54 protein-coding genes (1 of these 54 running past the window's edge) are annotated in these 56,093 nt (G+C 59.3%); 29 read left to right on the top strand and 25 right to left on the bottom strand.

Annotated elements, in window-relative coordinates:
- A protein-coding gene (locus J4D52_RS13900) for a recombinase family protein (RefSeq protein ID WP_102676775.1) crosses the window boundary here: on the top strand, positions 1-1,003 show its 3' portion. It extends 614 nt beyond the left edge of the window; the window shows 1,003 of its 1,617 coding nt (coding positions 615-1,617); its start codon lies beyond the left edge, outside the window; it ends in the stop codon at positions 1,001-1,003.
- Positions 1,004-1,448: 445 nt separating this feature from the next.
- Positions 1,449-2,000 (top strand): hypothetical protein, encoded by a 552-nt coding sequence (locus J4D52_RS13895; RefSeq protein WP_146017997.1) that lies wholly within the window; start codon positions 1,449-1,451, stop codon positions 1,998-2,000.
- Positions 2,001-2,514: 514 nt separating this feature from the next.
- On the opposite strand, the gene J4D52_RS13890 is transcribed toward J4D52_RS13895, so the two are convergent.
- Entirely contained in the window at positions 2,515-2,979 is a 465-nt protein-coding gene (locus J4D52_RS13890; protein ID WP_102676774.1) for a hypothetical protein, read from the bottom strand.
- Between the two features lie 453 nt (positions 2,980-3,432).
- Between J4D52_RS13890 and J4D52_RS13885 the strand changes: the two genes are divergently transcribed.
- Both J4D52_RS13885 and J4D52_RS13880 read left to right on the top strand, forming a co-directional pair.
- Positions 3,433-3,708, top strand: coding sequence for a helix-turn-helix domain-containing protein (locus J4D52_RS13885; RefSeq protein ID WP_102676772.1), 276 nt, complete (start codon positions 3,433-3,435; stop codon positions 3,706-3,708).
- 261 nt (positions 3,709-3,969) lie between these two features.
- Positions 3,970-4,305 (top strand): hypothetical protein, encoded by a 336-nt coding sequence (locus J4D52_RS13880; RefSeq protein ID WP_146017996.1) that lies wholly within the window; start codon positions 3,970-3,972, stop codon positions 4,303-4,305.
- A gap of 37 nt (positions 4,306-4,342) precedes the next feature.
- Here the strand turns inward: J4D52_RS13880 and J4D52_RS13875 are convergent, their stop codons facing one another.
- Complete coding sequence (locus J4D52_RS13875; RefSeq protein WP_102676770.1) at positions 4,343-4,672, bottom strand: hypothetical protein; 330 nt, start codon at positions 4,670-4,672, stop codon at positions 4,343-4,345.
- A gap of 163 nt (positions 4,673-4,835) precedes the next feature.
- Between J4D52_RS13875 and J4D52_RS13870 the strand changes: the two genes are divergently transcribed.
- A complete protein-coding gene (locus J4D52_RS13870) occupies positions 4,836-5,522 on the top strand; it encodes a hypothetical protein (RefSeq protein ID WP_146017995.1) in 687 nt (228 codons plus the stop codon).
- A gap of 977 nt (positions 5,523-6,499) precedes the next feature.
- Positions 6,500-7,204: a recombinase family protein gene (locus tag J4D52_RS13865; RefSeq protein ID WP_102676782.1), complete on the top strand. Its 705-nt coding sequence runs from the start codon at positions 6,500-6,502 to the stop codon at positions 7,202-7,204.
- A 201-nt stretch (positions 7,205-7,405) separates the two neighbouring features.
- On the opposite strand, the gene J4D52_RS13860 is transcribed toward J4D52_RS13865, so the two are convergent.
- Positions 7,406-7,648, bottom strand: a complete 243-nt coding sequence (locus tag J4D52_RS13860) for a hypothetical protein (protein WP_146017994.1) — start codon at positions 7,646-7,648, stop codon at positions 7,406-7,408.
- 421 nt (positions 7,649-8,069) lie between these two features.
- Here J4D52_RS13860 and J4D52_RS13855 point away from each other — a divergent pair, with 421 nt between their 5' ends.
- The 4 genes from J4D52_RS13855 (at position 8,070) to J4D52_RS13840 (ending at position 11,376) form a co-directional block, all read left to right on the top strand.
- Entirely contained in the window at positions 8,070-9,446 is a 1,377-nt protein-coding gene (locus tag J4D52_RS13855; protein ID WP_146017993.1) for a hypothetical protein, read from the top strand.
- Positions 9,447-9,542: 96 nt separating this feature from the next.
- On the top strand, positions 9,543-10,370 hold the full coding sequence (locus J4D52_RS13850; RefSeq protein ID WP_102676766.1) for a metal-binding protein: 828 nt from the start codon (positions 9,543-9,545) through the stop codon (positions 10,368-10,370).
- Positions 10,371-10,435: 65 nt separating this feature from the next.
- Entirely contained in the window at positions 10,436-10,909 is a 474-nt protein-coding gene (locus tag J4D52_RS13845) for a hypothetical protein (RefSeq protein ID WP_102676765.1), read from the top strand.
- Between the two features lie 155 nt (positions 10,910-11,064).
- Positions 11,065-11,376, top strand: a complete 312-nt coding sequence (locus J4D52_RS13840) for a hypothetical protein (RefSeq protein WP_102676764.1) — start codon at positions 11,065-11,067, stop codon at positions 11,374-11,376.
- 47 nt (positions 11,377-11,423) lie between these two features.
- On the opposite strand, the gene J4D52_RS13835 is transcribed toward J4D52_RS13840, so the two are convergent.
- From J4D52_RS13835 to nhaA, 4 genes are all read right to left on the bottom strand, one after another.
- The gene (locus J4D52_RS13835) at positions 11,424-11,675 is read right to left on the bottom strand and encodes a bacteriocin immunity protein (RefSeq protein WP_102676763.1); all 252 of its coding nucleotides are present in this window, start codon (positions 11,673-11,675) and stop codon (positions 11,424-11,426) included.
- Positions 11,675-13,027 carry an S-type pyocin domain-containing protein gene (locus J4D52_RS13830; protein ID WP_102676762.1) on the bottom strand — a complete coding sequence of 451 codons (1,353 nt, stop codon included), beginning with the start codon at positions 13,025-13,027 and terminating at the stop codon, positions 11,675-11,677. Before J4D52_RS13830 ends, J4D52_RS13835 begins: the two co-directional genes overlap by 1 nt.
- A gap of 454 nt (positions 13,028-13,481) precedes the next feature.
- Positions 13,482-13,730 carry a hypothetical protein gene (locus tag J4D52_RS13825; protein WP_102676760.1) on the bottom strand — a complete coding sequence of 83 codons (249 nt, stop codon included), beginning with the start codon at positions 13,728-13,730 and terminating at the stop codon, positions 13,482-13,484.
- Between the two features lie 760 nt (positions 13,731-14,490).
- Positions 14,491-15,678, bottom strand: coding sequence for a Na+/H+ antiporter NhaA (nhaA, locus tag J4D52_RS13820; RefSeq protein WP_009047375.1), 1,188 nt, complete (start codon positions 15,676-15,678; stop codon positions 14,491-14,493).
- Positions 15,679-16,002: 324 nt separating this feature from the next.
- On the opposite strand from nhaA, the gene J4D52_RS13815 reads away from it, so the two are divergent.
- A complete protein-coding gene (locus J4D52_RS13815; protein WP_063428729.1) occupies positions 16,003-17,097 on the top strand; it encodes a PLP-dependent cysteine synthase family protein in 1,095 nt (364 codons plus the stop codon).
- Between the two features lie 66 nt (positions 17,098-17,163).
- Here the strand turns inward: J4D52_RS13815 and J4D52_RS13810 are convergent, their stop codons facing one another.
- From J4D52_RS13810 to J4D52_RS13800, 3 genes are all read right to left on the bottom strand, one after another.
- Complete coding sequence (locus J4D52_RS13810; RefSeq protein WP_102676759.1) at positions 17,164-18,777, bottom strand: NAD(P)/FAD-dependent oxidoreductase; 1,614 nt, start codon at positions 18,775-18,777, stop codon at positions 17,164-17,166.
- 110 nt (positions 18,778-18,887) lie between these two features.
- A complete protein-coding gene (locus J4D52_RS13805; protein WP_025806735.1) occupies positions 18,888-19,571 on the bottom strand; it encodes a COG3650 family protein in 684 nt (227 codons plus the stop codon).
- 184 nt (positions 19,572-19,755) lie between these two features.
- Complete coding sequence (locus tag J4D52_RS13800; protein ID WP_102676758.1) at positions 19,756-20,355, bottom strand: short chain dehydrogenase; 600 nt, start codon at positions 20,353-20,355, stop codon at positions 19,756-19,758.
- A 106-nt stretch (positions 20,356-20,461) separates the two neighbouring features.
- Here J4D52_RS13800 and J4D52_RS13795 point away from each other — a divergent pair, with 106 nt between their 5' ends.
- Positions 20,462-21,370, top strand: coding sequence for a LysR family transcriptional regulator (locus J4D52_RS13795; RefSeq protein WP_025806737.1), 909 nt, complete (start codon positions 20,462-20,464; stop codon positions 21,368-21,370).
- 125 nt (positions 21,371-21,495) lie between these two features.
- On the opposite strand, the gene J4D52_RS13790 is transcribed toward J4D52_RS13795, so the two are convergent.
- The 9 genes from J4D52_RS13790 to J4D52_RS13750 all read right to left on the bottom strand — a co-directional run bounded on the left by J4D52_RS13790 (position 21,496) and on the right by J4D52_RS13750 (position 29,270).
- A complete protein-coding gene (locus J4D52_RS13790; protein WP_025806738.1) occupies positions 21,496-21,999 on the bottom strand; it encodes a DoxX family protein in 504 nt (167 codons plus the stop codon).
- A gap of 2 nt (positions 22,000-22,001) precedes the next feature.
- Positions 22,002-22,772, bottom strand: coding sequence for a DUF2063 domain-containing protein (locus J4D52_RS13785; RefSeq protein WP_025806739.1), 771 nt, complete (start codon positions 22,770-22,772; stop codon positions 22,002-22,004).
- Positions 22,769-23,653: a DUF692 domain-containing protein gene (locus J4D52_RS13780; protein WP_230589667.1), complete on the bottom strand. Its 885-nt coding sequence runs from the start codon at positions 23,651-23,653 to the stop codon at positions 22,769-22,771. The genes J4D52_RS13785 and J4D52_RS13780 overlap by 4 nt, the downstream gene beginning before the upstream one ends.
- A gap of 28 nt (positions 23,654-23,681) precedes the next feature.
- Entirely contained in the window at positions 23,682-23,987 is a 306-nt protein-coding gene (locus J4D52_RS13775; RefSeq protein ID WP_009047384.1) for a DUF2282 domain-containing protein, read from the bottom strand.
- A gap of 281 nt (positions 23,988-24,268) precedes the next feature.
- Complete coding sequence (locus J4D52_RS13770; RefSeq protein ID WP_007926621.1) at positions 24,269-24,970, bottom strand: ABC transporter ATP-binding protein; 702 nt, start codon at positions 24,968-24,970, stop codon at positions 24,269-24,271.
- Positions 24,971-25,738, bottom strand: a complete 768-nt coding sequence (gene livG / locus J4D52_RS13765; protein WP_007926620.1) for a high-affinity branched-chain amino acid ABC transporter ATP-binding protein LivG — start codon at positions 25,736-25,738, stop codon at positions 24,971-24,973. It abuts the gene before it with no gap.
- Positions 25,735-26,991, bottom strand: coding sequence for a high-affinity branched-chain amino acid ABC transporter permease LivM (locus J4D52_RS13760; RefSeq protein ID WP_025806741.1), 1,257 nt, complete (start codon positions 26,989-26,991; stop codon positions 25,735-25,737). Before J4D52_RS13760 ends, livG begins: the two co-directional genes overlap by 4 nt.
- Positions 26,988-27,911 carry a high-affinity branched-chain amino acid ABC transporter permease LivH gene (livH, locus tag J4D52_RS13755; RefSeq protein WP_007926616.1) on the bottom strand — a complete coding sequence of 308 codons (924 nt, stop codon included), beginning with the start codon at positions 27,909-27,911 and terminating at the stop codon, positions 26,988-26,990. Before livH ends, J4D52_RS13760 begins: the two co-directional genes overlap by 4 nt.
- A gap of 231 nt (positions 27,912-28,142) precedes the next feature.
- Complete coding sequence (locus tag J4D52_RS13750; RefSeq protein WP_025806742.1) at positions 28,143-29,270, bottom strand: branched-chain amino acid ABC transporter substrate-binding protein; 1,128 nt, start codon at positions 29,268-29,270, stop codon at positions 28,143-28,145.
- Positions 29,271-29,609: 339 nt separating this feature from the next.
- Between J4D52_RS13750 and J4D52_RS13745 the strand changes: the two genes are divergently transcribed.
- Positions 29,610-29,921, top strand: coding sequence for a DUF2288 domain-containing protein (locus J4D52_RS13745; RefSeq protein WP_025806743.1), 312 nt, complete (start codon positions 29,610-29,612; stop codon positions 29,919-29,921).
- Between the two features lie 269 nt (positions 29,922-30,190).
- Here J4D52_RS13745 and J4D52_RS13740 read toward each other — a convergent pair whose 3' ends face one another.
- Positions 30,191-32,374, bottom strand: a complete 2,184-nt coding sequence (locus J4D52_RS13740) for a hypothetical protein (RefSeq protein WP_102676756.1) — start codon at positions 32,372-32,374, stop codon at positions 30,191-30,193.
- 192 nt (positions 32,375-32,566) lie between these two features.
- Here J4D52_RS13740 and J4D52_RS13735 point away from each other — a divergent pair, with 192 nt between their 5' ends.
- Positions 32,567-33,463 carry an NAD(P)-dependent oxidoreductase gene (locus J4D52_RS13735; protein WP_102676755.1) on the top strand — a complete coding sequence of 299 codons (897 nt, stop codon included), beginning with the start codon at positions 32,567-32,569 and terminating at the stop codon, positions 33,461-33,463.
- On the opposite strand, the gene J4D52_RS13730 is transcribed toward J4D52_RS13735, so the two are convergent.
- A complete protein-coding gene (locus tag J4D52_RS13730) occupies positions 33,354-35,642 on the bottom strand; it encodes a bifunctional diguanylate cyclase/phosphodiesterase (protein WP_102676754.1) in 2,289 nt (762 codons plus the stop codon). The two genes, J4D52_RS13735 and J4D52_RS13730, sit on opposite strands and share 110 nt — an antisense overlap.
- A 144-nt stretch (positions 35,643-35,786) precedes the next feature.
- Positions 35,787-36,146: a YkgJ family cysteine cluster protein gene (locus J4D52_RS13725; RefSeq protein WP_025806747.1), complete on the bottom strand. Its 360-nt coding sequence runs from the start codon at positions 36,144-36,146 to the stop codon at positions 35,787-35,789.
- Between the two features lie 339 nt (positions 36,147-36,485).
- Here J4D52_RS13725 and J4D52_RS13720 point away from each other — a divergent pair, with 339 nt between their 5' ends.
- Positions 36,486-37,832 (top strand): MFS transporter, encoded by a 1,347-nt coding sequence (locus tag J4D52_RS13720; protein WP_025806748.1) that lies wholly within the window; start codon positions 36,486-36,488, stop codon positions 37,830-37,832.
- A gap of 162 nt (positions 37,833-37,994) precedes the next feature.
- Here J4D52_RS13720 and rapA read toward each other — a convergent pair whose 3' ends face one another.
- Positions 37,995-40,841, bottom strand: a complete 2,847-nt coding sequence (rapA, locus tag J4D52_RS13715) for an RNA polymerase-associated protein RapA (protein ID WP_025806749.1) — start codon at positions 40,839-40,841, stop codon at positions 37,995-37,997.
- A 219-nt stretch (positions 40,842-41,060) separates the two neighbouring features.
- Between rapA and J4D52_RS13710 the strand changes: the two genes are divergently transcribed.
- The 3 genes from J4D52_RS13710 (at position 41,061) to ccoM (ending at position 42,059) form a co-directional block, all read left to right on the top strand.
- Positions 41,061-41,408, top strand: a complete 348-nt coding sequence (locus J4D52_RS13710) for a hypothetical protein (RefSeq protein ID WP_025806750.1) — start codon at positions 41,061-41,063, stop codon at positions 41,406-41,408.
- Between the two features lie 230 nt (positions 41,409-41,638).
- A complete protein-coding gene (locus J4D52_RS13705; RefSeq protein ID WP_164485749.1) occupies positions 41,639-41,797 on the top strand; it encodes a hypothetical protein in 159 nt (52 codons plus the stop codon).
- 145 nt (positions 41,798-41,942) lie between these two features.
- Positions 41,943-42,059, top strand: coding sequence for a cytochrome c oxidase subunit CcoM (ccoM, locus tag J4D52_RS30645; RefSeq protein ID WP_007926603.1), 117 nt, complete (start codon positions 41,943-41,945; stop codon positions 42,057-42,059).
- Positions 42,060-42,326: 267 nt separating this feature from the next.
- Here the strand turns inward: ccoM and J4D52_RS13700 are convergent, their stop codons facing one another.
- Positions 42,327-43,802: an inorganic phosphate transporter gene (locus tag J4D52_RS13700; RefSeq protein WP_025806752.1), complete on the bottom strand. Its 1,476-nt coding sequence runs from the start codon at positions 43,800-43,802 to the stop codon at positions 42,327-42,329.
- A 353-nt stretch (positions 43,803-44,155) separates the two neighbouring features.
- Positions 44,156-44,356 carry a hypothetical protein gene (locus J4D52_RS13695; protein ID WP_009047397.1) on the bottom strand — a complete coding sequence of 67 codons (201 nt, stop codon included), beginning with the start codon at positions 44,354-44,356 and terminating at the stop codon, positions 44,156-44,158.
- A gap of 642 nt (positions 44,357-44,998) precedes the next feature.
- Here J4D52_RS13695 and pcaR point away from each other — a divergent pair.
- From pcaR to pcaC, 11 genes are all read left to right on the top strand, one after another.
- The gene (pcaR, locus tag J4D52_RS13690) at positions 44,999-45,841 is read left to right on the top strand and encodes a pca regulon transcriptional regulator PcaR (protein ID WP_009047398.1); all 843 of its coding nucleotides are present in this window, start codon (positions 44,999-45,001) and stop codon (positions 45,839-45,841) included.
- Between the two features lie 309 nt (positions 45,842-46,150).
- The gene (locus J4D52_RS13685) at positions 46,151-47,497 is read left to right on the top strand and encodes an MFS transporter (RefSeq protein WP_025806754.1); all 1,347 of its coding nucleotides are present in this window, start codon (positions 46,151-46,153) and stop codon (positions 47,495-47,497) included.
- A 313-nt stretch (positions 47,498-47,810) separates the two neighbouring features.
- Entirely contained in the window at positions 47,811-48,668 is an 858-nt protein-coding gene (locus J4D52_RS13680) for a CoA transferase subunit A (RefSeq protein ID WP_009047400.1), read from the top strand.
- Complete coding sequence (locus tag J4D52_RS13675; protein ID WP_173678536.1) at positions 48,665-49,447, top strand: CoA-transferase subunit beta; 783 nt, start codon at positions 48,665-48,667, stop codon at positions 49,445-49,447. Before J4D52_RS13680 ends, J4D52_RS13675 begins: the two co-directional genes overlap by 4 nt.
- Positions 49,444-50,649 carry a 3-oxoadipyl-CoA thiolase gene (pcaF, locus tag J4D52_RS13670; protein ID WP_172667003.1) on the top strand — a complete coding sequence of 402 codons (1,206 nt, stop codon included), beginning with the start codon at positions 49,444-49,446 and terminating at the stop codon, positions 50,647-50,649. The genes J4D52_RS13675 and pcaF overlap by 4 nt, the downstream gene beginning before the upstream one ends.
- Positions 50,650-50,678: 29 nt before the next feature.
- The gene (gene pcaH / locus J4D52_RS13665; protein WP_025806757.1) at positions 50,679-51,383 is read left to right on the top strand and encodes a protocatechuate 3,4-dioxygenase subunit beta; all 705 of its coding nucleotides are present in this window, start codon (positions 50,679-50,681) and stop codon (positions 51,381-51,383) included.
- Position 51,384: 1 nt separating this feature from the next.
- Entirely contained in the window at positions 51,385-51,951 is a 567-nt protein-coding gene (gene pcaG / locus J4D52_RS13660; protein WP_063428747.1) for a protocatechuate 3,4-dioxygenase subunit alpha, read from the top strand.
- A 200-nt stretch (positions 51,952-52,151) separates the two neighbouring features.
- The gene (locus J4D52_RS13655; RefSeq protein ID WP_016702068.1) at positions 52,152-53,447 is read left to right on the top strand and encodes an MFS family transporter; all 1,296 of its coding nucleotides are present in this window, start codon (positions 52,152-52,154) and stop codon (positions 53,445-53,447) included.
- Between the two features lie 47 nt (positions 53,448-53,494).
- On the top strand, positions 53,495-54,859 hold the full coding sequence (locus J4D52_RS13650) for a 3-carboxy-cis,cis-muconate cycloisomerase (protein WP_063428748.1): 1,365 nt from the start codon (positions 53,495-53,497) through the stop codon (positions 54,857-54,859).
- An 11-nt stretch (positions 54,860-54,870) separates the two neighbouring features.
- A complete protein-coding gene (pcaD, locus tag J4D52_RS13645; RefSeq protein WP_063428750.1) occupies positions 54,871-55,671 on the top strand; it encodes a 3-oxoadipate enol-lactonase in 801 nt (266 codons plus the stop codon).
- An 11-nt stretch (positions 55,672-55,682) separates the two neighbouring features.
- On the top strand, positions 55,683-56,075 hold the full coding sequence (gene pcaC, locus J4D52_RS13640) for a 4-carboxymuconolactone decarboxylase (protein ID WP_025806762.1): 393 nt from the start codon (positions 55,683-55,685) through the stop codon (positions 56,073-56,075).
- Positions 56,076-56,093 lie beyond the last annotated feature (18 nt).

Here is a 56,093-nt window from a genome sequence, read left to right as displayed (position 1 = left end):
TCTTTCCCGCATTCGCAGCAAGCATCCGTTAGTTGAAGCCACAAACCCTACCACTTTGAAGCGTTGGTTGCGAAATCCAACAGCTATAGGGCGGTGGAATGACATCGAAGACGTTTACCCCCCGGTAGTCAGCAAAGAACTCTGGTACAGGGTCCAAAAGCGTCTAACAGAAGGATACAGGCCAAGGTCTGCTCCTTCGAAGTATCTGTTGTCTGGCTTGGTCCGGTGCGGGCGCTGTGGCACCAATTACTGTGTTGTGGACACAAAGCGTTCTCCTGCGGTGATGCTCTGCTATCGACGCCATCGAAAGGGTGCTGACGGTTGTGCCAACGGGCGTTCTATTCCGATGCACGTCCTAGACTTTGTTCGCAGTCGGACTATGTACGGAGCTATGCAGCGTGCAGCCGCTAGCCAAAACCTCACGTCAGGCGAGAAGCGCCTGATTGAAATCGAAGGAGAGTTGGCGGAGTTGCAACGTCAGTCTTCCAACCTTGCTGACTCACTTGCAGAGTTCGGGATGCTGGTGCCAATCCGTTCCAAGCTGGAGCAGGTGACGACATCAATACAGAAGTTGGAACAGGAGCGAGCGTTGCTCAAAGTTGCACCGGCTCCGGTGACCTTGGGTGACATGATCGACCTTCAACATACACTGCTAGACGACGACCAAATGAGGTTGAACGCGCTGCTTCAAAGTGTGGGATACGTCATCGTCTGTGACGGTACTACGATCACTGTGGATGAGCCGCACCTTCAAACCGAGGGAGAGCGTCAGGTGTACGAGTACAGGGGCTCGCATCGTGCTACAGAGACGTACAGGTTGATTGAAAACAACCACACCGAGCATCACCTAGATATGCCCAACTCCAAGCGCGTGGAGGTGATGATTGAGCAGGATCGGAAAGACGAAGCAGAGTTCGAACAGCTCGTTACTGATGGCAAGGTTTCACCAATCGTCTACCAATACGATGAGGGCACCGATAAGTTTATCCTGATGCCCCGTTAGTTCGTGTAACGTTCGAAAGGCACGAAAAACCTTCGAATACAGGCAATTAACCTCGGTAAAACGTGCATCATATTTGCCACTACCTAGACACCCACTGCCGTTACACTCAATGTTTACGGGGTGAAATGGCTGTCTGAACCAATAGAAACTAAGCAGGCGCCTTTCCCTCCCACGGAAAACTGGTTTTGTACAAACTGGATTTAAAGACGGCCAAAGCTTCGTAAGTGCAATACGCCTACATCATTCTGTTGTCACGCACAACAACTAATTCTTGACGCAGGATGTATTCGATAGTAGAATCCGCACCTCAACCAAACATGCCGAATACATCCCGCACCCATACAGTGCCAGATGATCGGCAAAGTGTTGTCTGCGATTTACTAACCCTAACCGGCAATACCCGAGGTAACGCCTATCGCAATGAACTAATAGAGGAGAACACCCCATGTCGCACGCATTCGCTTTAAATTTGATCCCCACCGTTGAAGACGTTGCACCGAAGAACCCAAAGGGTGCTGGTCGCAAGCCTGTGTCTACAGTCAATCCAATTGCACATATCGCTAGCGAACTGTTATTCGCCAATCCTGCGTGGCTGTCTGGCATCATCTTTGGTAGTTGCCTAACTGCCGCTGGACAATCACAGAATGTTTGTAACGTTTCCATGCAAGATGTGCGAAACACTTTGCTGCTCAAGGACTTTACAGTACTTGCGGTAAGGGCTACTGGAGTGGCGAAGCGACAGGCAGAGCGCATTATCAAAGCTGCTCGACACGCTGCTCATGGAATCCATTGTTATCTACTGCAACGACCTAAACTGCTACGTCGCTATGAGGATAACTATGACTGTAAACTTGAATCAAAGCTTGCCTACTCCCATGTAGCTCTCGTGCCCTACAAGCCATTACAAGAGGTGCCAGAACACATTACAGCTCTGCGTCTGGCTGGCGACTACCTCGCCTATGGCGAAGCCCTGAGGGCATTCCGCATGAGACATTAATTAATGTCGGAAAGAGAAAGGGACTATTGCCAACAGGCGCACTGTCCAGTACTAGAAGCCGTGACCAGAGCATTCATTCTGGTCATACTTGATCAGATTTTAATTAACGTCGGAAGATAAAAGAACTATTACCCCAGACAGTAACGTCTGAGTGGGATAACCTGCTTCATAGGCAATAGTCGTATCGTCCCGATTCTGGATAAGCACTCCAATTAATAAAATGAAATCAACACACATCCAAGCTCTTTGCTCTTGATCTGCTCACCGAAGGTGACGTGCAATACCTACCAGCATTCGCTGGAGGGGACTCCTGAATACGGACGTATTAGTTTCTGCACCAATAAAGAAGAGCAAGATCAAAGTCACAAGCGAAGAGCTGGGTTTGTGTGAATTTTATTAATTACTGGTGTACATCTGGAAGAGCATCGGCGCTCACGCCGTAGCTGAGTACAGATGAAAACTGACGTTTTCGGTGCGAATACTTCAAACGAAGTTTGAGAGAACAATCTCTTGGCTATTCGTCAAGGACAAGCCCAACGGACTCAGTGATAGACCTGAATTTGGCAGTCGCAAAGGTCCTCTTGGGAAGATTATCGATTTTCAACACCACTGACTTTGTGCTCAAAAATTCATGCTTTAGGATTGACTGGTCTTGGTTTGTCGCTGGTGCAAGTTCCTTGTAGTATTCGTCCGTGCACATGCCGGTAAAGCTCAGGCTTTTACCATTAACTTTCCCCTGAGCCTTAAAACTCGACTCTCCTTCAGGACAAGCACCTTCCCCGCTGATTAGATACGCTAAGCGCATATCCTGCCCGTAGGGAATAACTCGAATGTAGTCGTGATCACTTTCCTTGCTAATCACAGTCGCTTTCTTTGACCATCCTAGGGACCAGTATTTCGAGCTCAAGTCTTCACCGGCATATGCTATTGACGATAGGCATACGAGGGATAAGGCTAGCTTGGGCAACATCGTGTTCATACGTTCTCCTCAGGCGATTATTAACGAAGCCAGCCAATTGCTGTCATTGCTGTCTTACCACTTGGCAACTGAATTAACGCAGACTTACCGCTACTATCTGGCTCAATAAAACTAACCTTAGTCGGGGAAGAGAAAGCCCTACACTTTCCCGAAGCGATTAAACGTGAAGCCGTATCCTCGTCCTGATCTAGCGAAGCCTCAACCAACTCTCTCCAGTCTCCAGCTTTGTAGCAAGCCATCGAGCCTCCTATCAGGGTTCGTTTTGGATAGGTGTCAGCCATTGCCATGGACGTGACTAGAGGGAGTAGGCATAGCAAACGACTAGCGATATTCATGGAGTGTCCTTGTTCGGTCGGTGAATGGCGTGTTTGCCAATTGCAACATTTTATCCCAAATTCAGATATCTGAAAACCAGATATAGGTTGGAAGGCCGCACACCGCAGCCAGTCAGCCATGTCCAAGACCATCTATCGACGCGAACACGATGTACTCCTGTCACTACTCAAGAAGCACAGGAAGGAAGCAGGCTTGACTCAGGTCGAGTGTTCAAAGGCACTGGAGCGCCCGCAATCCTTCATGAGTGACGTTGAAACAGGATCGAGGCGCTTAGACATTGTGCAGCTTCGTGACTTGTGTGAAGTCCTTGGGATTGGTCTTGCCGAGTTGGTCGTAGAGTTCGAAAAGTCATTGTCGGGGGGAGAGAAAGAGCGACAGCCCCCGCCAGCTTGAACTCTTGCGGAACGAGCAACCTGAGCTAGCGTTGATGGTGTCGCCGACATGGCGATTGGCTATTAAGGAGCGAGTATGCCAACGAGATATCGTGATGCGGTAACCGGGGAATACGTGACTGCCGAAGAAGCAAAGCGCAGACCACGGGAAACCGTAAAGGAAATCGACAAACCGAAGAAGCCACCTAATGGCGGTAAGAAGAAGTAGCTCTAAAGCGAGAAGGCCATTGCTTTCTCGCTGCTTCCTGTCTCTCAGAAACAAATGAACAGTCTAACGCTAGGCAGCGATCCTAATGATTTGCTGATTGTGCATAACGTAGGAACAGGGCAGGAGACACAACTAGCTCTCAAGGCTGATGGCAATGCCGAAATCAAATCTCAATTCACTGTAAAGGTGATTGGCAAGGATATTGAATTTAATGCTTCCAACTCCATCACCCTCAATACACAACAGATGAACATCAATGTTCCTCAAACCAACTGGACAGGCAACTACACAATGACTGGACAAGCCACATTCAACGGTGTGTTGTTCGATACACACTTCCACTCTGGTGTTACTCCGGGTACAGGTAACAGCGGCCCTGTAGCTGGGTGAAATCCGGTGGTGTTTAGTCACCGGATTCTGTCACGTATCATTCTTCATGCAGGGGGCGGGTGTATTGCTTATACACGCCTTCATCTGTCCTAATAGCTCTTGCGATGTATTCAGCGTTCCCAATTTGAGCTACATATTCGATTCTGCGAAGTTTCAACTCTTCAGCAGCTTCAATCAGCGTAGCTTTGATGTCGTTTTTGATTTTCCGATATGTATCATCATTGGGGTTTGCATTCTCATATTCGAGAGTCCAAACAGTATCAACATCATGGGTTTTGTTCCAACCCTTGCCTTTCAAGAATGCATAGAAAGCATTCCGTTCGTCCTCTGACTTTTTCAAGTCCAAGGACAGCAGCACTCTAATCATTTACAGCTTCCTTTCACCGTGCATCGTTAACCGCAAATTGCGGTGTGACCCTTATGTGGGGGCTGTATGATGGCTTTTCAATGGCAAGTGATGATTAATTCGTTGACATATCATGTGGTAGAGTCGTGTTCTGTTGGTTCACATTCAGTCGGAGAGGGAAATCATGACGTGCATTCTTGTTGCTCACCTAGGCAGTGAAGTGGTGATTGCTGTTGATAAGCGTGTGACCTGCCGCGCAGCTGATGGGACACGCATCGTCCTAGGAGACAGTGAAGAGAAGATTGTAAGAACAGCGGTAGGGATCGTGACCGGCTGTGGTGCTCTCCCAATGCTGGAGCCTGTGAAGAATGTCCTTAGTACAGAGGGCTTCGCCACAACTGATGAAGTGCTTGAGCTGATCCAGCAGACACGCAATGCCTATGCAGAGGCTAACTCCTGCAACCCCCGTCTAGCAGCTGACTTAGCAGAAACTGCATGGCTCTTCACCTACCCGGCGATGGCTAACGGACAAGCCGTGACAAGGGCTGTCTTCTTCCACCAGTCAGTTAGCACTGAGAATTTCGTTGTTGTAGAGGAGGGCAGGGTGATGTGTTTTCCCGGTGGATTCAGCCGTGAACAGGCTCAAGAGGTGCAGGCTCAGCTACAGGAAGTTGTCACATCCTCGCTCAGCACCAATCCTTACGAACAGGCTAAGCAGGCAATCATCAAGCATATACTGCACCTGATGAGTGAGGTGGCAGAGACAAGTGTCTCAGTATCAAGAGTCTGTGATGTTGCAGTGATCAACGGCAGAGACGTTCAATTCAAGCATAGTGTGACAAGTAGTGATTGTGTAAGGGATTGGCTCTGAAGGTGAACTGTGTTGGTGGTATCTCACAAACTGTACTGGTGTGATTTCACGCAACTGTATCTTTACGGGTTTTTCATACTCACGGTATAATACTGTAAGAGCTTCTGCTTTTCACAATACTGGAGTACGGAGTACGGAGTATTGAGTGTTACCCAGCAGAAGAAAACATACAAACAACAACTACTAAGATAATGAAATCTCCTAGAATAGATACTCTCTGAACGGACGTTCAGAAGGGATTACCCTATGACCTCCGGTCTATCTCTGCACTGTATGAAGCAAGAGCAGGATGTTCTAGAGTTTTTGTATATATTGTTTGTTGTTCTTGGGTATATCCTGTTGAACTACGTTCAAGGTGTTATCCCTCTGTGTCGGTACGACACAATATTACCCTCTGTAATCCATCATCGTGCAATCAATACCTTCTGAGGTGTTGAACGTCATCAAGATTGTCACCACTCTAATATCTGTCACCATTCTTGTTGGTGACAATTATGTACTGATTGGTATATTGTGGTTGAGAAGGATGAACAGGCAGAAGTGTTGAGAGCACTGGTGATGTGACACATAATCGTGTTTACGCACTGTTGGTGTTTTCTAAGCAAAATGAGTTTGCTCACGCAAGATAATTTTCCAAAAGGTGTGAAAAGTTAGATGATATCAATCAAAATCCACATCTAAGCAGCATAGTCAACTACAAATCTCACAGGCAGCAGAAGATTTCACTAATAGTAGTGATTCTCATGTGTTGGCTTTGTAGTGTTTCGCTGAAAGGCTTCAATTTCCTCAGTGCACACCTTTGACAGTATTCCTTGACAGATACTCTATTGACAGTGCGAGCAATCTTGTGTAGGTGAGCGGGCGGCACATTACACATACCGTGTTTTGACATTCTCTCAACGTCCGTTGTGTGGTTGTTACACACATACGTATGAGATACAATGTGCATGAACACAGAGTGCTTTGAGGGTGATGTGATGGATGTTGTTGCTTACTACCGTGTATCGACCAAAGGGCAGGGTGAATCAGGCTTAGGCATTGAAGCCCAACGCACCTATGTACAGATGGCAGCTAAGCAACAAGGCTGGAACGTAGTAGCTGAGTACACAGACACCGTATCCGGCTCCATAGCCCCTGTAGAGCGCCCTGAGTGCCGTAAAGCTCTGAGTCATGGCCTACCCATTGTCGCTGCCAAGATCGACCGTATAAGCCGCTCTGTGCTGCACATTGCACAGTTGATGGAGAAGGTAGATTTCAAGATTGCCACAATGCCTATGGCTGACAGGTTCCAGCTCCATCTGTATGCAGCACTGGCAGAGCAAGAACGCCAGTTCATCAGCCAACGTACCAAGGACGCCCTAGGGGCACTGCAAGAGCGTGCTGATGGTGGTTGTGTTGCGAGTCAAGCAAAGGTGAATCGTCGTTCTGACAACCTTGTGTTGGCCCGTAAGGCTAAGCAGGCCAAGGCTGCACAGAATGCTAACAGTCCGAAAGTGCAGGGCCATCAGGCCAAGCTTGCACCATACGTCATGGCAGCTCTCTACAAGGGCGTGTCAACGCTTCAAGCTCTCGCTGATGTACTGAATGCTCAAGCCCTGTTCACCTCACGTGGTGGTGAGTGGAGTCCTACAACTGTACGTCGCCTGATGATGGCCCTTGATGTGACGTTCAAGAAGGCTTGAGGGTGCACACCCCATAGTGGCCTCTATTACTTTATATTTACGAACCGTTCTCGTTTTGGCGGTTGTGTGTGGCTTATCACCTCTCACAAAAAACCCGTTATTATATTTCTGAGGCCAAAGAAAAGCCCCCAATGAAGGGGGCTGTTATTTCAGGCGGCGGGATTTGAAATCACACCAAAATTGTTTATGTCGCTCTGGCGGCTAAAGTGGCTGAGCGGACAACGACAAACCACCTTTAGTAAGAATATTCCTAAACCTTTTCAGGCATTCATCCTCAGAAAGATTTTGAGCAGAAATACTCAGAACATCATTTTCAAGAGTTACTATGGCCTCTTCAAATTCGCTCCTTGCATCTTCTAAGCAGGCACTAAGCCTAATCTCTTTCTCTTCCTCGGAAAAGTGCATGTTCTGAAATGGGGCTAGTTTGAACTTGTAATCCTGCATGAGCTTGTCCCTGTGTGGTCGAAGCATTACCTTATCCGTTCTGGTCATTAGAATCAACGCATGACCCACCATCCTGAAGTTGCCCCCGTCCTGTCGAGCAGGGTAGGGGTTTAACACAGAGAATGTCACATAAACTACACATATAGAGTTGCTCTGTATATCGTGTAATGGCAGAATGCCTTTTTCTTGAACAGGGATGTGATATGGCACTCAAGACCTAAAGGTCTACTTCGCAGACGAACAGGCTGGATACAACTTATCTAAAGGTAGTCACCTGAAAGTGCGATTCTTGATGAGAAGTGCGGGCGACTGCTTCCTGCCATTTAGTGGTCGAGAGGCAACCGTAGTTCGATAGTCATTTTTTGCACCTTTAGAAAGCCCGTTTACTGCGGGCTCGTCATAAGCATATGTGGTGAAGTTAATGATCAAAGGCAAAAAGCTGTTTGACCCTAAGCTAACGCTGTCCGAGAATGTCAGGAATACTGGTGCCCGCTGGAACCCTCTGAGGAAAGTTGATACTCTCGGTCAGTTCGACTTTCCAACTGCGGTGGTAATGCTTGACTCGTTGGAGTCTCACCACGTGAAAGGCGTTTCTTTGGCTGACTTAGAGTCCGAAGAAAAGTTTGATTTAGCGACTTATACACGTCTTGCAAAGTGCCTGCCCTTGGCGGCTCATGAATACACGCATTTTGTAGATTGCACTTCTACGCTCTGGGGTCTAAGGCATCTTAGCATGCTCCATCGTGCGTACACATGTGCTACAACTGATGAAAACAAATTTCATGTGATGCGTACCTGTTACAATCATCTTAAGCGAATCAAGCTTCCCGATTATTACACGACCGTCAGTGATCAGCTTGACACTGCTCGTCCGTGGCAATGGCGTGCAACTTCTGGTCGGGAGTTTCGCCATGACGGCAGGCCCAGTGAACGTCCTATCTTTTTTATTCGCTTCTTGAACAAAGATGGGAAGTCGATTGTTCGCTCTCCGATTTCTACAGTTTCTTTACTTGAAACTTGTGCAATGGCTGCGGAGCTGGAAGCCCATTCTTCCCTGTTGAAAAGAATTGAAGGTGATGGCGAACGTATCGTCCAAACAAAAATCTTTGAAAATGAAAGCTTTGAATACATCTATAATCCTGAGCTAACCGAGTATTCTGTTTGTGTTCATCTGGTGGCAAACTGCTTTGACGCGAAAGAGGCTATGCAGGCATTTTGGGGGTCGGCGATAATTGCGAGAGTAGTATTAAATTCTAGCAAAGACGTCTATAGGCTGGTTTTAAAGAACATTAAAATTCTCTTGGATGGTGTTGGATTGCGTCACGCCCAGCCTGAGGCTAAAGCTATTCGTCGCGGGCTGGAGAATTATGATCCCGGTGTTCTCTTTTACGTTTTTTGCGTGAGTATGGGTAGAGGTTCTTTGGATTCGACAAGTGACTTCGCCATGTCGCTCTTGGCAACCATGCTAAAATATGGGGTTCATTATGTGCGAGATTATGAAAAGACGATGCTTCAAGAGGCGAACAACATACTGGCAGAGGTCAGTGCAAGCTCGGTAGTTACGCTTGCTACACTTGTCGAGGCCGGATATGAGAATCTAAACTCCATGATTGGAAAGTATGGCATGATAAATCTGCACAAGATGAATTTGCCTCCTGTCTTGCTTGGTGATAACTCTGAGTATAAATTCCACGACGTAGATGGGAATAAGCTAAAGGACTTAGATGTTGAATGGTCCTTCCTTGAGATGTTGGATGGACAATCTAAGATGCAAACCTTTGGAGATGCATGCATCTAATGGCCGGATATGCAGGGGTGTTGTCAATGCACCCCTTTTAAAGACTTTGTATCTTCTTGTGATATAGCTGCGGCTGGCAATATTGGAGACTTTGCTATGGGAGATTTCACCAAGCGGTTAACAGAGCGAAGGATGCATACTGAGATCGTGCAAGGTCACTGCTTGATTTGTGGTAGCTACGGCAGGCTCAGTTGGGATCATGTGCCGCCACAAGGCAGCATCACAATCTCGAAGGTTGAGCAAGTCCATTTGACTGAGGTTATGGGCGTTGACGCGGTGCCGGTTAAAGGTGTGAAGTCGCCAAATGGCAGCAAATTCAAGACTATTTGCAAGGCTTGCAATAGCAATCACCTCGGTGCAAATGATCAAGAAGTGGCGAGGGTTTACAAGGAGCTAACAAAGCTCATAACTCATCACTTCACCTATGCCAATAGTCACCTCAACTACGTTACCGTTCCATTTGATGCTATTCGATTCTGCCGGGCAATGATAGGGCACGTATTGTCAGCTACTTCAGTAAACGAGTGTATTAGAGAGCCAGTAGAAACGCCGTACTTCACTCCGCTGCAGAGGTTTGTGCTGGGTGATGATTCTGCTATAAATGAAACTCACGATTTGTATTGCTGGTTTTATCCTCATCGCCATCATCTGAGCGCCAAGATGTTTGCGTGCTGGAATCATGGAAATTTATGCACGATCAGTGTGCTTTCGTTTTTCCCGCTGGCATTTTCGATTACCGAAAAGGGTAAAGGAATTTACCCATCAGGAGCCACTAAAGTTGAACTCACTGACGACAGGCTTTATGTGAATTTGTCGTCTGGACACTTCCCATATTCAGGCTTCCCATTCACTGGTTTGTCAGGTGATCAGATGATGTTGATGTCTAGCGCCCAAGCGATTGTTAGCTACCCAATCAAGGATTGATCGCTTGTGTGGTATGGGAAGTTGGTCGATAATGCTCCTACTATCAGTGACTATGGATTTTTCACATGGCCCGGACAAATTACACAGACGACCAGAAGAAAGCTTTTGTGAAAGCGTGGATGGCTTCCCGTATGCCTAAGAGCCGTTGGCACAAAGAGCAGGTTGCTGCTGGCAACATTGAAGGGCACTACAACGCTTTTGACCAGTGGGTGAAGAAGTGGCAAGGAGAGCTGTTCGATGCAGTGCCTGCACAGCCATCCACAGCCCCAGCAGGAGGGCATCACGTGGCAAGGACAATCCGTAGCAGTTCGCCTAACGCACTGAGCAATGTTGGTAGGAATAGCTCTCTGTTGGCTGAGTTCCAACAGACATTGCTGCCAGAGGATGTGCAGGCCAAGTATATTGCCTTCCTTGAATCCAAGGTGAGCGCCCTCACCGCTGAGCTTGAAGACGCACGGCTAGAGAATGCCAACCTGCACGCCTACATTGGTGGGCTTGAGGCTAAAGCTGAACAGGAAGGCCAGCAAGAGAACGAATAAGCCTGTAGAAAGCAGCATCCCACAGCCCGCCTAGAGCGGGCTTTTCTTTGTGTGGACTTTTCTTTGTGTTGGTTATATGCGTGATAAGTGTGTTGATCTAGAGTGAATGTGTGTGTATTGTTCGCCATGTCAACACACATATATGGGGTTACACGATGGAAGAGAAAGAACAACAGAAGCTGAACAAAGCGCATGTAGATATGGTAGACATGATGCGTATCTCTGGTCACTACAATGAAAAGTGGGTTGTAATGAACATTGATGGTGGTACATCGTTTGTTGGTGCTCGCTACGTTAGCCAACAGCTAGAGTATGTGCCCGGCGACCTAGTTGGAGCCATCCTCTGTGATAGTGAAGAGTCTGCAAAAGCTCTGGCCGCTGCATTCAAGAATGAGGGTAAGTGGACCGCCAGTAGCTACGTCATGCCGTGGGATGATGCATCAATGATTGTGGCCCCAATCGGCTAACCGATCCTGTAAACCCAAGCCCGCCTTGAGCGGGCTTTTCTTTTCTGTCAGTTCTTGAATCCCGGTAGACCATTCGCACGGCAATAGTTACTGACAGTTCGCGTCACGCCATCTGCTGAATCGTCCTCGCCAGCTTCTGGATGGAACAGGAGGTCACTTCCTGCTGGATGGGGAACAATCTTGTTGAAGTGATCAACAAGCTCACCTCGCTCTTCCTCAGTTCGTGCATCTTCAATCGCTTGGATCAGGGCCTTGAATTCCTGTTCGGTGTAGTAAGCCAAGTGGCTCTTCAATTCCATTACTCAACTCCCCTGTGTATGTCGATATGGCGTCTCGGTGTGACGACGTTGATATTGTCCGTATCGTACACCGCACCACCATCCTTGATCAGCTCGACGTGGTGCAGCTCAAATGAGATTCGCTTTCCTGCATGCCCAGCCCTTGGTGTGACTGGTGCCAAACCGTTCAGCATGCCTTTCAGGTTGCGTTCGTTGAACTGCTGACTCAACTCCGGGTCTTTGGCTACCAGCTCCCAAAAGGCTTCTCGGAATGAGTCGAAGTCAGTGAATTCTTGCCCGCGTAACTGATCTGCGATCTGTGAGGGGACTGGTACGCCAAGCCCTGTCCCAGCTCCGGCTAACCAGATGCCTGTCACGTCCTGCCCTCGCCCTGTAACAGTGCCGGGCTTCTTGCGGACATTCATCACGATGTATAGCGGCTGGACTCCAGAACCAATCGGGAAGACCAGAATGAAGTCTTTGTACTCAGGCGGGTAGAGCGGGTTGACGATGATGTTATCCGCCTGTTCGGTGGGCGGATAAATCCAGATTTGTGGAGCCTGTGGTGCAGCTTCTAGCGGGGGAATTCCTGACGTGCTGGATGGGTCAACGGCTGGCGTCCAGATCAGGGTGACGCCGTCTCCGAAGTCGGCCACCTGCTGAGAGTCCTGAAGCTCGAATTGGACAACAGGGATCATTTCCCAGTCGGTACGCTTCTCGGTGTTGTATCCATAACCCTTCAATGTGCCGTCAGCCTGCTGTTCTACGTGCAACCGGACACGTGTGCGGCCCTCCTTGAGCGCCTTGAGCTGTTCGGGTGTGTACAGACTGCTATCGCCCAAGCTCGATGGCCAGAGCAGTGCAACCATGCCCGCCAATGCACCAGCAACAACACTAGCAGTAATAACCGTGGTGCCAGCACCTGTTGCAGCAGTACCAGTGCTGATCCCAACGCCGGCCCCTGTAGCAGCTCCAGCAGTAGCAGCCGTTCCAGCAGTACATAGACCACCACAGGACGCTCCGGCAGAGGCAAGAGTCCTTCCGCCAAGCGCAAGTGTCCCCAGTGATACCGGTATGTTTCCGCTGATCTTCCCGAGTGTGATGTTCCCCGAAGCATCGGTTTCACGGCCACCCAGCAAGGCGAATTCGCCATAGTCTTTGATGGCATCGGTGGGAATGGCAGAGCTTGCGTAGTTGATGACCCCATCAGGGAGCTTGCAAGGCTTGGTAAAGGTGCATCCGACAGCATTGGGTTTGTCTTCTGCCTTTGGCGGCAGATCTGGATATTCCGCCCAGCGTTGGGAGCCGATATCGACGGGTTCTACACCCTTGTTGCGATAGCCCTTCGGGGCGTTAGGTACATAGCCACTCATCCGTGTCCGATTCCGCATTGTCCATAAAAAAGCCCCCGTCATGGGGGCGAATAGTTTGCAGTTGGCTTCGGGACGCTACCGTAGATGACAGCGAGCAGTCTGTAGGAAAAATCTGAAAAATTGTGAATGGCCTGACCAGCCAGCGTTAAGTTATCCAAATTATGCAGATGCTGTCAGGTGGCGAGCTGCCAAAAAAGAGGGAGCTTCCAGCCCCCTCTCTAATTTCCAGTGATGCTTAGCTGGTGTGGCAGCTTAAAGCACAGAAGTAGCATCCATTGGCACGTGAATAGATTTTTCTAGCTTCTTGAACGGCCCCATAGCAGCTAGAAAATACCCCAAGGTGTCTGCGATTTAGGAGTGTGGGCATAAACCTGCATCCGTCCTGATGCACTTCATGATCACCGTTTGTTTGTGCTGCCGTATTGACATAAAAATTGTACATTGCGACAGATCCTCAGCGATCTTTGTTGGATTGGGATACAACCGAACCAGCAAGGCTTTTAGTGTCGTCGCTGTACTTTTCGCTCTGAAGTACGCGTGCTGCTTTCGCTTCCATTTCTGAGCTCGTTTGCTTTCCAGTGTTGGCTTGGGCCAGCGTGGAGGCAGCAAGGCTTTTGGCTATTGCGGATGCGTTTGGATCGCGAAGGGTGTCGGAAGCCAGTTTGGTGACTTCTGCGGAGGACTGCTTTGTATTTTTAGCCATTGGAATGATCTCGATATTTGCGATTTAGACGCACGTACCTAAAATGACCACCAATCAGTTCCCTGTTGACGATTTTGTCAGCAGTGGGCTAAATAGCGTCCTTCTCTAGATATGTGCATTTACAAATGCATGCGTCAGAGGGTGCAGGTAGTCACGTTTCTGTCGCCAAACGTAGCGTGGCTATCTGTATGCATTCTTCAGCTGAACTCCCTTTATTGGGAGTTTTTGCGTTTGTGGTGCCTAAGATAATGGCCTCTTTTTAAGTGTGCAAGTATACAGTTGTTTATAACCTGTGGATAAGTTCTGTGGGTAAGTGCCTATAAGTCCTGCAGGCCGCAGCCTACAAGGGGTATACCGTCTGTCGTTTTTGATGATATTTATTTTTCGCGAGGCTCTGTGAGCCTTTTGAGGCGACGCTGGAGCCGACCCCCTCGGTAATCCCTTTTGTTCGCATGTAAAGCCCTCGAGGGCCTCTTGAGGCCCTCAAAGGGCCTTTAAAGGTTTCCGATTGTTCAATTTTGGTTTCGCTCTTGTTCGTTCGGGTTCGTTCACTAGGGAATAATTTATGAGTCCGAAGGCGTGCAGAAGGGCTGGTAGGCATCGCCGATTCGGTGAGCGTCGATTCAGCTTTCGAGGGGGCGGTTTCGATATGGTATTAAGTTTCTGCTGATCAGAATCCATTCTGATCACTCATCATAATTACGCAGATACTTGCCAACTGGTCGGGGTTTTGTGTTTTCAGCCCTGGCAATGCCGGCGGTTATGCCGGCAATTGTGGGTTCTTGCGACTGGCCGCGGCCGTTACGGCGTAGCCGATCAGGGCGGCGAACAGCGAGCCGGTGAGGATGCCCATGCGGTCCATGCCGGCGTATTCGCTACTGCCGGGCACAAAGGCCAGGGAGCCGACAAACAGGCTCATGGTGAAGCCGATCCCGCAGAGAATCGCCACGCCCAGCACTTGGCCCCAGTTGGCGCCGCCGGGGAGGGCGGCCAGGCCCATCTTCACCGCCAGCCAAGTCAGGCCGAACACGCCGACGGTCTTGCCCAGCAGCAGGCCGATGGCGATGCCCATGGGCACGTAATGGGTGAAGCTTTCCACGGTAATGCCCTGCAGCGACAGGCCGGCATTGGCGAAGGCGAACAGCGGCAGGATGCCGTAGGCCACCCACGGATGTAGCGCATGCTCCAGGCTCAGCAGCGGCGAAGGCTCGGCATTGCGGGTACGCAGCGGGATGCAGAACGCCAGGGTCACGCCGGCCAGGGTCGCGTGGACGCCACTCTTGAGCACGCAGACCCAGAGGATCAGGCCAATGATCATGTACGGCCCAAGCTTGACCACCCCCAGGCGGTTCATCGCCACCAGCGCCACCAGGCAGGCCGCGGCGAGCATCAGCGATAGGGTCGACAGGGCGCCGGAGTAGAAAATCGCGATGACGATGATGGCCCCCAGGTCGTCGATGATCGCCAGCGTCATCAGGAACAGCTTCAGCGACACCGGCACCCGCTTGCCCAGCAGGGCCAGCACGCCGAGGGCGAAGGCGATGTCGGTGGCCATGGGGATCGCCCAGCCACTGAGCGCCGGTGGGTTGTCCTTGTTGAGGAACCAGTAGATCAGCGCCGGCACCACCATGCCGCCGATGGCGGCGGCGCCCGGCAGGACGATCTGCGAAGGCTTGGACAGGTGGCCGTCGAGGACCTCGCGCTTGACCTCCAGGCCGATCAGCAGGAAGAACATGGCCATCAGGCCGTCGTTGATCCACAGCAGCAGGGGCTTGGCGATTTTCAGGGCGCCGATCTGGGCGACCACGGGGGTGTCCAGCAGGCCGTTGTACAGCCAGGACAGCGGTGAGTTGTTGATGATCAGGGCAAGCACGGCAGCGGCAATCAATAACAGACCGCTGGCAGCTTCCAACTGAAAGAAACGCGTGAAAGTGCTACGCAGAGGCAAGGTCGCTCTCCATCAGAAAACAAAAAAGGTGGCACACCCTAACCCGTACTGTTAGTTGTTAAAACAAAAGTTATATTCTTTTTTGTTATATGTAGCAGAGCAGCGGCCTGCTGGAAAACCAGCCTAGCAGTTGTGTATCCAATTGATTCAAAACTGTACCTGTGAGAGACCGGGGATGTTTCCTAACATGTCCGGCCCCAGCCCGACGGGCCGGGGACTTTTGCCTGTTGCAGCGCCTGATTTTCCTTGTGCCTGGATCACCTATGCTGGGTGCACTTCATCTTTTTGCGTCCTGTGTGGCGTTCGAGCCAACGAGAAAACACCATGAGCGACAACCGTCAGTGGGCCCGCGAGGCCATCCGGATCATCGAAGCCGACTTCCAGCGCAGCGCCGACACCCACCTGATTCCCTTGCCTTTGCCCGGCCTGCCGGGCATCGAGCTGTATTTCAAGGACGAGTCCAGCCATCCCACCGGCAGCCTCAAGCATCGCCTGGCGCGTTCGTTGTTCCTCTATGCGCTGTGTAATGGCTGGCTCAAGCCCGGGGCGCCAGTGATCGAGGCGTCCAGTGGTTCGACGGCGATTTCCGAAGCCTATTTCGCGCGCCTGCTGGGCTTGCCGTTCATTGCGGTGATGCCGGCCACCACGTCCCAGGAAAAGATCGCGCAGATCGCCTTCTACGGCGGCAAGAGCCACCTGGTGCAGGACCCGACGCAGATCTACGCCGAGTCGGAGCGCCTGGCCCGGGAGAGCGGCGGGCATTTCATGGACCAGTTCACCTACGCCGAGCGCGCCACCGACTGGCGGGCGAACAACAACATCGCCGAGTCGATCTTCCAGCAGCTGCGCTTCGAGCGTTACCCGGAGCCCAAATGGCTGATTTCCAGCCCGGGCACCGGCGGTACCACCGCCACCCTGGGGCGTTATGTGCGCTATCGCCAGCATTGCACCCGGGTACTCTGCGCCGACGCCGAGCGTTCGGTGTTCTTCGATTACTACCAGAGCGGTGACGCCAGCCTGCGCCTGGATTGCGGCTCGCGCATCGAAGGGATCGGTCGGCCACGGGTCGAGGCGTCGTTCCTGCCCAAGGTGATCGATGCGATGGTCAAGGTGCCGGATGCCCTGTCGCTGGCGGCCATGCATTACCTGGCGCAGCGCCTGGGACGGCGGGTGGGCGGTTCCAGCGGTACCAACCTGATCGGCGCGCTGATGGCGGCGCAGCAGATGAAACAGGCCGGGGAGAGTGGTTCGATCGTCGCCATCCTGTGTGACGGTGGCGAGCGTTATGCAACCACCTATTACGATCAGGACTGGCTGACTGCTCAGGGTTACCAGTTGACGGCCTTGATCGAGGCGGTGGCGGCAAGCGTGGAACGTGGCGAGCCGTTGCCGGCCAGCGTATTGCGCGCCGGCATCTGAGGCTGCAAGCCCGCTCCCAGGGGAGCGAGCCAGCTTGTGAAAAGGCCCCTGTAAAGGGGCCTTTTTTTACGCCTCGATTCCGAGGATGTTGCGTGCCACCGCTTCGGCGATGCGGATCCCGTCGACCCCGGCCGACAGGATGCCGCCGGCATAACCGGCGCCTTCACCGGCCGGGTACAGGCCCTTCACGTTCAGGCTCTGCATCGATTCGTCGCGGGTAATGCGCAGTGGCGACGAGGTGCGGGTCTCGATCCCGGTCAGTACCGCGTCGTGCAGGGAGTAACCCTTGATCTGCCGCTCGAAGGCCGGCAGCGCTTCGCGGATCGCCTCGATGGCGAAGTCCGGCAGAGCCAGCGCCAGGTCACCCAGGGCGACGCCCGGCTTGTAGGACGGCTCGACGCTGCCCAGGGCGGTGGACGGCTTGCCGGCGATAAAGTCGCCGACCAGTTGCGCCGGGGCTTCGTAGTTGCTGCCGCCGAGGATAAAGGCGTGGGATTCCAGGCGCTCCTGCAGCTCGATACCGGCCAGCGGTCCGCCCGGGTAATCCACTTCCGGGGTGATGCCGACCACGATGCCGGAGTTGGCGTTGCGCTCGTTACGCGAGTACTGGCTCATGCCGTTGGTGACCACGCGGTTCGGCTCGGAGGTCGCCGCTACCACGGTGCCGCCCGGGCACATGCAGAAGCTGTAGACCGAACGGCCGTTCTTCGCGTGGTGCACCAGCTTGTAGTCGGCGGCGCCGAGTTTCGGGTGACCGGCGTACTTGCCCAGGCGCGCGCTGTCGATCAGCGACTGCGGGTGTTCGATGCGGAAACCCACGGAGAACGGCTTGGCTTCCATGTACACGCCACGGCCGTGGAGCATGCGGAAGGTGTCGCGGGCGCTGTGGCCGAGGGCCAGGATCACGTGTTTCGAGTGAATCTGTTCGCCGCTGTTGAGCTCGACGCCGACCAGTTGGCCGTCTTCGATCAGCACGTCGATCACCCGTTGCTCGAAGCGCACTTCACCGCCCAGGGCGATGATCTGCTGGCGCATATTCTCGACCACGCCGGTCAGGCGGAAGGTACCGATGTGCGGCTTGCTGACGTAGAGGATCTCTTCCGGCGCGCCGGCCTTGACGAACTCATGCAGGACCTTGCGGCCGTGGTGTTTCGGGTCCTTGATCTGGCTGTACAGCTTGCCGTCGGAGAAGGTCCCCGCGCCGCCTTCGCCGAACTGCACGTTGGATTCCGGGTTGAGCACGCTTTTGCGCCACAGGCCCCAGGTGTCCTTCGTGCGCTGGCGCACTTCCTTGCCGCGCTCGAGGATGATCGGCTTGAAGCCCATCTGCGCCAGCAGCAGGCCTGCGAAAATCCCGCAGGGGCCGAAGCCCACCACAACCGGGCGTTGCTCCAGGTCGGCGGGCGCCTGGCCGACGACCTTGTAGCTGACATCCGGCGCCGGGTTGACGTTACGGTCGTCGGCGAACTTGTGCAGCAGCTTGGCCTCGTCACGCACGTTCAGATCGAGGGTGTAGATGAAGCACAGCTCGGACGACTTCTTGCGCGCATCGTAGCTGCGCTTGAACAGGGTGAAGTCGAGCAGGTCCTCGCTGGCGATGCCCAGGCGCTGCAGGATGGCAGGGCGCAGGTCTTCATCGGGATGGTCGATCGGCAGCTTGAGTTCGGTGATTCGTAACATGACAGGGTCCGGTTCGCGGGACGCACCAATGCGTCAGGGCGGTTTTACAAACCGGCGATTATAAGCCGCAAAGCCCGGACCCCGTGAGGTTAAAACGGTTGTCCGTCGCCTCAGTCGCTGCGCGAGCCACCGAAATAGGCACAACCGCGCTGGACCTGGCCATCGACCCGCAGTTCCGCGGTCAGGTGCTGCACGCTGCCGGTCTTGCTGTCCACGCAGCGCTGCGGCGCGACCCAGAGTTCGACATGGCGGTTGTTGGCTTCGCTGCTGAGGTTGAAACGGCCGTCGCCCAGTTGCTCTTCCAGGTAGGGCAGCGCCAGTGCCGGCTGGCCGGCACGTTCGATGCGCATGCCCTTGGCGCTGACATCGACGTTCCAGTCCGGAGCCTTGCCGCTGGCCCGCAGGATCAGGCGCGGGAAGTCGGGATCGCCGCAGGCATCGTTCGAGCGTTCGACGCGATACAGCTGGCTCAGCGCCACTTCACTGTCGGCGCCACCGGCCTTGCTCGGGGAGAAATGCCCACGCAGGTCGGCGAACAGCGTGCCCTGCTGGTCGGCCAGGCTGGCGGCTTCCTGGAGGATGCTGGTGCCACCGTTGTCCTTGACCACATAGCGCTGCTCGCCGACACAAGGCTTGAACAGCAGTTGGCCGTTGGCGGCGGTCAGTGTGCCCTGCATGCGGGTCTGGCCGGCCTGGGACTGCGTCCGGGGCTGGCCATCGAACACCGACAGCATCTGGCAACCGGCAAACAGAGGGAGCAGGGCAATACAAACAAGGGAACGGGCGGCACGCATCGTCGGGTCTCCAATCAAGTGCCGCCACGTTACGCAGCCCGGCCGTTCATCACAACCCCGGATCCAATCGCGTTTCTGTAGGAGCGAGGCTTGCCGGCGATGCAGGCGGCGCGGTGTGCCTGGTGCAGCGCTATCGCGAGCAATCGAGCGTCGACCGGCTGCTCCTACAAAAGGCGTGCGGAGTTCAGCCGACGATAAAAGTCTGGCCGGTCTGCAGACCTTCCACGCTCTTGGCGTAGGCCAGGGCCACGTCGGCGCCGGGAACCGGTTTGTAGCCACGGAAGTACGGGGCGTAGCTGTCCATGGCTTCCACCAGCACGGTCGGGCTTACCGAGTTCACCCGCAGGCCGCGTGGCAGCTCGATGGCGGCGGCGCGGACAAAGCCGTCGATGGCGCCGTTGACCAGGGCTGCCGAGGCGCCGCTGCGGATCGGGTCGCGGTTGAGGATGCCGGAGGTGAGGGTGAACGAGGCACCGTCGTTGGCGAACTCGCGGCCGATCAGCAGCAGGTTGACCTGGCCCATCAGCTTGTCCTGCAGGCCCAGGGCGAAGTGCTGTGCGTTCATCTCGCCCAGTGGCGCGAAGCTGACATTGCCCGCGGCGCAGATCAGCGCATCGAATTTGCCGGTTTGCTCGAAGAGTGCGCGGATCGAGGCGTTGTCGCTGATATCCACCCGGAAATCACCGCTGGTGCGGCCAATGCGGATGACTTCATGACGTTGCGACAGCTCTTTGTCGACCGCTGAACCTATGGTGCCGTTGGCGCCGATCAGAAGAATTTTCATGCTGTGGTTCCTCGCGTGGGTTGAACGAGGTTGCAGTCTAGTGCTGGTTTTTCCTGTTGATTAGCGCACTAATAGGCAACCTTTGGTTTTCAATTGGAAACAATCCATGAGCGAGATGGATGACCTGGCGGCATTCGCCGTGCTGATCGAGGCCGGCAGTTTCACCCTGGCCGCCCAGCAACTGGGCTGCAGCAAGGGGCAATTGTCCAAGCGCATCAGCGCCCTGGAGGCGCAGTTCTCGGTCGTGCTGTTGCAGCGCACCACGCGGCGCTTGAGCCTGACCGCGGCGGGCGCCGCCTTGTTGCCCCAGGCCCAGGCGCTGCTGGTCCAGGTCGAGCGGGCGCGCCAGGCCCTGGCGCGGCTCAGGGACGACATGGCCGGGCCGGTGCGGCTGACGGTGCCGGTGTCCCTGGGGGAGACCTTCTTCGACGGCCTGTTGCTGGAGTTTTCCCGGCAGTATCCCGAGGTGCAGATCGAGCTGGAGCTGAATAACAACTACCGCGACCTGACCCGGGACGGTTTCGACCTGGCGATCCGCTCGGAAGTGGCCAACGATCAGCGTTTGGTGGCCAGGCCGCTGCTGGCCTGGCACGAGATGACCTGCGCCAGCCCGGCCTACCTGGAACAGTATGGCGAGCCGCGAACCCCCAGGGACCTGGCCGAGCATCGTTGCCTGCTCAACAGCCACTACAGCGGTCGTGAGGAGTGGCTCTATCACCAGCAGCATGAATTGTTGCGGGTACGGGTGTCGGGGCCTTTCGCCAGCAATCACTACAACCTGCTGAAAAAGGCCGCGCTGGTGGGCGCGGGGATCGCCCGGCTGCCGTCCTACCTGTTGCAGGCGGAACTGGCCGACGGACGTTTGCGCGGGCTGCTGCGCGACTACCAGACTCGCAGCATGCCAATGTACCTGGTGCACCCGTATCAGGGCGGATTGCCCAGGCGCACCCAGGTCCTGGCCGATTATCTGATTGGCTGGTTCAAGCGCAGCGGCGAAGCGCTGGATCGCCTGTAACCGTCAATCTCCCCGCGGATCTGTAGGAGCGAAGCTTGCTCGCGATGGCGGCGCCGCGGACTGTCTGAAAAACCGCGTTATCCTTCATCGCGCGCAAGCTGCGCTCCTACAGGATCGGGGAGCGGCTAGCGGTAGCGGCGGGCGATCAGGTGGTCGATGGATAACTTGCCGGGGCCGCGGGCCATCAGGTACAGCAGGACCGCCGCCCAGGTGCCGTGGGTCGGGTAGGCATCGGGGTAGACGAACAGCTGGATGGTCAGGGTCATGCCCAGCAGCGCCAGGGCCGAGAAGCGTGTGGCGAAACCGACCAGCAGCAGCAGCGGGAACAGATGCTCGGCGAATGCCGCCAGGTGCGCGGCCAGTTCGGGGGAGAGCAGCGGTACCCGGTACTCGCTCTGGAACAAGGGAATGGTCGAATCGGCCAGGCGTGGCATGCCGAGCTCGAACGTCCCGGAGAACAGATCGATGGCCAGGCCCTCGACCTTGGTCTGGCCGGATTTCCAGAACACCGCGGCGATGGAGAAGCGCGCGATAAAGGCGATCAGGCTGTGGGGAATACGCTCCAGCAGCTGGATGAGCCGGTTCATCCCGTGGGCGAGCGTGTAGTGTTTGGTGCAGTGGGTGTGCATGTTCAGACCTCGGAATGGGGGGACAGGCGAGTGATGGCGCCGCGACCGATCAACAGCGCCAGGGCCTGGCTTGGATCGAATGTCGGATCGGCCGCCAAGGCATTGGCCGCGGCGACTTGCAGCGGTTGTGAGTGGTGCAGGCTGTGGATGAAGCAGGCGACTCCGGCGTCGATGGCGAACACCTCGACCTCCAGGTCGTGACGCAGTACCAGGGCGTTTTGTCCTTGCTGCAGGTCGATCGCCTGCCAGTCGCCATCGCCCTGGTGGGCGGCCCATAGGGCGACCACCGGGTGGGCCGATTCCAGGAGGCCGAGCGAAGGGTGCAGTTCCAGGCGCAATTGCCCCAGGGTTGCAGGCTCGGCCATGGCCGCGGCGATCTGCTGCGGTTGTACCGGGCAGGCGTCGGCGGCGTGATAGGCCGTGACCCGCAGGCGTTCCAGGCACGCGACATCGGCCAGGTAAGGCAGGCCGGCGGCGGGTGGGAAACCGTCGATGAAGTCGGCGAAGTCATAGCCATAGTCGCTGAGTACGGCGCTGGTGGGCGGGAAGTTCCTGACATAGAGCGCGGCCATGGCCCGGAAGAACTCATCGCCCACCAGTTGCGCCACCACCGGATAGGCGTCGGCCAGGGCGTTGATCAGCGAACTCTGCACATTGTTGCGGTACACCGCGAAGCGGCTGGCCGGGTCGGCGCCGTTGCCGCAGTACAGGCCCGCGGGGCAGGGCTGGTCGGGGTCGAGCAGGGCGCTGGCGAAGCTGGCTTGCGTGTTCACGGTAGCCTCCTGGCGCATTGCAGCAGCTCATCCGCCTGGCGCACCTCGGCGTGCAGCACGGAAAACGCCGGCACCTGGTTGTCGCGCTCGATCAGGGTCGCGGTCGGTCCGATCCGCTCCAGCAGCCGCAGGTAAAGCGCCCACACGGCGTTGTCGATCGGCGCGCCGTGATCGTCGATCAGCAAGCGGTCGCCCAGGCTGTCGCTGTCTTCGGCAAACCCGGCCAGGTGAATCTCGCCCACCGCGTGCAACGGCAGGGCATCGATATAGGCCAGCGGGTCGCGTCGGTGGTTGATGCACGACACGTAGACATTGTTCACGTCCAGCAACAGGCCGCAGCCGGTGCGGCCTATCACCTCGCGGATGAATTCGGCCTCGTCCATGCTCGACTGGCGAAACTCCAGGTAGGTCGCCGGGTTCTCCAGCAGCATGGGGCGGCGCAATGTGCTCTGCACCTGGTCGATGTGTTCGCAGACACGGTTCAGGGTCGGCCGGTCATAGGCCAGGGGCAGCAGGTCATTGAGAAACACCGGGCCATGGCTGGACCAGGCCAGGTGTTCGGAAAAGGATTGGGGTTGATAACGCTCGATCAGCACGGCCAGGCGTTTCAGGTGCTGTTGGTCCAGCGGACCTTCGGCGCCGATCGACAGGCCGACGCCGTGCAGCGACAGCGGATACTGCTCGCGGATCAGCCCCAGGTAGTGATGGAACGGCCCGCCGGCGACCATGTAGTTTTCCGCATGGACTTCAAAGAAACCGATATCGGGCTGTTCCCTCAGGACCTGGCGAAAATGCTCGGTCTTGAGCCCCAGCCCGGCGCGTTGCGGCAGGCTGGAGGCGGTCGCCTGAGTGGCGGGATGGAGGGGGAGTGGTACGGCCATGTTCATCATCGACACTCAGGCAGGTAGCTTACGACTTGGCTTTGTAGGCTTGCAGCTGGCCGAAACCGGTAGGCGAGGTGCTGCTGGCGGTTTTCTCGCAGGTGCCTTTAGGAACCAGCTTCCAGGCGTTGGCCTGGTGGTCGACTTTGGCGGTACCGGCACAGGTGGTGCCCGCGCCTGCCGCGCAATCGTTCTTGCCTTTCATGGCGACGCCAAAGCATTTCTCCATGTCGTCGGCGGCCTGGGCGGTGGTCGGCAGCGCGGCCATGCTCAAGGCAGAACCGAGGGCCAGGGCCAGGGCGGCGGCGGACAGGGTGCGAGTGGTAGCGGTCATGGTGTTTCTCCAGAAAAGGTATTGGGGAAGGCAGGCATGTGTGCCTGCTTATCCCTCTAGAGAAAGGTCGATGGGGTTTGTTACAGCGAGCGCTGAAAAATATTCAGCGGTGCGAGGTTTGCCTGCCTCGGGAGTCAGTCCGGGAGGTCGTGGCGCCTGCATCGCCGGCAAGCCTGGCTCCTACAGGGGCGGGGCGCGCGGGTTTGTAGGAGCGAGGCTTGCCCGCGATTTCCAGGCGAAAAAAACGGCCCTGAAGGGCCGTTCTTTGTTGCAGCAGGTGCTTAGCCGCCCAGATAGGCTTCGCGCACCTTGGGGTCGGTCAGCAGGGCTTCGCCGGTGCCTTGCATCACCACCCGGCCGTTCTCCAGAACATAGGCACGGTCAGCGATCTTCAGCGCCTGGTTGGCGTTCTGCTCCACCAGGAACACCGTCACGCCGTCACGGCGCAGCTGTTCGATGATGTCGAAGATCTGCTGGATGATGATCGGCGCCAGGCCCAGGGACGGTTCGTCGAGCAGCAACAGCTTGGGCTTGCTCATCAGCGCACGGCCGATGGCGAGCATCTGCTGCTCGCCGCCGGACATGGTGCCGCCGCGCTGGTTGAAGCGTTCCTTGAGGCGCGGGAACAGGCCCAGGACCTTGTCCATCTGCTCCTGGTAATCGCCCTTGTCGGTGAAGAACCCGCCCATGGCGAGGTTCTCCTCCACGGTCAGGCGGGCGAAGACCCGACGACCTTCCGGCACCACGGCAATGCTCTTGCGCATGATCTGCGCGGAGGTCTGCCCCACCAGTTCCTCACCCAGGTAACGGATGCTGCCGCTGTGGGCCTGCGGCGAACCGCAGAGGGTCATCAGCAGGGTGGATTTGCCGGCGCCGTTGGCGCCGATCAAGGTGACGATCTCGCCCTGGCGGATCTCGACGTTGACGCTGTGCAGCGCCTGGATCTTGCCGTAGAAGGTGGAAACGTTTTCGAACTGCAGCATTTACGCTTCCCCCAGGTAGGCTTTGATCACTTCAGGATTGTCGCGGATCTGTTCCGGCGTGCCGTCGGCCAGGGGCGTGCCCTGGTTGATCACGACGATGTGGTCGGAAATGCTCATGACCAGCTTCATGTCGTGTTCGATCAGCAGCACCGTGGCGTTGTGCTCTTCGCGCAGCACGCCGATCAGCGCCTTGAGGTCTTCGGTTTCCCTCGGGTTGAGTCCGGCGGCCGGTTCGTCGAGCATGAGGATCCGCGGACGGGTCATCATGCAGCGGGCGATTTCCAGGCGCCGTTGCTGACCGTAGGCCAGGGTACCGGCGGGACGGTTGGCGAACTCCTTGAGGTTGACCTTTTCCAGCCAGTACTCGGCGTATTCCATGGCCTCGCGCTCGCTCTTGCGGAACGCCGGGGTCTTGAACAGGCCGGCCAGGAAGTTGGTGTTCAGGTGACGGTGCTGGGCGATCAACAGGTTCTCGACCGCGGTCATGTCCTTGAACAGCCGCACGTTCTGGAAGGTGCGTACCACGCCCTTGAGGGCGATCTTGTGGCCGGGCAGGCCCTGGATCGGCTCGCCGTCCAGCAGGATGCTGCCGGCGGTGGGCTGGTAGAAACCGGTCAGGCAGTTGAACACCGTGGTCTTGCCGGCGCCGTTCGGGCCGATCATCGATACCACTTGTTTCTCTTTGACGGTCAGGGCTACGCCGTTGACCGCCAGCAGGCCGCCGAAGCGCATGCTCAGGCCCGTTACTTTCAGGATCTCACGGCTCATTTGCGCAGCTCCATGTGAGGACGTTGCATGGGCAGCAGGCCTTGAGGACGCCAGATCATCATCAGCACCATCATGGCGCCGAACATCAACATGCGGTATTCGCTGAATTCACGCATCAGTTCAGGCAGCAGGATCATCACGGTGGCCGCAAGGACCACGCCCAACTGCGAGCCCATGCCGCCCAGCACCACGATGGCGAGGATGGTCGCGGACTCGATGAAGGTGAAGGACTCCGGCGTCACCAGGCCCTGGCGCGCAGCGAAGAAGCTGCCGGCGAAACCGGCGAAGCAGGCACCCAGGGTGAAGGCCGACAGCTTGATCACGGTCGGGTTCAGGCCCAGTGCACGGCAGGCGATTTCGTCTTCACGCAGGGCTTCCCAGGCACGCCCCAGGGGCATGCGCAGCAAGCGGTTGATGACGAACAGGGCGAACAGCGCCAGCAACAGCGCGACCAGGTAAAGGAAGATCACCTTGTTGATCGAGTTGTATTCGATGCCGAAGTACTCGTGGAAGGTCTGCATGCCCTCGGCGGCCCGGCGTTCGAAGGACAAGCCGAAGAACGTCGGTTTATCGATGTTGCTGATGCCGTTCGGACCACCGGTGAGGTCGGTCAGGTTGCGCAGGAACAAGCGGATGATTTCACCGAAGCCCAGGGTCACGATCGCCAGGTAGTCACCGCGCAGGCGCAATACCGGGAAGCCCAGCAGGAAGCCGAAAGTGGCTGCCATCAGGCCGGCGATAGGCAGGCAGATCCAGAAGCTCAACCCGTAGTAGTGCGACAGCAGCGCGTAGCTGTAGGCGCCCACGGCGTAGAAGCCGACGTACCCCAGGTCCAGCAGGCCGGCCAGGCCGACCACGATGTTCAGGCCCAGGCCGAGCATCACGTAGATCAGCACCAGGGTGGCGATATCCACCGCGCCGCGGGAGCCGAAGAACGGCCAGATAAACGCACCGATGATCAGCGCAATGATGATCCAGCGCTGGGTGGTCGGCAGGGTCAGGAAGTTACTGGCCTTGGCCGGGATCACCGGCATGTTGGGCGAGGACTTCCAGGCCGCGCTGATCTGATGGTCGAACAGCACCCGCAGGAACATCAGCACCGAACACAGGGCGATGATGGTCAGCGTGGTGGGGCTGGTGCCATGGACTTCCAGGTTGATGCCGACGATGGTCAGTTTCAAACCGAGTATCGGGTAGGCGACAGCCCACACCAGCAAGGCGCTGAAGAACGCCTGTCGAAGATTCCTAGTCATACTTTCTCAACCTCCGGACGGCCCAGCAGGCCGGTTGGCCGGAACAACAACACCAGAACCAGCAGGCCGAACGCCACGACGTCCTTGTACTGGTCGCCGAAGATATCGGCACCGAAGGCTTCCGCCACCCCAAGTACCAGGCCGCCCAGCATGGCGCCCGGAATGCTGCCGATGCCGCCCAGTACCGCGGCGGTGAAGGCCTTGAGACCGACCAGGAAGCCGGCGTTGGGGTTGATCACGCCGTATTGCATGCTCAGCAGCACGGCCGCGATCGCCGCCAGCGCGGCACCGATCACGAAGGTCAGGGCGATGATGTTGTTGGTGTTGATACCCAGCAGGTTGGCCATCTTGATGTCCTCGGCGCAGGCACGGCAGGCGCGGCCCAGGCGGGAACGGGAGATGAACAGGGTCAGGCCGAGCATGGCGATCAGCGTCACCACGAACACCACGATTTGCATGTAGGAGATCAGCACTTCATGTGCGCCACCTGGCCCGATGGAGAAGTTGCCCGGGATCAGGTTGGGGATGGATTTGTCCTTGGAGTCCTGCGCCAGCAGAACCGTGTTCTGCAGGAAGATCGACATGCCGATGGCCGAGATCAGCGGGATCAGACGGTTGCTGCCGCGCAGGGGGCGGTAGGCGATCCGTTCGATGCTGTAGCCGTAGGCACTGGTAACGACGATGGTCGCGATGAAGGCCGCGGTCATCAACAGCGGGACACTGTCGAGTCCCATCATGGTCAGGCCTGCGATGGCGATGAACGCCACATAGGAACCGATCATGTACACCTCGCCGTGGGCGAAGTTGATCATTCCAATGATGCCGTAAACCATCGTATAGCCGATGGCGATCAGGGCATACGTGCTGCCAACGGTGAGACCGTTAACCAGCTGTTGGAAAAAGTGATAGAGGTCAGGCATTACAGCGCTCCTAAAAACCTGATACGCATTTCACTGGTGGAGTCATTTTCCCGCCTGCGCCCCGTGGATCTGCATCCACTTCGGGTCAGGTTTTGCCAGCGAACCGCTGATGACGGTTTTGAGATTTTCAGGTGGGCGGGCTCCCGGATCACGGAAAACAGGCCCAATACGTTCGTAAAACAAAGCCCACGGCACGCCGTGGGCTTTATTGGCAGTCAGTCAGACAGGGCCTTATTGAGGCGAGACTTCGGTTTTAGGTTTGCCGAAGTGCCACTCGTAGACCACGAACTTGAAGTCTTTCAGGTCGCCCTTGGCGTCGAAGCTCAGGTCGCCAGTGGGGGTCTTGAAAGTACCGGCGTGGATGGCTTCGGCCACTTTGGTCGGGTCTTCGCTCTTGGCGGCGGTGATACCGCCGGCAATGACTTCAACCGCGGAGTAGGAAGGGAACACGAACGGACCGCTCGGGTCTTCTTTCTTGGCCTTGAACGCATCTGCCAGGGCCACGTTGGCCGGATCCTGGTCGAAGGATTTCGGCAGGGTCACCAGCAGGCCTTCGGACGCGTCCTTGGCGATCTGCGAAATGGAGTCGTTACCCACGCCTTCCGGACCCATGAACTTGGCCTTCAGGCCTTTTTCCTGGGCCTGGCGCAGGATCAGGCCCAGCTCCGGGTGGTAGCCGCCGTAGTAGACGAAGTCGACGTTGGCTTGCTTGAGCTTGGCGATCATCGAGGAGAAGTCTTTGTCGCCGGCGTTGATGCCTTCGAACACGGCAACCTTGGTGCCTTTCTTCTCGAGGGTCTGTTTAACGGCGGTGGCGATGCCTTCACCGTATTGCTGCTTGTCGTGCAGCACGGCAACGATTTTCGGTTTCACGTGGTCGGCGATGTAGTTGCCGGCGGCAGGGCCCTGGGCGCTGTCCAGGCCGATGGTGCGGAACACCATCTTGTAACCACGGGTGGTGATGTCCGGGCTGGTGGCGGCGGGGGTGATCATGACCACGCCTTCGTCTTCGTAGATGTCCGAAGCCGGTTGAGTGGAGCTGGAGCACAGGTGACCGATCACGAACTTGACGCCGTCGTTGACGACTTTGTTGGCTACGGCGACGGCTTGTTTCGGATCGCAGGCATCATCGTATTCAACGGCCTGGAGCTGCTTGCCATCGACGCCGCCCTTGGCGTTGATTTGTTCGATGGCCATTTTGGCGCCACTGAACTGCATGTCGCCGTACTGGGCTACAGGGCCGGTCTTGGGGCCGGCGATGCCGATCTTGATGGTGTCAGCTGCGAACGAATGGCTGGCGACTCCGGCCAGAACCATAGCGGCAAACAGTTTGGAAATCTGCTTAGTAGCCTTATTCATAGTGCTCCACTCTTACTGTTGTAATTTTTATAGTCCTGGCGCCGTAGCAGCAGAACCGGGTCAGATATCTCTTGGATATCCCCGGAAAATGCCCCCGGCAACTGTACCGGTACAGTGTAGAGCGCCGATTGTTAGCCTGGGAAGCTGGCGCCAGGGGGCAAAATCAGGGGGTGTCGCTTTATTGAAAGAAAAAGACAGAATCGCGGCGGGGTTTTGACCGTATTCAGCGAGCAATCCTTGGCTCTCCTGCACTTCTCTATCGTTGACGCAATTGCAACCGGGTTTGTCTGCCAGAGCACCGACGTTATCATTGCGCCGATTTCTTTTCGGGACAGGCCCATGACTCAAGAACCTAGCACCCTCTATGCCAAGCTGCTTGGTGAAACCGCATCTATTACCTGGAAGGAGCTGGAGCCGTTCTTCGCCAAGGGTGCCCTATTGTGGGTCGACGCCAGCCTGGATTTGATCGAGGCGGCCGAGGCCATGGCCGACAACCAGGCCGAGAAAGTCTCTGCCTGGCTGGCCGCCGAGAAGGTGGGCAAGGTGTCTGCAACGCGGGCGCTGGATCTGGTGGAGCGTGATCCGCTGCTGTGGGCGGTGGTGGTTTCGCCGTGGATTCTGGTCCAGGAAAGGGCGCAGGCCGAAGGTTGAGCACCAAAATGGTGCTTGGCTTTTCCGGCTGAAAGTGTGTAGCCGAGTAACCGCGATCACGGTGATGGCAAGTTGCCCGTGGAGAAAGGCCCCACCCGTTTCAGGCTGACGGTGACGTAAGCGGAATGGGAACAGTTTTCAAGGCCGCCTGAGGGCGGCCTGATTGTTTCTGGAGACTGCCTTCCTTCTATATATCGCCCTTGCAGGAGCCGTCGGTCGGACGCTGGCGAAAGCCATCGACCGGCGGCACCTACAGGGGCGACAGGCGGTCAGTAAGCCGTCCGCCCCGTATGGTTGTTCAGCGAGATGACCTTGGTCTTGCCGATGCGGTGGCGATAGATCTCGCGCAGGTACTTGATGGCTTTCTTCACGCAATCGCGGGACAGGCGGATGTCGTTGATCGAGACGAACTTGTCCTTGTCGTTGATCAGCTCGCGGTACTTCTTCTCGTACATCGGCTTGATCGCGTACCAGTTGGTATCGAGGATCTTCGCCGGGTTCTCGAACTCGTTGAGCAGCTCGTCGATGCGGCTTTCATCGAACTCCTCGCTGACGATGAAATCGAGGATCGAGTTGTCCAGGGTCTCGTCGAAGCGGTACGGGTTGCGGGCAAAGCAACGCTTGATAAAGGCCACGATCAGGGTCAGGAAGTCGTCCGACAGGCACGGGCTCTTGGCGATCAGGGTGGTCAGCGAGAGGTTGGCCGAGGCGCCGATCACCAGGGCGTAACGCTTGAGGGTGGTGTTGGGGAACAGGCTGTTGAGGTGGGTCTTGAGCCGGTTCAGGTCCATGTACGACAGCTTGTAGTCCTTCGGCAGGGAGACGATCGACACCACCGACGAGCAGTTCTTGAAGAAGTGCAGGTCGTGCAGCGCGGCCGCGTCGTAACCGGAAGCCTTGTATTGCTCCAGCGCCGCGCGGTAGCGCTTGGACTCGATCGGCAGCAGGCTGATGCCCTCGATAGCCTGGGTCACCTTGTTGAAGTGCGGCAGGTCGATGGAGCGGAAGAACAGGTCGTCGATGTTCAGGCGCTGCGGCTCTTTCTCGAACACCTTGAACTTGTCGCCGGTCGGCACCGGGGTTTCCGGGACCACGGACTCGGCATAGGCGATCGCCACCGGGCCGGCCAGGCTCATGAACAGGTCGTTGGCATCCAGGCGGATGGTCTCGCCGATGTCGATGCCGGCGCGGCGGAAGTAGTTCTGGTCGTAGTCGGTGGTCACCGCCTGGGCGGTGAGGATGTTGAAGATCTGCTGGGAGATGTACTGGTTGGCGTGCTTCTCCATGGCGTTGACGTCGATGTTCTGGATGTTGCCGTCATCGCTTTCTTCGGCATAACGCATGATGTCGTTGGAGATCAGCATCATCGCGTTCCATGGGCGGATGCGCCCCATGACGCTGGCTTCGCTGCTGTCTTCGTTATCGAAGTTGTAGGAGAAGTCCCATTCTTCCGACAGGTATTTGCACAGCAGGCGTCCGGCGTTGATGTGCAAGGCTTCGGACATTTCGCTGCGGTGGTCGGAGATATTCGGCAGTACGCAGATACCGCTGGTGAAGATCGGCTCGAAGACGAAGGAATGGCCGCTCTTGCTGTCGTGCTCGTCGATCGGCTTGGTGTCGAACGTCTTGTTCATGTACGAGTACTGCTGGGCCAGGCCGAACTCCGAGGCCATGCCCGAACCGGTACCGCCGCCGGCGCTGAAGATCGAGAAGTACAGGCGCGACTGGTTGGCCTTGATGCCGCAGGAGTCGATCAGGTACGAGTGGATCATTTTCCAGTCGGGGCTGGAGAAGCGCTGGGTGTCCTTGTTGAGGATGATCTTGGCCAGGTACTGGCCGAGGATCGGCGCGTTACCGGCGCCGCCGGCATGGACTTCCGAGAGGTCCATGATCTTCATCTTGCTGTAGTCGCGGATGAAGCCGCTCTTTTCGCCCTTGCGCGAGAAGCGGATGCGCCCGGCGATGTCCTTGTCCAGGTCGCCCAGCATTACCAGCGGCTCGACCAGGAACACCGGTTTGCTCGCCTTGTTCTGGCCCAGGCGCAGGTTGTGGCGGATCCACTGGGCGGGGCTGTAGCCCTTGTCGGCATAGGCCTTGTCGTCGTTGTTGAACTCGTTGAGGTAGAACTTGCGGGCGTTGTACACCAGCTCCGCCACATCCAGGGCGATGTTCGACCCGCAGCGGCCCAGGCCGATCAGACAGACCGAGGGAAACTCCTGCTCGCGACGCGCCTCGAGTTCGTCCTCCAGGTGCGGCGCGCAGGGGAATACCGAGTCGCGCAGGCCGTCGAGGTTGTCGAGGATGCGGTCGGTGTTGGTTTCGGTGAAGTAGAGGTACTGCTGGGGCGCCTGAGGGCGCGAGCTGGACAATGGCTTCGAATCTGAAAAGCTCTGGCTGCCCGGGGTCAGCGTCAGTTCGGATACTGCGTTGGCAGAATTGTTTTTAGAAGTCATTGTGCGCCGTGTGCCTGGACTGGTCGGCTCGGTGACAAGATATCAAAGAGCCATCAAGTGGGGTCTCGCGACTTTACAGTGCGATATTGGCCCTAGCGATAGGGATAAGTCTGATGGCCGCTAGGGGGAATCCTTTCCTAAGTTCAGATGAATCGGCCAGTTTTCGGTGATCTTTAATCAAAAGGAGGCAAGATGATGGCAACGTTACCCACCCTCGGGTTCGCCGGTATTGGCCTGATGGGCTTGCCCATGTGTCGCCGTCTGCTGGCGGCGGGTTATCCCCTGGTGGTGTGGAACCGCAACCGGGAAAAATGCACGCCACTGCTGGAAGCGGGTGCGCGACTGGCCGAGACCCCGGCCCGGCTGTGCGAGGCGGCGGACCTGGTGCTGCTGTGCCTGGCCAACACCGAGGTGGTGCGCGAGGTGGTGTTCGGTGCCGAGGGTATCGCCCAGGGAGCTCGGGCCGGCCAGTTGCTGGTGGATCTCTCCAGCCTGGAACCGACCGCTACCCGGGAAATGGCCGCGCAGCTGGCGAGCAGCACCGGCATGGGCTGGGTCGATGCCCCGGTGTCCGGCGGCACGCCCGGTGCCGAGGCCGGCAGCCTGGCGATCATGGTCGGTGGCGAGGCGGCGGATATCGAAAGGGTTCGGCCGATCCTGCTCAACCTGGGGCAGCGGGTGACCCATATGGGCGGCGTCGGCGCCGGCCAGGTGACCAAGGCCTGCAACCAGATGATCGTCGCCTGCAATGCGCTGGTGATCGCCGAAGTGGTGGCGCTGGCCGAACGTTCCGGGGTCGATGCGTCATTGCTGGCCGAGGCGCTGGCCGGTGGTTTTGCCGATTCCAGGCCGCTGCAGATCCTTGCCCCGCAGATGGCCGAAAGCCGCTTCGAACCGATCAAATGGCATGTGCGCACCCTGCTCAAGGATCTGGATGGTGCGGTGAAGTTTTCTCGCGAGCAGGGCTCGGCCACGCCGATCAGCGGATTGGCCGCACAACTGATGCGCCTGCATGGCGGCCAGGGCTATCTGGAGCAGGATCCCGCGACCCTGATCCGCCTGTATCGCGAACCGGCGTCAGAGGGCTGACCGCGCCGACGGCGGGCAGCATTCGCTGCTCGATCTCGTCGATCATCCCGGGCAGCTCTTCCAGGGGCATCGCACGGCTGAGCAGGTAGCCCTGGATGAAGTCGCAGCCGTACTGGGCGAGGAACTCGTACTGCTGCTCGCTCTCGACGCCTTCGGTCACCACCTGCAAGTGCAGGGTATGGGCCATGACGATGATCGCCTGGACGATCTCCTTGTCCTGGGTCGACTGGGGCACGTCCTGGATGAACGAGCGGTCGATCTTCAGGGTGTTGAGCGGCAGGCGCTTGAGGTAGGCGAGGGACGAGTAACCGGTACCGAAGTCGTCGATCGACAGCGAAACGCCGAGATTGCGGATCTGTCGCAACAGGGCCACGGTGCTGTCGATGTTACCCATCAGGGCGTTTTCCGTGACTTCCAGTTCCAGGCGCTGGGGCGCGACACCGGCGCTGCTCAGGGCGTTGGCGATCTCCTCGGCCAGCTCTTCCCGGGCCAGGTTCAGGGCCGAGCAGTTCACTGCGATTTTCAGCTCGGCAAAGCCGTGGCGGGACAGGGCGGCCAGGTCCTCGCAGGCCTTGCGCAGGACCCAGTTGTCCAGTTCGGCAATCAGCCCGTTGGCTTCGGCGATCCCGATGAAGCGATCCGGGGCCAGCAGCCCGTGCAACGGATGCCGCCAGCGCACCAGCGCTTCGAGCTTGCTGACCTTGCGGCTGCTCAGGTCGTAGATGGGTTGGTAATACAGGGTCAATCCGGCTTCGCTGCGCAGGGCGTTGCGCAATTCTTCCTCCAGTTGCAGTTCCAGGCTGGCCCGGGTCTTCAGGTTGGCGCTGAAGAAATGCAGGCTGTTGCGACCGCTGCCCTTGGATTGGTAGAGCGCTAGGTCGGCATGCTTGAGCAGCTCTTCGCTGGTCTTGCCATCGTCGGGAAAGACGCTGATGCCGATGCTGGTGGTCATCACCATGCGCCGTCCTGCCAGTTCGATGGGTTCTTTCATCTTGCTCATGATGCGTTGCGCCATGTGCTGGGCTTCGTCGCGGTCGTTCAGGCTCATGAGGATGCAGAACTCGTCTCCGCCGAAACGCGCCACCACGTCTTCATGGCTGCGGGTGGAGCTTTTGATATGGCCGGCAATCACCTTCAACAGTTCGTCGCCGGCATCGTGGCCGAGGCTGTCGTTGATCCGCTTGAAGTGATCGATATCGAGGAACATCACCGCCAGCATGCCGCCCTGCACAGTCTTTTCGATGAGCTTTTCGGCGAACAGCTGATTGAAGCCGCGACGATTGATCAGATTGGTCAGGGCGTCGTAATGCGCCACCTGTTGCAGCGCCACCCGGGCCTGGTCCAGCTGGCTCAGTAAGGTGTTGACCCGGCGCAGGTCCTGTTCCTTGTGCTGGAGTTTCTTGTCCGCCAGGGCCGCGCTGATGCTACTGCCGATGATCAACAGGGCGATGACGGCGATGGTCAGGCCCAGTTGCAAGGGGTTGTCGTCCACCGCGATCGAGGGCGTGCCCGCCGCTGGCATCACCAGTTTCAACGCCCACATGCCGGTGAAATGCATGGCGACTATGCCACCCCCCAACAGCAGGCTGGACGCATATTTGAGCAACTGGTGGAGCATGCCGCTGCCATTGCTCAGGTAGCGGGACAAGAGCAAGGCGACCAGGCTCGCGCTGATGGCGATGGCAATCGACAGACCGAAGAGGTCGGGCTGGTAGTAGGCCGTGGCTTGCGAGCGCATGGCCGCCATGCCGACATAATGCATGGTGCAGATGCCCAGGCCGATCCAGATCGACGCCAGCAGGTAGCGCCACAGCTGCAATTGGGCATGGCTGAGGGTCTTCATCGCCAGCCAGGATGCAATCACCGCGATCAGCAGTGACACCAGGGTCATGGGCAGGTCGTAATGGGTTTCGATGGGGATCTGCAGCGCCAGCATGCCGATGAAGTGCATGGCCCAGATGCCGCCGGCCAGGCAGAAGGCGCCGACCCAGCGCCAGCGTTGCTGGGCCGCTGCCAGGTCGACGTGGCGCACCCGTTCGGCCATGTCCAGGGTGGCGAAGCTACCGGCGCAGGCCACCAGATAGGCGAGGATCACCAGCACGGGGTTGTGATTGCAGGTGAGTAATACCTGCCCGCCTTCGGGGAGCTCGGTAAAAAAATGCAGACCAAGCCATTCCATCGCATGCCCCGTTTCTTGAGTCATCCAGGGCCAGCCCTGGGTGGCTGGCCAATGGGACTGAGTATAGGAAGCCGAGGCAAGGCCGGGAGCGATGGTGGCAAATTGACTTAAATGATTTCGGAATTCAATTCATAGCCAATCGAGCTAAGCGCTCTGTTCGAAGTACTGCGTCGGCTCCAGGGGCGCGAGCCCGAATGCCGCGCGCGCGGCGTCGCAATCGACGTTCTGTTGGCCATTTTCCCAGGACGCCTCGAACTCGCGGCAGGTGCTGGAGCGCTGGTGATAGATCGAACAGCTGACTTCCTTTCCGACTTCGCCGGTCAGCGCGGTGCAGCGGGTCGGCTTGCAATCGGTCCCGAGCATGGCGACCCGGCTGGGGCTGATGGACGCCACCAGATCGTCGGGGACCGTACCGCCGGAAGAGGCGCATTCACCCCAGAAAAAAGACACACGAAAGTGTGAACAGCAGGCACCGCAATTCAGACACGGACTGGCTTCGGACATGGGCGTATTCAAAGGGGAGGAGGTTGATGAGGGGGGGCAGCAAGGCCGCTATTCTAGGCTTCGCAACGGCCTTGGGAAGGGGGCGCGCGAGGTATTTTTCAGGCCCTGTGCAAGCCCTTGAAAAATCGGGCTTTAGCCCCGGTACCCGGGGACTTTCGGCGGTTTCGGCGGGGGCGCTGGCGCTGTTTGGGCAGCCGTCGAGCGCGGTCGACGAACCACGCTTCGGATTACCTGATATCAGACTTACGAATCATTACAGACAACCGCGGCGGGGCTGACTAGATTGCAACTTCCAGGCTCGGTTGCGTCTGGCCGAATAACAATAAATGAGACCGACCCATGCAGAACTCGACCCAAGCGGCGAATGCCTGGCGCATTCTGTTCCTGTTGTTCCTGGCTAACCTGTTCAACTTCTTCGATCGCACCATTCCGGCCATCATCATCGAGCCGATCCGCATGGAATGGCACCTGAGCGACTTCCAGATCGGCATCATCGGCACCGCCTTCACCATCGTCTATGCCATTGCCGGCCTGCCCCTGGGACGCATGGCCGATACCGGCTCGCGCAGCAAGCTCATGGGCTGGGGCCTGGCGGTGTGGAGCGGGCTGACCGCGGTCAACGGCCTGGTGGGCAGTTTCTGGAGTTTCCTGATCGTGCGCATGGGCGTCGGCATCGGCGAAGCCAGCTATGCGCCGGCCGCCAACTCGCTGATCGGCGACCTGTTCCCGGCCCATCGCCGGGCCCGGGCCATGGGCATCTTCATGCTCGGCCTGCCCTTGGGCCTGTTACTGGCGTTCTTCACCATCGGCGCCATGGTCAAGGCCTTCGACAGCTGGCGCGCACCCTTCTTTATCGCCGCGGTACCGGGCCTGTTGCTAGCGGTGTTCATGTTCTTCATCAAGGAGCCCAAGCGTGGGGCGGCGGAGACGGTGAAGGTCTCCCAGGAGCGCGTCGACCGGCCGATCCGCCGGGTGCTGGCGATCCCGACCTTTCTCTGGCTGGTGCTGGCCGGGCTGACCTTCAACTTCGCTACCTACGCCTGCAACTCGTTCCTGGTGCCGATGCTGCAGCGTTATTTCCTGATGCCCTTGCAGGACGCCGCGGTGGCGACCGGGGTGATAGTCGGGGTGACCGGCCTGTTCGGGCTGACCCTGGGCGGTTGGGTCGCCGACAAGATTCACCAGCGTGTCGCCAACGGCCGGTTGTTGTTCGCCGCCTTCAGCATGCTGGTCTCGACCCTGTGCACCGCCTGGGCCCTGCATGCCGGGCGCATCGAGATTGGGGTGTTCGTCGCGGTGTTCAGTGTCGGCTGGCTGTTTGCCTACAACTTCTATACCTGCGTTTACACGGCGATCCAGGATGTGGTCGAACCACGCTTGCGCGCCACGGCCATGGCGCTGTTCTTCGCTGGCCTGTATCTGTTGGGCGGTGGCCTGGGGCCGGTGGTGGTGGGGGCGCTGTCCGATCACTTCGCCCATGCGGCGATGTACGCCGCCGGGGCCGAGCAGATGACCGAGGCGTTCAAGGCGGTTGGCCTGCATGACGCCATGTACCTGATCCCGGTGGCGTTGCTGCTGACCATGCTGTTCCTGTTCCTGGCTTCGCGCTGCTTTGTGCGCGATGCACAGCGCATGAAGGACGGGTTGGTGCCGGGCGAGCCAGCGGGAGCGGCGGTGGCCGCTTGAACAGGTGCTTTGTAGGAGCGAGGCTTACCCGCGATGAACGATGACGCGGTGTGCCAGATAGAACGGGTTGCTCCCATCGCGGGCAAGCCTCGCTCCTACAGAAACAAATAAAAAAAGGCCCGCATTGTGCGGGCCTTTTTCATTTACCGGGAGAGCAGGGGATCAGCCCGCCACCAGTACCCGGATCGCTTCCAGGCGCAGCGCCGCTTTCTCAAGCATGGCCAGGCCTTGTTCGCGTTGTTGGCGCAGGGCCACCAGCTCGCTGTCGCGCACGGTCGGGTTGACCGCTTGCAACGCGGTCAGGCGCGCCAGTTCTTCGTCGGTGTCGGCGGCCAGGCGACGTTGCGCCTCGGCCACGCGCTCGGCGTGACGCGGGGCGATCTTCGCTTCACCGGCGTTGATCTTCGGCGTCAGTTGGTCGCGCTGGGCCTGGATGAACTTGTTGGCGCTGGCCCGTGGCACGCTTTCCAGCTGGTCGTTGAGGGTCTCGAAGGCGACGCGCGCCGACAGGTCGTTGCCGTTGGCGTCCAGCAGGCAGCGCAGGGCAGCCGGTGGCAGGTAACGGCCCAACTGCAGCGAACGCGGTGCTACCACCTCGCTGACGTACAGCAGTTCCAGCAACACGGTGCCGGGTTTCAGCGCCTTGTTCTTGATCAGCGCCACGGCGGTGTTGCCCATGGAGCCGGACAGCACCAGGTCCATGCCGCCTTGCACCATCGGGTGTTCCCAGGTGATGAACTGCATGTCTTCGCGAGACAGCGCCTGGTTGCGGTCGTAGGTGATGGTCACGCCTTCGTCGTCGCCCAGCGGGAAGCTGGCGTCGAGCATTTTTTCGCTCGGCTTGAGGATCAGCGCGTTGTCCGAATGGTCTTCGCTGTCGATGCCGAAGGCGTCGAACAGGGTTTCCATGTAGATCGGCAGGGCGAACTGATCGTCCTGTTCGAGGATCGCTTCCACCAGCGCATCGCCTTCGCCAGCGCCGCCGGAGTTGAGTTCCAGCAGACGGTCGCGACCGGTGTGCAACTCGTCTTCCAGACGCTCGCGCTCGGTGCGCGCTTCGTCGATCAGCGCTTGCCACTCGCCGTCGTCGGCTTCTTCCAGCAGCGGCAGCAGGCGTGGGCCGAACTGATGCTGCAGGGCGTTGCCGGTCGGGCAGGTATTGAGGAAGGCATTCAGCGCTTCGTGGTACCACTGGAACAGGCGCTCTTGCGGGCTGGTTTCCAGATACGGCACATGCAGTTCGATCACGTGTTTCTGGCCGATCCGGTCGAGACGGCCGATCCGCTGCTCCAGCAGGTCCGGGTGTGACGGCAGATCGAACAGCACCAGGTGGTGGGCGAACTGGAAGTTGCGACCTTCACTGCCGATTTCCGAGCAGATCAGCACCTGGGCGCCGAACTCTTCGTCGGCGAAGTAGGCGGCGGCGCGGTCGCGCTCGAGGATGTTCATGCCCTCGTGGAACACCGTGGCCGGGATGCCGGAACGCACGCGCAGGGCGTCTTCCAGGTCCATGGCGGTTTCCGCGTGGGCGCAGATCACCAGGACCTTGGTGCGCTTGAGCATCTTCAGCTGGTCGATCAGCCATTCGACGCGCGGGTCGAATTTCCACCAGCGCTCTTCTTCGCTGGCGTCCGGCTGGGCCTGGAAGCTGACTTCCGGGTACAGCTCGGCGTGTTCGCCCAGCGGCAGTTCCAGGTATTCGTCCGGGCATGGCAGCGGGTATGGGTGCAGCTTGCGCTCGGGGAAGCCTTGCACCGCGGCACGGGTGTTGCGGAACAGCACGCGGCCGGTGCCGTGGCGGTCCAGCAGCTCGCGCACCAGGCGCGCGCTGGCCTCGCTGTCGCCCTCGTTGACGGCGGCGAGCAGGGCTTCGCCTTCGTTGCCGAGGAAACCGTGGATGGTCTTGTGCGCTTCTGGCGACAGGCGACCTTTATCCAGCAGCTCCTGCACGGCTTCGGCCACCGGGCGATAGTTTTCGCTCTCGGCGCGGAAGGCGGCCAGGTCGTGGAAACGGTTCGGGTCGAGCAGGCGCAGGCGGGCGAAGTGGCTGTCCTGGCCCAGCTGTTCCGGGGTGGCGGTGAGCAGCAGGACACCCGGGATCACCTCGGCCAGCTGTTCCACCAGCGCGTATTCCGGGCTGACCTGGTCTTCGTGCCACACCAGGTGGTGGGCTTCGTCGACCACCATCAGGTCCCAGCCGGCGGCGAACAGCGCGTCCTGGGCCTTCTCGTCGTCCACCAGCCATTCCAGGGCCACCAGGGCGAGCTGGGTGTCCTCGAAGGGGTTGGCGGCATCGCTTTCGATAAAACGTTCTTCGTCGAACAGCGCGACCTGCAGGTTGAAGCGCCGGCGCATTTCCACCAGCCACTGGTGTTGCAGGTTTTCCGGGACCAGGATCAGCACGCGGCTGGCGCGGCCCGACAGCAGCTGGCGATGGATCACCAGGCCGGCTTCGATGGTCTTGCCCAGGCCCACTTCGTCCGCCAGGAGAACCCGCGGCGCGATACGGTCGGCGACTTCACGGGCAATGTGCAACTGGTGGGCGATAGGCTGGGCGCGTACGCCACCCAGGCCCCACAGCGACGATTGCAGCTGGCGGCTGGTGTGTTCCAGGGTGTGGTAACGCAGGGAGAACCAGGCCAGCGGGTCGATCTGTCCGGCGAACAGACGGTCGCTGGCCAGACGGAACTGGATGAAGTTCGAGAGTTGGGTTTCCGGCAGGGTAACGACTTCGTTCTGCCCGTTGAGGCCGTGGTAGACCAGCAGGCCGTCGACGTCGTCGACTTCGCGCACGGTCATTTTCCAGCCTTCGAAGTGGGTGATGGTGTCACCCGGGGAAAACCTCACGCGAGTGAGGGGCGCATTCCGTAGCGCATACTGGCGAGTGTCGCCAGTGGCCGGATAGAGCACGGTCAGCAAGCGGCCGTCCTGTGCCAGAACGGTGCCTAGACCTAGCTCGGCTTCGCTGTCACTAATCCAGCGTTGCCCCGGTTGATACTGCTGCGCCATGCTGCCTGACTCCCGCCTTGAAAAAGCCGACTATGTTAACGGATCGGCGCCCTCAGGCCAAAGGACTCTAACAAAAACAACTACGCTGGAAGGTAGCGTATCGGGCGCATTTGTCGGGGCTCGGGGCACTATCGGGTGACGACTGGGTCACAAGTTTGCGACCGATGGCTCAAGTCGCCCCCGCAGCAGCCGACAGCCTGCCGACAGGAGACCAATTATATGCTGCCCCCGATGCTGCCCTTGAGTGCCGTGCCCGTGACCTCCCAGCAGGATCCGATCCGGCCGCGCCCGGACATCCCGCCGGTGGTGCCGGTGCAACAGAGTTCCAACGAAAGCACCATCGACCTGCAAAAGCGCGATGCCGAACAGTCGGCGCTGCTGCTGCGTGAAGAACAGCAGCGCCAGCAGCAAAAGCACAAACGCCAGCGCGAAGCCGAGGCAGAGAACGATCCCGAACTGCACCTGGCGGTGCCCGGGGACGAGTTGAATGCCGACAACACCGTACCGGTGGTGCCGCTGATAGAGGATGCGCCACGCCAGGGGCTGTGGGTCGACGTCGAGGTTTAGATACCGCTCTTTAATGCCTGCAACAGCAGGACGAGGAGTCACACGCCGCAATCCGCACGATGCTGGTCAAATACGGCGGACCTCCACCTTTAATTGCGCTCAATAGCTGCCGATCACTGGTCAGCCGCCGCGTCACGCCGCATTATTGGCAAACCCGTAAGGGCCGCAGCCACGCTATCTATATATAGAGGCTCCGGTCGACATTGACCTGAATGATGCAAGCCAACGCCATGAGCCAAGACGACAATCTGATCGACCTGAACGCCGAACGTACCAAGCGTGTGCATGACTTGAAGGAAAAGCGCCTGAATGAAGTGCGCCAGGCATTCGAGCAGGCAATGCCCCTGGGCAAGCCGAAGAAGAAGCCGAAAAAGCCGAAAAAGCGCTGAACCGGGCGCGATCTGTTGATGTAAGTCAGTTATTTCCCCTCCCTGTCGTCCTGTCGTGGGCGACCATTGACCCCGGTCAATTTTCCCCGCCGCCTCTTTGGTTAACTTAGCCCCATCGCAACAGGGCAAGAGCAGGAGGCCAGTCATGTTTTTCGACAATGTGGTGATCGCCGGAGTGCTGACTGTCGGCCTCATGGTTCTGTTTTTCGCTGGGTTTGGATTTTTCATCTGGAAAGATGCGCATAAACGCAAAAAACCTTAAGTCTTTCCGGTAACGAGCACGCAAGGCATTTTGGGCAACTTCGGTTGCCCTTTTTTTTGCCTGCGTGTTTTGTAGGAGCGAGGCTTGCCCGCGATGGCGTCCGTTTGCGCGATACAGGTCTCCAGGTAAAACGCGGAACCAGGTTTCAGGGCTGCCTTGCAGCCCATCGCGAGCAAACTTCGCTCCTACAGAAGCCGATCATTTCTTTCAGGCATAAAAAAAGGTGCGACCCGAGGGGCGCACCTTTTTTGTCGCGGGCTGAGCGAATCAGGTCCCGAGGGCTTTCGAGGCCAGCCAGAACAGGCCGGCCGACAGCGCCACGGTCGCCGGCAGGGTCAGCACCCAGGCCAGCAGGATGGTGCGCACGGTGCCGCTTTGCAGGCCGCTTTTGTTGGCGACCATGGTCCCGGCCACACCCGAAGACAGCACGTGGGTGGTCGATACCGGCAGGCTGAAGATATTGGCCATGCCGATCAGGCCGGCGGCGGTGATCTGCGCCGACATGCCCTGGGCATAGGTCATGCCTTGCTTGCCGATCTTCTCACCAATGGTCTGTACCACACGTTTCCAGCCGATCATGGTCCCCAGGCCAAGGGCCAGGGCTACGGCCAGGATTACCCAGAACGGCGCGTACTCGGTGGTGGCGGTCAGGTCTTTGCGCAGCTTGTCCAGGTCAGCCTTTTCACGGGCCGGAAGGTGCGGCAGCTTGCCGACTTTCTTCGCGGTGTCATCCAGGCAGAGCAGGTAACGACGCACTTCGATGCGGCTTTCGGCCGGCAGCGAGTGATAGTCGGCAACGCCCTTGAGGGTGCCCAGCAGCGCCTCGATGGTCGGTTCGGTCTGCTGCGGGTTGCAGCGGAACTTGCCTGGCAGGTCGTCTTTCACGCTTTTGCCCAGGGCCAGGAACTCGCCCAGGGAGTCCTGGTTGCGCTGATAGAACTGGCTCAGGTGCAGGGTAGCGTCGCGAGTACGTTCGATCTGGTAGGTGGTGCTGTTCAGGTCGAGCACGAACTGCGCGGGCACGATACCGATCAGTACCAGCATGATCAGGCCGATGCCTTTCTGGCCGTCGTTGGAACCGTGCACGAAGCTCACGGCCATGGCCGAGATCACCAGCACCAGGCGATTCCAGAACGGTGGGTGTTTCTTGTCGTCGATCTTGCGGCGGTCTTCCGGGGTCTTGTGCATCTTCGAGATCGGGCGCCACCACTTCAGGCCGATCAGCACCAGGGCGGCGATCAGGAAGCCGGCCATTGGCGAGAACACCAGGGAAGCACCGATGTCGATCGCCTTCTGCCAGTTCACGCCATCGCCCAGCGGGATGTCGTTGAGCAGGGCATTGGCCAGGCCGACGCCGAGGATCGAACCGATCAGAGTGTGGGAGCTGGAGGCGGGAATACCGAAGTACCAGGTGCCCAGGTTCCAGGTGATGGCCGCGGCCAGCAACGAGAAGACCATGGCCAGGCCGTGGCCGGTGTTGACATTGATCAGCAGCTCGACCGGCAGCAGATGGACGATGGCATAGGCCACGCCGACGCCGCCCAGCAGCACGCCGAGGAAATTGAATACACCGGAAAAGAATACGGCCAGGTGCGGCGGCATGGCTTTGGTGTAGATAACAGTGGCAACCGCATTTGCGGTGTCATGAAAGCCGTTGATGAACTCGTAGGCGAGGACAAAAGCCAGGGCGAGCAAGAGGCTCACAAGCACCCAAGCATCCAGTCCGCTGAATAAATCGATCATGAAGGTTTTCTGACCCGGTCATAAGGGGGCGCGATTATGCCAGAAAACCCTGGTAATCGATGCACTAGGTGCTGGTTGGTAACATTCTTCAACGAAAAAGCCGGAGGCAGGCCAATGGCCATGCCTTTTTTCGGGGCATGGGCAAGCCATTGATTTTACTGGGGCTCATCCTCAAGGTCAGGGGCGCAATGCTCAGCCAAACGTCTCAAACGCTTGTATGAAATTTCAGTTCCATGACACTTTTTGAGTCCTTGAGGCCCATTCGCTGCAATGCGGCTGGCACCTGCCCGGCCTTGCGATCGGCATTAGTTCGCAAGGGTACCGAGCAATGCGAAAGCTTCAGGCGAACAGCATCACGGCTGTTCTGCCTTGAGCTCTTTTTCCATCTTTTGCAGTTCTTGGGTAAAGGCCTGGTCGAGAATGCTGGCGCGCTTGCGCCAAGGTTTGCGTTCCGGTTCAGGCTGGGCGGCGTAGGTGGTGACTTCGCCTCCGTAAACTTCCTTGTAACGTTGTTCCTGGCGCTCAAGTTCCGCGCGCAGTTCGTCTTTCGTCACAGTGTTACCTAATTGAGTTGAGATAATTCCGGCGATACGCATTGCCTCGATCGGGTTTATCAAACCGCCTCGTACCCGCCTCGATTAACGGAGCCAGGAGTGCGATGGGGGTTCGCTAAACCGCTTCTTGTTGCATGCGGCCACGCCACCGGATAAGAACAGCTGTCGTAGCAACAGTTTCTTTTTTGCAAACGCATTGGCCGGGCATATTGGAATGAGCGTCAAGCGCTTGCTGCAGGAAGCGTCACTTGCCTGGACGCACCTGATGATACTGCCGAATGCAGAAAAGCGTCGGTGATCACTTTACTCATTATAGCGGCGGCCATGAATAACTCTATCGGCAATAAGTTAAAAATCATCAACTTGATATCAGGGTTTTGTTACACGAAAGTTTTAATCCGTATGACGAGAGTGGTCATCCGGCAGTTCTGTAACAAGGCCTGACAAGTTGCACGAATTAACACATGGCATGAGAGTTTTATTGGCGGCGGAAAAAAGTCGCGTCGGGCAGGCAGCGCTCCCGGGATGGATTGCGATTATCGGTCGACGGTTCGATAATCGCCCAATGTTGGCCGTGCAGGCTTGTGCATCCTTTCCAGTACGGCTTGTAATAAGCCAGACTTCCGTCGCAGAGAACCTGAAATGAACGATCAATTGCGTAATTCCTTCGCTTCCGCCGCGCCACCGATTGTCGCTTCGCCGGCCAAGCGGATTCAGGCGCTGACGGGTGATCCGGATTTCATGACCTCTCTGGCTCGCGGCCTGGCAGTGGTCCAGGCCTTTCAGGAGCGCAAGCGCCATCTGACCATCGCCCAGATCAGCCATCGCACGGAGATTCCCCGTGCCGCCGTGCGCCGCTGCCTGCACACCTTGATCAAGCTCGGTTACGCCACCACCGACGGCCGCACCTATTCGTTGCTGCCCAAGGTGCTGACGCTGGGGCACGCCTATCTGTCTTCCACGCCGCTGGCGGTGTCGGCCCAGCCTTACCTGGACCGCATGAGCGAGCAACTGCACGAAGCCTGCAACATGGCCACCCTGGAAGGCGACGACATTCTGTACATTGCCCGTTCGGCCACCACCCAGCGCCTGATCTCGGTCGATCTCTCGGTTGGTGGACGCCTGCCGGCCTACTGCACATCCATGGGCCGGATCCTGCTGGCGGCGCTGGATGACGCTTCGTTGCGCGAATACCTCGAGCATGCCGACCTGCAAGCCAAGACCAGTCGTACCCTGCACACGCCGGAGGCGCTGCTCGAATGCCTGCAACAGGTCAGGCAGCAGGGCTGGTGCATCGTCGATCAGGAACTGGAGCAAGGCCTGCGCTCCATCGCCGTACCGGTGTACGACGCTTCGGGCCAGGTGCTGGCCGCGCTCAACGTCAGTACCCATGCCGGCCGCGTCAGCCGCGCCGAGCTGGAGCAGCGCTTCTTGCCGGGCCTGCTCAGCGCCAGTCGCGACCTCAGCGCCCAACTGTTCGCTTGAGGGCTGCCTGCTTAAGCTGTTCGATAAACGCACAGATACGCGCTTGCTGAATTGACGCTCTTTCCCTTGCCTCATTAATGTCGCGGCAGCGTCATCCGGCCATTGGAGCACTGCCTCTCCAATGGCCGCGTGGCGACCCCATAATAATGAAGAGGCCAACCCCCATGAGCATCGCCCGCGCGCCCAGCCGCGCCCCTTTATCCCGCCTTCGCCTGCCGATGGCCTGATCCCGCAAGACCCTTTTCGATCTGAACCGACCAGCCCTGGCTGGCACCTGTTCGCCTGCGTTTTTCGCGTGGAATAAAAATAATGAACCAGCCTCAATCCGCTGTAGGGAACTGCCTCGACGTGCAGTCCTTTATCAATGCCCAGCCGCTGTCGCGCTATCAGTGGCGGGTGGTGATCCTGTGTTTCCTGATTGTCTTCCTCGATGGCCTCGATACCGCGGCCATGGGCTTTATCGCGCCGGCGCTGTCCCAGGATTGGGGTATCGATCGCGCCAGCCTCGGCCCGGTAATGAGTGCGGCGCTGATCGGCATGGTGTTCGGGGCGCTGGGTTCTGGCCCTCTGGCTGACCGCTTCGGGCGCAAAGTGGTGCTGGTGGGGGCGGTGCTGCTGTTCGGGGCCTTCAGCCTGGCGTCGGCCTACAGCAGCAATGTCGACCAGTTGCTGGTGCTGCGTTTCCTCACCGGCCTGGGTCTGGGCGCCGGCATGCCGAATGCCACCACGCTGCTCTCCGAGTACACCCCCGAGCGCCACAAGTCGTTGCTGGTGACCAGCATGTTCTGTGGTTTCAACCTGGGCATGGCCGGCGGCGGTTTCATTTCCGCCAAGCTGATTCCGGCGTTCGGCTGGCACAGCCTGCTGCTGATCGGCGGGGTCCTGCCGCTGATCCTGGCAGTGGTGCTGCTGGCCTGGTTGCCGGAGTCGGCGCGTTACCTGGTGGTGCGCAATCGCGGCACCGACAAGGTACGCAAGGCCCTGGCTCCAATCGAGCCGGGCACGGTCGCCCAGGCCGCGAGCTTCAGCGTGCCGGAACAGAAGACCGTGAAGGCGCGCAACGTGTTTGCGGTGATTTTCTCCGGGACCTACAGCGCTGGCACCTTGCTGTTGTGGCTGACCTATTTCATGGGGCTGGTGATCGTGTACCTGCTGACCAGCTGGCTGCCGACCCTGATGCGCGACAGCGGCGCGAGCATGGAGCAGGCGGCCTTTATCGGCGCGCTGTTCCAGTTCGGCGGGGTGCTCAGCGCCGTGGCGGTGGGCTGGGCCATGGACCGCTTCAACCCGCACAAGGTCATCGGCACCTTCTACCTGCTGGCCGGGGTCTTCGCCTACGCGGTCGGGCAAAGCCTGGGCAACATCACCTTGCTGGCGACCCTGGTGCTGGTCGCCGGCATGTGCGTCAACGGCGCGCAATCGGCGATGCCGTCCCTGGCCGCGCGCTTCTATCCGACCCAGGGCCGCGCCACCGGCGTGTCGTGGATGCTCGGCATCGGTCGCTTCGGGGCGATCCTCGGGGCCTGGATGGGCGCCACGCTGCTGGGGCTGGGCTGGAACTTCGAGCAGGTGCTGACCGCGCTGGTGATCCCGGCGGCGCTGGCGACCACGGCGGTGGTGATCAAGGGCATGGTCAGCCATGCGGATGCGACCTGATCGAATGAGCAAAGCGCTCCTGAAGGGAGCGCTGAGTACCTGTAGCCGCTGCCGCAGGCTGCGATCGACCCGGGCCGCGTTCGGAGAACGGTCGCGAAGATCTCAGGATCATTGAAGGCCTTCGGTCTTATCGCAGCCTGCGGCAGCGGCTACGACGCAATCGATAGTCAGACAACAATCTGTTCGATAAACGAACACTCAGTCGATTATCGGATTGTTTGGGTGTTTCCCCCGGCTTAATCTTCAGTCACTCAGGTCGCATCCCTTGCGCCTTTTTCTTCCAGTCGCTCAATAACAATCGGGAGATCCCTCCATGGCTGAAATCCTTTCGCTGCACGACGCGGTGAAGCAGTTCGTCAACGACGGCGATACCGTCGCGCTCGAAGGCTTCACCCACCTGATCCCCACGGCCGCGGGTCACGAAATCATTCGCCAGGGCAAAAAAGACCTGACCCTGGTACGGATGACCCCTGACCTGATCTACGACCAGTTGATCGGTGCCGGTTGTGCCCGCAAGCTGATTTTCTCCTGGGGCGGCAACCCAGGCGTGGGTTCCCTGCATCGCCTGCGGGACGCGGTCGAGAAGCAATGGCCCCACGCCCTGGAAATCGAAGAACACAGCCACGCCGACCTGGCCAACGCCTACGTGGCGGGCGCCTCTGGCCTGCCATTCGCGGTCTTGCGCGCCTATGCCGGCTCCGACCTGCCGAAGGTCAACCCGCTGATCAAGAGCGTGACCTGCCCATTCACCGGTGAAGTGCTGGCGGCGGTGCCATCGGTGCGCCCTGATGTCACCGTGATCCATGCGCAGAAAGCCGACCGCAAGGGCAACGTGCTGCTGTGGGGCATTCTCGGCGTGCAGAAGGAAGCTGCCCTGGCCGCCAAGCGCTGCATCGTCACCGTGGAAGAAATCGTCGACGACCTGAACGCCCCGATGAACGCCTGCGTGCTGCCGACCTGGGCCCTGAGCGCGGTCTGCCACGTACCGGGCGGCGCCCATCCGTCCTACGCCCACGGTTACACCGAGCGCGACAACATCTTCTACCAGGCCTGGGACCCGATCGCCCGCGACCGTGAAACCTTCACCGCCTGGATCAACGAATACATCCGCGGCAGCGCCGACTTCAGCGAATTCCAGGCCAAGCTGGCCGCAGCAACGGGGGCCAAATAATGACTTACTCCACCAATGAAATGATGACCGTTGCCGCCGCCCGCCGCCTGCAGAACGGCTCGGTGTGTTTTGTCGGGATCGGTCTGCCGTCCAAGGCCGCCAACCTGGCGCGCCTGACCTCGTCGCCGGACGTGGTGCTGATCTATGAATCCGGCCCGATCGGCGCCAAGCCTAGCGTGCTGCCGCTATCCATCGGTGACGGAGAACTGGCCGAGACCGCGGACACCGTGGTGCCGACCGGCGAGATCTTCCGCTACTGGCTGCAAGGCGGGCGTATCGACGTCGGTTTCCTCGGCGCCGCCCAGGTCGACCGTTTCGGCAACATCAACACCACGGTGGTCGGCGACTACCACCAGCCGAAAGTCCGCCTGCCGGGCGCCGGCGGTGCGCCGGAGATCGCCGGCTCGGCCAAGAGCGTGCTGATCATCCTCAAGCAGTCGTCGCGTTCCTTTGTCGACAAGCTCGACTTCATCACCTCGGTCGGTCACGGCGAAGGCGGCGATTCGCGCAAACGCCTGGGCCTGCCAGGGGCCGGGCCGGTGGGGATCATCACCGACCTGTGCATCATGGAGCCGGAAGCCGGCACCCATGAGTTCGTGGTCACCTCGCTGCACCCGGGCGTGACCCGCGAGCAGGTGGTCGCCGCCACCGGCTGGGCGATCCGTTTCGCCGAGCAGGTCGCGGAAACCGCCGCGCCGACCGAGATCGAATTGACTGCCCTGCGTGACCTGGAAGCCCGCACCGCCGCGGCCCACGGCCAAACCCCGGGAGAAGCCTGATGCGCGAAGTGTTTATCTGTGACGCCATTCGTACCCCCATCGGCCGCTTTGGTGGTGGCCTGTCGACAGTCCGTGCCGACGATCTGGCCGCTGCGCCCATCAAGGCGCTGATCGAGCGCAACCCGTCGGTGGACTGGAGCGCGGTGGACGAGGTGTTCCTCGGCTGCGCCAACCAGGCCGGCGAAGACAATCGCAACGTGGCGCGCATGGCGCTGCTGCTGGCCGGGCTGCCGGAAACCATTCCGGGCGTGACCCTCAACCGCCTGTGCGCTTCGGGCATGGATGCCATCGGTACCGCCTTCCGCGCCATCGCCAGCGGCGAGATGGAACTGGCCATCGCCGGCGGCGTCGAGTCGATGTCCCGCGCGCCATTCGTCATGGGCAAGGCCGACACCGCCTTTTCGCGAAACATGAAGCTGGAAGACACCACCATCGGCTGGCGTTTCATCAACCCGCTGATGAAGGCCCAGTACGGCGTGGATGCCATGCCGCAGACCGCTGACAACGTCGCCGATGATTATCAGGTGTCGCGCGCCGACCAGGATGCGTTCGCCCTGCGCAGCCAGCAGCGTACCGCCGCGGCGCAGGCCGCCGGGTTCTTCGCCGAGGAAATCGTCCCGGTGCGTATCGTCCACAAGAAGGGCGAGACCGTTGTAGAACAGGACGAACATCCGCGGGCCGATACCTCGCTGGAAACCCTGAGCAAACTCAAGCCGGTCAACGGCCCGGACAAGACCGTCACCGCCGGCAACGCCTCGGGCGTCAACGACGGGGCGGCGGCGCTGATCCTGGCGTCGGCCGAGGCGGTGAAAAAGCACGGCCTGACCGCCCGTGCCCGGGTTCTGGGCATGGCCAGCGCCGGCGTCGCGCCACGGGTGATGGGCATCGGCCCGGTGCCGGCGGTGCGCAAGTTGACCGAGCGCCTGGGCGTGGCGGTCAGCGATTTTGATGTGATCGAACTCAACGAAGCCTTCGCCAGCCAGGGCCTGGCGGTGTTGCGCGAACTGGGCCTGGCGGACGACGCGCCCCAGGTCAACCCCAACGGCGGCGCCATCGCCCTCGGCCATCCGCTGGGCATGAGCGGCGCGCGCCTGGTATTGACTGCGCTGCACCACCTGGAAAAGACCGGTGGCAAGAAAGGCCTGGCGACCATGTGCGTAGGTGTCGGCCAAGGCCTGGCACTGGCCATCGAGCGCGTCTGACGCGCTTCTTATAAGAACGAGGATCGAGCATGACCGACAAGCCCGGTTACCGGCGCCCGCAACCAGGTACTCAGCCTGAGTACCTGCACCCGGCCTACAAATCCACCAACACCCGCTCGCCGTCCAAGCCGCTGGTGTTCCTGCCCCATTCGCTGTCGGAAATCACCGGCCCGACCATCGGCGCCGATTACCTGCAGGACAAGGATAACGACCTGACCGCCCAGCATGCCGGCGAGCCCCAGGGCGAACGCATCATCATCCACGGCCGGGTGCTGGACGAGAACGGCCTGCCGGTGCCGGGGATCCTGGTGGAGATCTGGCAGGCCAACGCCGCCGGTCGCTACAACCACGAGCGTGACCTGCACGATGCGCCGTTGGACCCGAACTTCACCGGTACCGGGCGCACCGTCACCGACGCCGATGGCTGGTACCAGTTCCAGACCATCAAGCCTGGTGCCTATCCCTGGGGTAACCACCACAATGCATGGCGTCCGGCGCACATCCACTTCTCGCTGTTCGGGCCGAGCATCCTCACGCGGCTGGTGACCCAGATGTATTTCCCGGGCGACCCGCTGCTGGCCTACGACCCGATCTACAACTGCGTGCCGGACACCCGCGCCAAGGAACGCCTGATCGCCAGCTTCGACCTGGAGAAAACCATTCCGTCCTACGCCCTCGGCTACCGTTGGGACATCGTCTTGCGCGGCCGCGATGCCACGCCGATGGAGAAATAAGATGACGCTGACAGCGACCACGTCCCACACCGTCGGCCCCTACTACCACATCGGCCTGACCTGGCTGAACCGCGAAGACCTGACCCGGGCCGAGACCCTCGGCGAGCGGGTGGCGATCAGCGGCCAGGTGGTGGATGGCAACGGCGATTTCGTCAACGACGCCATGCTGGAAATCTGGCAGGCCAACGCGGTCGGCAAGTACGACCACCCGGAAGACGATCAGGCCAAGGCCCTGGACCCGAACTTCCAGGGCTTCGGCCGGGTGCCGGTGGATGGGGAAGGGCGTTTCCGCTTCACCACCATCAAGCCGGGCAGCGTGCCTGGCCTGCAGGGTTCGACCCAGGCGCCGCACCTGGTGGTGCTGGTCTTTGCCCGGGGCCTGGTCAAGCACCTGCTGACCCGCATCTACTTCGACGGCGAGCCGGCCAACGCGGCCGATCCGCTGCTGGCCCGCGTGCCCGAAGAGCGTCGCGCCACCCTGCTGGCCAAGGCGGATGCGCCGGGTCACTACCAGTGGAACGTGATCCTGCAGGGTACCGACGCGGAAACCGTGTTTTTCGATTATTGAGTGTGCCTGGGGGGAGCGCGAGCAAGCTCGCTCCTACATGACCGCAGTTGAATCACGGCATCGTGATCGACCCACATCCTGTAGGAGCGAGCTTGCTCGCGATAAGGCCGAATAGGCCGACACCCCCCAAGGTCGTCTTGCGGAACGGGACTGTTACAAAGTATGTCTAGACTCACCACGTCCCCAAAGAGTGAAAAGCCATGACAACGTTAACCAGTCACTACACGACCGAGGAACGCAGCAAGAGGATCTTCGCGATCGTCGGTGCCTCCTCCGGCAACCTGGTCGAATGGTTCGACTTCTACGTCTACGCCTTCTGCGCGATCTACTTCGCCCCGGCGTTTTTCCCCTCCGACGACCCCACGGTGCAACTGCTCAATACCGCCGGCGTGTTCGCCGCCGGGTTCCTGATGCGTCCTATCGGCGGCTGGCTGTTCGGCCGGGTGGCCGACAAGCACGGGCGCAAGAATTCCATGATGATCTCGGTGCTGATGATGTGCGCAGGCTCCTTGGTCATCGCCTTCCTGCCGACCTACGCCAGCATCGGCGCCTGGGCGCCGGCGCTGCTGCTGATGGCGCGGCTGTTCCAGGGCCTGTCGGTGGGCGGGGAGTACGGCACCACCGCGACCTACATGAGCGAAGTCGCGCTCAAGGGCCAGCGCGGGTTCTTTGCATCCTTCCAGTACGTGACCCTGATCGGCGGGCAACTGCTGGCGGTGCTGGTGGTGGTGATCCTGCAACAGTTTCTCGACGAAGCGGAACTCAAGGCCTGGGGCTGGCGGATTCCGTTCGTGATCGGCGCCATCGCCGCCCTGATCTCCCTGCTGCTGCGGCGCTCGCTGAAAGAAACCACCAGCAAGGAAATGCGTGAAGACAAGGACGCCGGCAGTGTGGCTGCGCTGTTCAAGCATCACTCCAAGGCCTTTGTCACCGTGCTCGGCTACACCGCCGGCGGCTCGCTGATTTTCTACACCTTCACCACCTATATGCAGAAATACCTGGTGAACACCGCGGGCATGCACGCCAAGACTGCCAGCTACATCATGACCGGCGCGCTGTTCCTTTATATGTGCATGCAGCCGCTGTTCGGCATGCTGGCGGACAAGATCGGCCGGCGTAACTCGATGCTCTGGTTCGGCGCGCTGGGTACGCTGTGCACCGTGCCTATCCTGCTGACCCTGAAAACCGTTACCAGCCCGTTCCTGGCCTTCGTGCTGATCACCCTGGCCCTGGCGATCGTCAGTTTCTACACCTCCATCAGCGGCCTGGTAAAAGCCGAGATGTTCCCGCCGCAAGTGCGGGCGCTGGGGGTAGGCCTGGCCTATGCGGTGGCCAACGCGCTATTCGGCGGTTCGGCGGAATACGTGGCCCTGGGCCTGAAATCCCTGGGCATGGAAAACACCTTCTACTGGTACGTGACGGCGATGATGGCGATTGCCTTCCTGTTCAGCCTGCGTCTGCCTAAACAGGCGGCGTACCTGCACCACGATCTTTGACCTGTCCGCGTGCGTCTGTCGCGGACGCACGCCCCAAAGGATTGTTTATGAGTACACCGGCGAGCAACCAACTGTTCGATGCCTACTTCACCACCCGCGATATGCGCGCGGTGTTCTGCGACCAGGGCCGGGTCCAGGCCATGCTCGACTTCGAGGCCGCGCTGGCCCGGGCCGAGGCTCGGGTCGGGGTGATCCCGGCCGAGGCGGTGGCGCCGATCGAGGCGGCCTGCCGGGCTGGGCTCTATGATTTTTCCGCCCTGGGCGAGGCCATCGCCACCGCGGGCAACTCGGCGATTCCGCTGGTCAAGGCCCTGGGCAAACAGATCGCCAAGAGCGATGCCAGCGCCGAGCGTCATGTGCACCTGGGCGCCACCAGCCAGGATGTGATGGACAGCGGGCTGGTCCTGCAGTTGCGGCATGCGCTGAGCCTGATCGACAACGACCTGGCGCGCCTCGGCGGCATCCTGGCCGCGCAGGCCCAGCGTTATGCCGCCACCCCGATGGCCGGCCGGACCTGGCTGCAACATGCCACGCCGGTCACCCTCGGCATGAAGATCGCCGGCTGGCTGGGGGCGCTGACCCGCAGCCGCGAGCGTCTGGCGCAGCTCAAGCCGCGCTTGCTGGTGCTGCAGTTCGGGGGGGCCTCCGGCACTCTCGCGGCCCTGGGCGGGCAGGCCCTGCCCATTGCCCAGGCCCTGGCGGAGGAGTTGCAACTGAGCCTGCCGGAACAGCCCTGGCACACCCAGCGCGACCGGCTGGTGGAGTTCGCTTCGGTGCTTGGCCTGATCGCCGGCAGCCTCGGCAAGCTCGGCCGTGACATCAGCCTGCTGATGCAGACCGAGGCGGCGGAAGTCTTCGAGCCGTCGGCGCCGGGCAAGGGCGGTTCCTCGACCATGCCGCACAAGCGCAACCCGGTGGGCGCGGCGGTGTTGATCGGCGCGGCGATCCGGGTTCCCGGGCTGCTGGCGACTATGTTCAGCGCCATGCCCCAGGAGCACGAACGCAGCCTGGGCCTGTGGCATGCCGAATGGGAAACCCTGCCGGAGATCTGCTGCCTGGTGTCCGGCGCCTTGCAACAGGCGCTGCTGGTGGTCGACGGGCTGGAAGTCGACGCCGCGCGGATGGCCAGGAACCTCGACCTGACCCAGGGGCTGGTGCTGGCGGAAGCCGTGAGCATCGCCCTGGCCCAGCGCCTGGGCCGCGAGACCGCACACCATCTGCTGGAGCAGTGCTGCAAGCGTGCGGTGGCCGAACAACGGCATCTGCGCGCGGTGCTGGGGGATGAGCCGCAAGTGACCGCCGAGCTGTCGGCGGAAGAACTGGATCGCCTGCTGGACCCGGCGCATTACCTCGGCCAGGCACAAGCCTGGGTCGAGCGCGCCGTGGCCGAACATTTAGCCTTGAACGCCTGAAGGAGACTGCCGTGGGATTCGTACAACTCGCCGATGGCGAACTGCATTACCAACTGGATGGCCCGGCCGATGCGCCGGTGCTGGTCCTGTCCAACTCCCTGGGTACCGACCTGCACATGTGGGACATCCAGATCTCGGCCTTTACCAAGCACTTCCGCGTGCTGCGTTTCGACACCCGTGGCCACGGCAAATCCCTGGTCACTGAAGGGCCCTACAGCATCGAGCAGTTAGGGCGCGACGTGCTGGCGCTGCTGGATGCGCTGCATATCCAGCGCGCGCATTTCTGCGGCCTGTCCATGGGCGGGCTGATCGGCCAGTGGCTGGGCATCAATGCCGGCGGGCGCCTGAACAAGCTGGTGGTATGCAACACTGCAGCGAAGATCGGCGACCCGTCGGTATGGAACCCGCGCATCGAAACCGTGCTGCGCGATGGCCAGGCGGCCATGGTCGCATTGCGCGATGCCTCGATCGCCCGCTGGTTCACCCCGGACTTCGCCGCGGCGCACCCGGACCAGGCCAAGCTGATCACCGACATGCTGGCGGCCACCTCGCCCCAGGGGTATGCCGCCAACTGCGCGGCGGTGCGCGATGCGGATTTCCGCGATCAACTGTCGGCGATCGAGGCGCCGACCCTGGTGGTGTCCGGTACCGAAGATGCGGTCACGCCGCCCTCTGGCGGGCATTTCATTCAGGAGCGCGTGCGCGGCGCCGAATACGCCGAGTTCCATGCGGCGCACCTGTCCAACGTCCAGGCCGGCCCTGCGTTCAGCGAGCGGGTCGTGGCATTTCTGCTGGCTGACCAGAACATTTGAGGAAGCCCCCGATGGACGAGAAACAACGTTACGCCGAAGGCATGCAAGTGCGTCGCGCGGTGCTGGGCGACGCCCATGTCGATCGCAGCCTGAACACCCTGACCGAGTTCAACTCGGAGTTCCAGGAAATGATCACCCGGCACGCCTGGGGCGATATCTGGACCCGTCCGGGCCTGCCACGCCACACCCGCAGCCTGATCACCATCGCCATGCTGATCGGCATGAACCGCAACGAAGAGCTCAAGCTGCACCTGCGTGCCGCCGCCAACAACGGCGTGAGCCGCGCCGAGATCAAGGAAGTGATCATGCAGAGCGCGATCTACTGCGGCATTCCGGCGGCCAACGCGACCTTCCACCTGGCCGAGTCGGTGTGGGACGAACTGGGCGTCGAATCCCGCGGCTGATAATCCACGATCTATAAA

Source organism: Pseudomonas sp. GW460-12-10-14-TSB1, from assembly GCF_017349775.1.
In the GTDB taxonomy this organism is placed as follows: Bacteria; Pseudomonadota; Gammaproteobacteria; order Pseudomonadales; family Pseudomonadaceae; genus Aquipseudomonas; species Aquipseudomonas piscium.
This window is presented reverse-complemented; position numbering and strand designations above follow the sequence as displayed.

Excerpts from the sequence above, each read along its gene's own strand:
- J4D52_RS13895 (WP_146017997.1), top strand. The coding sequence starts at position 1,449 with ATGTCGCACGCATTCGCTTTAAATTTGATCCCCACCGTTGAAGACGTT.
- J4D52_RS13890 (WP_102676774.1), bottom strand. The coding sequence starts at position 2,979 with ATGAACACGATGTTGCCCAAGCTAGCCTTATCCCTCGTATGCCTATCG.
- J4D52_RS13885 (WP_102676772.1), top strand. The coding sequence starts at position 3,433 with ATGTCCAAGACCATCTATCGACGCGAACACGATGTACTCCTGTCACTA.
- J4D52_RS13880 (WP_146017996.1), top strand. The coding sequence starts at position 3,970 with ATGAACAGTCTAACGCTAGGCAGCGATCCTAATGATTTGCTGATTGTG.
- J4D52_RS13875 (WP_102676770.1), bottom strand. The coding sequence starts at position 4,672 with ATGATTAGAGTGCTGCTGTCCTTGGACTTGAAAAAGTCAGAGGACGAA.
- J4D52_RS13870 (WP_146017995.1), top strand. The coding sequence starts at position 4,836 with ATGACGTGCATTCTTGTTGCTCACCTAGGCAGTGAAGTGGTGATTGCT.
- J4D52_RS13865 (WP_102676782.1), top strand. The coding sequence starts at position 6,500 with ATGGATGTTGTTGCTTACTACCGTGTATCGACCAAAGGGCAGGGTGAA.
- J4D52_RS13860 (WP_146017994.1), bottom strand. The coding sequence starts at position 7,648 with ATGCAGGATTACAAGTTCAAACTAGCCCCATTTCAGAACATGCACTTT.
- J4D52_RS13855 (WP_146017993.1), top strand. The coding sequence starts at position 8,070 with ATGATCAAAGGCAAAAAGCTGTTTGACCCTAAGCTAACGCTGTCCGAG.
- J4D52_RS13850 (WP_102676766.1), top strand. The coding sequence starts at position 9,543 with ATGGGAGATTTCACCAAGCGGTTAACAGAGCGAAGGATGCATACTGAG.
- J4D52_RS13845 (WP_102676765.1), top strand. The coding sequence starts at position 10,436 with ATGGCCCGGACAAATTACACAGACGACCAGAAGAAAGCTTTTGTGAAA.
- J4D52_RS13840 (WP_102676764.1), top strand. The coding sequence starts at position 11,065 with ATGGAAGAGAAAGAACAACAGAAGCTGAACAAAGCGCATGTAGATATG.
- J4D52_RS13835 (WP_102676763.1), bottom strand. The coding sequence starts at position 11,675 with ATGGAATTGAAGAGCCACTTGGCTTACTACACCGAACAGGAATTCAAG.
- J4D52_RS13830 (WP_102676762.1), bottom strand. The coding sequence starts at position 13,027 with ATGAGTGGCTATGTACCTAACGCCCCGAAGGGCTATCGCAACAAGGGT.
- J4D52_RS13825 (WP_102676760.1), bottom strand. The coding sequence starts at position 13,730 with ATGGCTAAAAATACAAAGCAGTCCTCCGCAGAAGTCACCAAACTGGCT.
- J4D52_RS13815 (WP_063428729.1), top strand. The coding sequence starts at position 16,003 with ATGAGCGACAACCGTCAGTGGGCCCGCGAGGCCATCCGGATCATCGAA.
- J4D52_RS13810 (WP_102676759.1), bottom strand. The coding sequence starts at position 18,777 with ATGTTACGAATCACCGAACTCAAGCTGCCGATCGACCATCCCGATGAA.
- J4D52_RS13805 (WP_025806735.1), bottom strand. The coding sequence starts at position 19,571 with ATGCGTGCCGCCCGTTCCCTTGTTTGTATTGCCCTGCTCCCTCTGTTT.
- J4D52_RS13800 (WP_102676758.1), bottom strand. The coding sequence starts at position 20,355 with ATGAAAATTCTTCTGATCGGCGCCAACGGCACCATAGGTTCAGCGGTC.
- J4D52_RS13795 (WP_025806737.1), top strand. The coding sequence starts at position 20,462 with ATGAGCGAGATGGATGACCTGGCGGCATTCGCCGTGCTGATCGAGGCC.
- J4D52_RS13790 (WP_025806738.1), bottom strand. The coding sequence starts at position 21,999 with ATGCACACCCACTGCACCAAACACTACACGCTCGCCCACGGGATGAAC.
- J4D52_RS13780 (WP_230589667.1), bottom strand. The coding sequence starts at position 23,653 with ATGGCCGTACCACTCCCCCTCCATCCCGCCACTCAGGCGACCGCCTCC.
- J4D52_RS13775 (WP_009047384.1), bottom strand. The coding sequence starts at position 23,987 with ATGACCGCTACCACTCGCACCCTGTCCGCCGCCGCCCTGGCCCTGGCC.
- J4D52_RS13770 (WP_007926621.1), bottom strand. The coding sequence starts at position 24,970 with ATGCTGCAGTTCGAAAACGTTTCCACCTTCTACGGCAAGATCCAGGCG.
- livG (WP_007926620.1), bottom strand. The coding sequence starts at position 25,738 with ATGAGCCGTGAGATCCTGAAAGTAACGGGCCTGAGCATGCGCTTCGGC.
- J4D52_RS13760 (WP_025806741.1), bottom strand. The coding sequence starts at position 26,991 with ATGACTAGGAATCTTCGACAGGCGTTCTTCAGCGCCTTGCTGGTGTGG.
- livH (WP_007926616.1), bottom strand. The coding sequence starts at position 27,911 with ATGCCTGACCTCTATCACTTTTTCCAACAGCTGGTTAACGGTCTCACC.
- J4D52_RS13750 (WP_025806742.1), bottom strand. The coding sequence starts at position 29,270 with ATGAATAAGGCTACTAAGCAGATTTCCAAACTGTTTGCCGCTATGGTT.
- J4D52_RS13745 (WP_025806743.1), top strand. The coding sequence starts at position 29,610 with ATGACTCAAGAACCTAGCACCCTCTATGCCAAGCTGCTTGGTGAAACC.
- J4D52_RS13740 (WP_102676756.1), bottom strand. The coding sequence starts at position 32,374 with ATGACTTCTAAAAACAATTCTGCCAACGCAGTATCCGAACTGACGCTG.
- J4D52_RS13735 (WP_102676755.1), top strand. The coding sequence starts at position 32,567 with ATGATGGCAACGTTACCCACCCTCGGGTTCGCCGGTATTGGCCTGATG.
- J4D52_RS13730 (WP_102676754.1), bottom strand. The coding sequence starts at position 35,642 with ATGGAATGGCTTGGTCTGCATTTTTTTACCGAGCTCCCCGAAGGCGGG.
- J4D52_RS13725 (WP_025806747.1), bottom strand. The coding sequence starts at position 36,146 with ATGTCCGAAGCCAGTCCGTGTCTGAATTGCGGTGCCTGCTGTTCACAC.
- J4D52_RS13720 (WP_025806748.1), top strand. The coding sequence starts at position 36,486 with ATGCAGAACTCGACCCAAGCGGCGAATGCCTGGCGCATTCTGTTCCTG.
- rapA (WP_025806749.1), bottom strand. The coding sequence starts at position 40,841 with ATGGCGCAGCAGTATCAACCGGGGCAACGCTGGATTAGTGACAGCGAA.
- J4D52_RS13710 (WP_025806750.1), top strand. The coding sequence starts at position 41,061 with ATGCTGCCCCCGATGCTGCCCTTGAGTGCCGTGCCCGTGACCTCCCAG.
- J4D52_RS13705 (WP_164485749.1), top strand. The coding sequence starts at position 41,639 with ATGAGCCAAGACGACAATCTGATCGACCTGAACGCCGAACGTACCAAG.
- ccoM (WP_007926603.1), top strand. The coding sequence starts at position 41,943 with ATGTTTTTCGACAATGTGGTGATCGCCGGAGTGCTGACTGTCGGCCTC.
- J4D52_RS13700 (WP_025806752.1), bottom strand. The coding sequence starts at position 43,802 with ATGATCGATTTATTCAGCGGACTGGATGCTTGGGTGCTTGTGAGCCTC.
- pcaR (WP_009047398.1), top strand. The coding sequence starts at position 44,999 with ATGAACGATCAATTGCGTAATTCCTTCGCTTCCGCCGCGCCACCGATT.
- J4D52_RS13685 (WP_025806754.1), top strand. The coding sequence starts at position 46,151 with ATGAACCAGCCTCAATCCGCTGTAGGGAACTGCCTCGACGTGCAGTCC.
- J4D52_RS13680 (WP_009047400.1), top strand. The coding sequence starts at position 47,811 with ATGGCTGAAATCCTTTCGCTGCACGACGCGGTGAAGCAGTTCGTCAAC.
- pcaH (WP_025806757.1), top strand. The coding sequence starts at position 50,679 with ATGACCGACAAGCCCGGTTACCGGCGCCCGCAACCAGGTACTCAGCCT.
- pcaG (WP_063428747.1), top strand. The coding sequence starts at position 51,385 with ATGACGCTGACAGCGACCACGTCCCACACCGTCGGCCCCTACTACCAC.
- J4D52_RS13655 (WP_016702068.1), top strand. The coding sequence starts at position 52,152 with ATGACAACGTTAACCAGTCACTACACGACCGAGGAACGCAGCAAGAGG.
- J4D52_RS13650 (WP_063428748.1), top strand. The coding sequence starts at position 53,495 with ATGAGTACACCGGCGAGCAACCAACTGTTCGATGCCTACTTCACCACC.
- pcaC (WP_025806762.1), top strand. The coding sequence starts at position 55,683 with ATGGACGAGAAACAACGTTACGCCGAAGGCATGCAAGTGCGTCGCGCG.